The sequence below is a fragment of the Sphingobacterium sp. NPDC055431 genome (assembly GCF_053644255.1).
Genome location: NZ_JBSHLH010000027.1, coordinates 1 through 48,299, shown reverse-complemented (window position 1 = coordinate 48,299; position 48,299 = coordinate 1). Strand labels below are relative to the sequence as shown.

At 39.8% G+C, this 48,299-nt stretch carries 44 protein-coding genes; 20 read left to right on the top strand and 24 right to left on the bottom strand.

Features of this window, described 5'->3' with window-relative positions; translation table 11 throughout:
* Positions 1-106 precede the first annotated feature (106 nt).
* The 4 genes from ACWIB3_RS17515 (at position 107) to ACWIB3_RS17500 (ending at position 4,383) form a co-directional block, all read left to right on the top strand.
* Positions 107-1,342: an ROK family protein gene (locus tag ACWIB3_RS17515; protein WP_454292251.1), complete on the top strand. Its 1,236-nt coding sequence runs from the start codon at positions 107-109 to the stop codon at positions 1,340-1,342.
* A 105-nt stretch (positions 1,343-1,447) separates the two neighbouring features.
* The gene (locus tag ACWIB3_RS17510) at positions 1,448-2,212 is read left to right on the top strand and encodes a 5'-nucleotidase C-terminal domain-containing protein (protein WP_454292250.1); all 765 of its coding nucleotides are present in this window, start codon (positions 1,448-1,450) and stop codon (positions 2,210-2,212) included.
* Positions 2,187-3,152 carry a bifunctional metallophosphatase/5'-nucleotidase gene (locus tag ACWIB3_RS17505; protein ID WP_185213687.1) on the top strand — a complete coding sequence of 322 codons (966 nt, stop codon included), beginning with the start codon at positions 2,187-2,189 and terminating at the stop codon, positions 3,150-3,152. The genes ACWIB3_RS17510 and ACWIB3_RS17505 overlap by 26 nt, the downstream gene beginning before the upstream one ends.
* Positions 3,153-3,165: 13 nt before the next feature.
* Positions 3,166-4,383 carry an MDR family MFS transporter gene (locus ACWIB3_RS17500; RefSeq protein ID WP_185213686.1) on the top strand — a complete coding sequence of 406 codons (1,218 nt, stop codon included), beginning with the start codon at positions 3,166-3,168 and terminating at the stop codon, positions 4,381-4,383.
* On the opposite strand, the gene recR is transcribed toward ACWIB3_RS17500, so the two are convergent.
* The 3 genes from recR to ACWIB3_RS17485 all read right to left on the bottom strand — a co-directional run bounded on the left by recR (position 4,380) and on the right by ACWIB3_RS17485 (position 6,371).
* Complete coding sequence (recR, locus tag ACWIB3_RS17495; RefSeq protein ID WP_185218398.1) at positions 4,380-4,994, bottom strand: recombination mediator RecR; 615 nt, start codon at positions 4,992-4,994, stop codon at positions 4,380-4,382. The two genes, ACWIB3_RS17500 and recR, sit on opposite strands and share 4 nt — an antisense overlap.
* Before the next feature lie 98 nt (positions 4,995-5,092).
* Positions 5,093-5,767, bottom strand: coding sequence for a Gfo/Idh/MocA family oxidoreductase (locus ACWIB3_RS17490; protein ID WP_454292249.1), 675 nt, complete (start codon positions 5,765-5,767; stop codon positions 5,093-5,095).
* Positions 5,730-6,371: a Gfo/Idh/MocA family protein gene (locus ACWIB3_RS17485; RefSeq protein ID WP_454292248.1), complete on the bottom strand. Its 642-nt coding sequence runs from the start codon at positions 6,369-6,371 to the stop codon at positions 5,730-5,732. The genes ACWIB3_RS17490 and ACWIB3_RS17485 overlap by 38 nt, the downstream gene beginning before the upstream one ends.
* A 211-nt stretch (positions 6,372-6,582) precedes the next feature.
* On the opposite strand from ACWIB3_RS17485, the gene ACWIB3_RS17480 reads away from it, so the two are divergent.
* Positions 6,583-7,287 (top strand): LOG family protein, encoded by a 705-nt coding sequence (locus tag ACWIB3_RS17480; RefSeq protein WP_093097958.1) that lies wholly within the window; start codon positions 6,583-6,585, stop codon positions 7,285-7,287.
* 1,118 nt (positions 7,288-8,405) lie between these two features.
* Here the strand turns inward: ACWIB3_RS17480 and ACWIB3_RS17475 are convergent.
* The 3 genes from ACWIB3_RS17475 to ACWIB3_RS17465 form a co-directional block, all read right to left on the bottom strand.
* A complete protein-coding gene (locus ACWIB3_RS17475; protein WP_454292247.1) occupies positions 8,406-11,072 on the bottom strand; it encodes a TonB-dependent receptor domain-containing protein in 2,667 nt (888 codons plus the stop codon).
* Positions 11,073-11,532: 460 nt separating this feature from the next.
* The gene (locus tag ACWIB3_RS17470) at positions 11,533-13,911 is read right to left on the bottom strand and encodes an endonuclease MutS2 (protein WP_454292246.1); all 2,379 of its coding nucleotides are present in this window, start codon (positions 13,909-13,911) and stop codon (positions 11,533-11,535) included.
* Between the two features lie 3 nt (positions 13,912-13,914).
* Positions 13,915-14,640, bottom strand: a complete 726-nt coding sequence (locus ACWIB3_RS17465) for a DUF4296 domain-containing protein (protein ID WP_454292245.1) — start codon at positions 14,638-14,640, stop codon at positions 13,915-13,917.
* A 77-nt stretch (positions 14,641-14,717) separates the two neighbouring features.
* Between ACWIB3_RS17465 and ACWIB3_RS17460 the strand changes: the two genes are divergently transcribed.
* Genes ACWIB3_RS17460 through ACWIB3_RS17440 form a run of 5 tightly spaced genes read left to right on the top strand, consistent with a single transcriptional unit; the run spans position 14,718 to position 19,139 of the window.
* Positions 14,718-15,407 (top strand): YggS family pyridoxal phosphate-dependent enzyme, encoded by a 690-nt coding sequence (locus tag ACWIB3_RS17460; RefSeq protein WP_454292244.1) that lies wholly within the window; start codon positions 14,718-14,720, stop codon positions 15,405-15,407.
* A complete protein-coding gene (locus tag ACWIB3_RS17455; protein ID WP_185213679.1) occupies positions 15,407-15,856 on the top strand; it encodes a GNAT family N-acetyltransferase in 450 nt (149 codons plus the stop codon). Before ACWIB3_RS17460 ends, ACWIB3_RS17455 begins: the two co-directional genes overlap by 1 nt.
* A complete protein-coding gene (locus tag ACWIB3_RS17450; RefSeq protein ID WP_185213678.1) occupies positions 15,837-16,688 on the top strand; it encodes a DUF3298 and DUF4163 domain-containing protein in 852 nt (283 codons plus the stop codon). The genes ACWIB3_RS17455 and ACWIB3_RS17450 overlap by 20 nt, the downstream gene beginning before the upstream one ends.
* Positions 16,689-16,693: 5 nt before the next feature.
* Positions 16,694-17,962, top strand: coding sequence for an aspartate kinase (locus ACWIB3_RS17445; RefSeq protein WP_185213677.1), 1,269 nt, complete (start codon positions 16,694-16,696; stop codon positions 17,960-17,962).
* Positions 17,955-19,139, top strand: a complete 1,185-nt coding sequence (locus ACWIB3_RS17440) for a class I SAM-dependent methyltransferase (RefSeq protein ID WP_454292243.1) — start codon at positions 17,955-17,957, stop codon at positions 19,137-19,139. Before ACWIB3_RS17445 ends, ACWIB3_RS17440 begins: the two co-directional genes overlap by 8 nt.
* Before the next feature lie 13 nt (positions 19,140-19,152).
* Here the strand turns inward: ACWIB3_RS17440 and ACWIB3_RS17435 are convergent, their stop codons facing one another.
* Together ACWIB3_RS17435 and ACWIB3_RS17430 are read right to left on the bottom strand one after the other, a co-directional pair.
* A complete protein-coding gene (locus tag ACWIB3_RS17435) occupies positions 19,153-19,440 on the bottom strand; it encodes a hypothetical protein (RefSeq protein ID WP_454292242.1) in 288 nt (95 codons plus the stop codon).
* A gap of 24 nt (positions 19,441-19,464) precedes the next feature.
* A complete protein-coding gene (locus ACWIB3_RS17430) occupies positions 19,465-19,992 on the bottom strand; it encodes a DinB family protein (protein ID WP_454292241.1) in 528 nt (175 codons plus the stop codon).
* 235 nt (positions 19,993-20,227) lie between these two features.
* On the opposite strand from ACWIB3_RS17430, the gene ACWIB3_RS17425 reads away from it, so the two are divergent.
* The gene (locus tag ACWIB3_RS17425) at positions 20,228-21,307 is read left to right on the top strand and encodes a calcium:proton antiporter (protein ID WP_454292240.1); all 1,080 of its coding nucleotides are present in this window, start codon (positions 20,228-20,230) and stop codon (positions 21,305-21,307) included.
* Between the two features lie 176 nt (positions 21,308-21,483).
* Here the strand turns inward: ACWIB3_RS17425 and ACWIB3_RS17420 are convergent, their stop codons facing one another.
* Positions 21,484-21,750, bottom strand: a complete 267-nt coding sequence (locus ACWIB3_RS17420; protein WP_093097978.1) for a hypothetical protein — start codon at positions 21,748-21,750, stop codon at positions 21,484-21,486.
* 125 nt (positions 21,751-21,875) lie between these two features.
* Between ACWIB3_RS17420 and ACWIB3_RS17415 the strand changes: the two genes are divergently transcribed.
* Complete coding sequence (locus ACWIB3_RS17415) at positions 21,876-22,583, top strand: acyl-[acyl-carrier-protein] thioesterase (protein WP_313262138.1); 708 nt, start codon at positions 21,876-21,878, stop codon at positions 22,581-22,583.
* A 59-nt stretch (positions 22,584-22,642) separates the two neighbouring features.
* On the opposite strand, the gene ACWIB3_RS17410 is transcribed toward ACWIB3_RS17415, so the two are convergent.
* From ACWIB3_RS17410 to ACWIB3_RS17370, 9 genes are all read right to left on the bottom strand, one after another.
* Positions 22,643-23,212: a gluconate 2-dehydrogenase subunit 3 family protein gene (locus ACWIB3_RS17410; RefSeq protein WP_185213672.1), complete on the bottom strand. Its 570-nt coding sequence runs from the start codon at positions 23,210-23,212 to the stop codon at positions 22,643-22,645.
* Between the two features lie 10 nt (positions 23,213-23,222).
* Positions 23,223-24,647, bottom strand: coding sequence for a Gfo/Idh/MocA family protein (locus ACWIB3_RS17405; RefSeq protein ID WP_185213671.1), 1,425 nt, complete (start codon positions 24,645-24,647; stop codon positions 23,223-23,225).
* Between the two features lie 18 nt (positions 24,648-24,665).
* Positions 24,666-26,348: a GMC oxidoreductase gene (locus ACWIB3_RS17400; protein WP_185213865.1), complete on the bottom strand. Its 1,683-nt coding sequence runs from the start codon at positions 26,346-26,348 to the stop codon at positions 24,666-24,668.
* A 20-nt stretch (positions 26,349-26,368) separates the two neighbouring features.
* The gene (locus tag ACWIB3_RS17395) at positions 26,369-27,619 is read right to left on the bottom strand and encodes a nucleoside permease (RefSeq protein ID WP_454292239.1); all 1,251 of its coding nucleotides are present in this window, start codon (positions 27,617-27,619) and stop codon (positions 26,369-26,371) included.
* A 99-nt stretch (positions 27,620-27,718) separates the two neighbouring features.
* Positions 27,719-28,645, bottom strand: coding sequence for a hydroxypyruvate isomerase family protein (locus ACWIB3_RS17390; RefSeq protein WP_185213669.1), 927 nt, complete (start codon positions 28,643-28,645; stop codon positions 27,719-27,721).
* A 27-nt stretch (positions 28,646-28,672) separates the two neighbouring features.
* Positions 28,673-29,653: an FAD:protein FMN transferase gene (locus ACWIB3_RS17385; RefSeq protein ID WP_454292238.1), complete on the bottom strand. Its 981-nt coding sequence runs from the start codon at positions 29,651-29,653 to the stop codon at positions 28,673-28,675.
* Positions 29,654-29,682: 29 nt separating this feature from the next.
* A complete protein-coding gene (locus tag ACWIB3_RS17380; RefSeq protein WP_185213667.1) occupies positions 29,683-30,996 on the bottom strand; it encodes a Gfo/Idh/MocA family protein in 1,314 nt (437 codons plus the stop codon).
* A gap of 40 nt (positions 30,997-31,036) precedes the next feature.
* Complete coding sequence (locus tag ACWIB3_RS17375) at positions 31,037-32,002, bottom strand: formylglycine-generating enzyme family protein (protein ID WP_454292237.1); 966 nt, start codon at positions 32,000-32,002, stop codon at positions 31,037-31,039.
* Between the two features lie 100 nt (positions 32,003-32,102).
* Positions 32,103-33,017, bottom strand: a complete 915-nt coding sequence (locus tag ACWIB3_RS17370; RefSeq protein ID WP_454292236.1) for an AEC family transporter — start codon at positions 33,015-33,017, stop codon at positions 32,103-32,105.
* A gap of 117 nt (positions 33,018-33,134) precedes the next feature.
* Here ACWIB3_RS17370 and ACWIB3_RS17365 point away from each other — a divergent pair, with 117 nt between their 5' ends.
* The 5 genes from ACWIB3_RS17365 to ACWIB3_RS17345 all read left to right on the top strand — a co-directional run bounded on the left by ACWIB3_RS17365 (position 33,135) and on the right by ACWIB3_RS17345 (position 37,180).
* A complete protein-coding gene (locus ACWIB3_RS17365) occupies positions 33,135-34,274 on the top strand; it encodes an acyloxyacyl hydrolase (RefSeq protein WP_254527870.1) in 1,140 nt (379 codons plus the stop codon).
* A 55-nt stretch (positions 34,275-34,329) separates the two neighbouring features.
* Positions 34,330-35,028 (top strand): SMUG2 DNA glycosylase family protein, encoded by a 699-nt coding sequence (locus tag ACWIB3_RS17360; RefSeq protein ID WP_454292235.1) that lies wholly within the window; start codon positions 34,330-34,332, stop codon positions 35,026-35,028.
* A complete protein-coding gene (locus ACWIB3_RS17355) occupies positions 35,015-35,539 on the top strand; it encodes a DUF488 domain-containing protein (protein WP_454292234.1) in 525 nt (174 codons plus the stop codon). Before ACWIB3_RS17360 ends, ACWIB3_RS17355 begins: the two co-directional genes overlap by 14 nt.
* 16 nt (positions 35,540-35,555) lie before the next feature.
* A complete protein-coding gene (locus tag ACWIB3_RS17350; protein WP_313262131.1) occupies positions 35,556-35,768 on the top strand; it encodes a hypervirulence associated TUDOR domain-containing protein in 213 nt (70 codons plus the stop codon).
* 140 nt (positions 35,769-35,908) lie between these two features.
* Positions 35,909-37,180: a chloride channel protein gene (locus tag ACWIB3_RS17345; RefSeq protein ID WP_454292233.1), complete on the top strand. Its 1,272-nt coding sequence runs from the start codon at positions 35,909-35,911 to the stop codon at positions 37,178-37,180.
* Between the two features lie 787 nt (positions 37,181-37,967).
* Here ACWIB3_RS17345 and ACWIB3_RS17340 read toward each other — a convergent pair.
* From ACWIB3_RS17340 to ACWIB3_RS17320, 5 genes are all read right to left on the bottom strand, one after another.
* Positions 37,968-38,567, bottom strand: coding sequence for a hypothetical protein (locus tag ACWIB3_RS17340; RefSeq protein ID WP_254527878.1), 600 nt, complete (start codon positions 38,565-38,567; stop codon positions 37,968-37,970).
* A gap of 6 nt (positions 38,568-38,573) precedes the next feature.
* Positions 38,574-39,317 (bottom strand): hypothetical protein, encoded by a 744-nt coding sequence (locus ACWIB3_RS17335; RefSeq protein ID WP_454292232.1) that lies wholly within the window; start codon positions 39,315-39,317, stop codon positions 38,574-38,576.
* A 161-nt stretch (positions 39,318-39,478) separates the two neighbouring features.
* Positions 39,479-40,312, bottom strand: a complete 834-nt coding sequence (gene pyrF / locus ACWIB3_RS17330) for an orotidine-5'-phosphate decarboxylase (protein WP_313262128.1) — start codon at positions 40,310-40,312, stop codon at positions 39,479-39,481.
* Positions 40,313-40,318: 6 nt separating this feature from the next.
* The gene (locus tag ACWIB3_RS17325) at positions 40,319-40,915 is read right to left on the bottom strand and encodes a TlpA family protein disulfide reductase (RefSeq protein WP_185218415.1); all 597 of its coding nucleotides are present in this window, start codon (positions 40,913-40,915) and stop codon (positions 40,319-40,321) included.
* A 2-nt stretch (positions 40,916-40,917) separates the two neighbouring features.
* Positions 40,918-41,661: an RluA family pseudouridine synthase gene (locus ACWIB3_RS17320; protein ID WP_185213656.1), complete on the bottom strand. Its 744-nt coding sequence runs from the start codon at positions 41,659-41,661 to the stop codon at positions 40,918-40,920.
* Positions 41,662-41,781: 120 nt separating this feature from the next.
* Between ACWIB3_RS17320 and panB the strand changes: the two genes are divergently transcribed.
* Together panB and ACWIB3_RS17310 are read left to right on the top strand one after the other, a co-directional pair.
* A complete protein-coding gene (panB, locus tag ACWIB3_RS17315; RefSeq protein WP_313262124.1) occupies positions 41,782-42,597 on the top strand; it encodes a 3-methyl-2-oxobutanoate hydroxymethyltransferase in 816 nt (271 codons plus the stop codon).
* Between the two features lie 2 nt (positions 42,598-42,599).
* Positions 42,600-43,202, top strand: a complete 603-nt coding sequence (locus ACWIB3_RS17310; protein ID WP_454292231.1) for a hypothetical protein — start codon at positions 42,600-42,602, stop codon at positions 43,200-43,202.
* Here the strand turns inward: ACWIB3_RS17310 and ACWIB3_RS17305 are convergent.
* The gene (locus tag ACWIB3_RS17305) at positions 43,199-44,488 is read right to left on the bottom strand and encodes a Gfo/Idh/MocA family protein (protein ID WP_313262123.1); all 1,290 of its coding nucleotides are present in this window, start codon (positions 44,486-44,488) and stop codon (positions 43,199-43,201) included. The genes ACWIB3_RS17310 and ACWIB3_RS17305 overlap by 4 nt on opposite strands.
* A 136-nt stretch (positions 44,489-44,624) precedes the next feature.
* On the opposite strand from ACWIB3_RS17305, the gene ACWIB3_RS17300 reads away from it, so the two are divergent.
* Complete coding sequence (locus tag ACWIB3_RS17300; protein WP_454292230.1) at positions 44,625-47,513, top strand: heavy metal translocating P-type ATPase; 2,889 nt, start codon at positions 44,625-44,627, stop codon at positions 47,511-47,513.
* The last annotated feature ends 786 nt before the right edge of the window (positions 47,514-48,299 follow it).

Below are 48,299 nucleotides of genomic sequence, written 5' to 3'. Positions count from 1 at the left end.
TTTAAATATTTATTCATTAGTTTAATTTAATTGAGTTAATTCTTGTGATTGAACTTTGATTTAAGCCTCAAAAATTAACGATGAGATTTTATTAACTCAAACAAACATGAAATTTATTGAAAAGCTATTGGTGAGTCCATCGGGCTTATCTAAAAAAACTGCCAAATCAGCGAAGAAAAAACTTAAATTATTAAAAGCCGTTTATGAACTTGACAATGCTTCGGTAAATGATTTAATGAAGAGTTTGACCTTAAGTTTTCCGACCTTGAACACGTTGATGGTGGAGTTAGTGGAGAAGAAATATCTGAATCAGCATGAACGTGGTGAATCCTTAGGTGGAAGAAAACCTAATTTATACCAATTAAGCGACAGTCTGTTTCGAGTTCTGACCATAGAAATCAACCGCAGGTCTATTCGTATCGCCCTTGTAGACAACAATTGCAACATTCTCAATATACCGCAGCAATTTCATTTTGAAATCTCTACGGACCTAAAGGAACTGCCTGCCTTTTTGATCATTGTTAAAAAATACATCAAGGATCAAAAACTGGACATGGAGCAAGTATCTGGGATATCTATTTCTATGCCGGGGCTAATTGACCGTTACTCAGGTGAGAACTTCACTTATTTTTACGAAGCAGGATTCAACCTAGAGAACCATCTGGAACATGAGTTCAACAAGAGAACCAAGGTTATCAATGATGCCAAGGCTGCAACCTTGGCAGAGAAATTCTACGGAAAACTGAAGCGGAAAAGGGATGCTTTGGTAATCCGTTTAGATTGGGGAATTTCCTTGGGGATAGTCTCCAATGGAGAAATCTATTTGGGTAAAGATGGATTCTCGGGTGAAATGGGCCATATCAGTTTTGTCAACGATGGCGAGTTATGTTACTGCGGCAAGCGTGGCTGTCTGGAAACCTTGGTTTCCGGTACTGCGCTGGTAAACAAGGCTACCCGGGACATTGAAGCTGGCATCCCTACCCTAATCGTATCAAAATATGAAAATTTGCAGCTGACACCTGAACATATTATCCAGGCTGCCATGGATGGTGATCAATATGCCATTCAACTGATTTCTGAACTGGGCAGCAAACTAGGCAGGGCAATATCCCTTTTTATGCAAGTTTTCAACCCCGAAACTATTGTGCTTTCTGGGAGCTTTGCCAGAACCTCTATGCTCATGATTACTCCGATCCAACAACAGATCCAGACCTATTCCATGAGCAAGATCGCGACAGGATGCAGCCTACAGGTTTCTACCTTGGGCGACAATGGGTTATCCTTTGCCTTGGCAAGACATTTTGTGAACTGCTATTTTGAGGAACGCATCGGTAGGAATTAAGGAATGGTTAGCTGAATATTAATCTTTAACATTCAGCACTTCTTTTATATTCAAAATCTTTTGGATTCAGGGCAATCTTAATACCTTTGCGTATAATTTCAAAATATGAGTACACAGCTATCCAAGTACAGCGTCCTATTCTGGGCCACTGTGCTTATGGTCTTCAGCTCCTGTAAGACCACATTTTACCAAGCAGCTGTATCAAACAAACAAATGTTGGCAATCAACAATCAGATTGCGGAAGATACAGCGATTACAAATTACATTTTACCCTATAAGAACCAACTTGAGGATAAGATGAACGAGGTATTGGGATATGCACCAGAGGCACTGATAAAAAACCGCAATCTTCCTGAGTCAGAATTGAGCAACTTCTTTTCAGATGCGCTATTGGCCATCGGCAAAAAAGTCGACCCGGAGGTAGTATTTTCCATGGCTACCAAAGACGGTATCCGTTCTGGCATCAAACAGGGCAATGTGACCGTAGGTTCTATTTTTGAGGTCATGCCATTCGAGAATTACATTACCATATTGGAACTTAAGGGAACGGATGTTCAGGTATTGGCAGATTTTATTGCCGAAACCAATGGTCAGCCCTTAGGGAATGTTGAACAGGTCATAAAGGACAAGAAAATCCAAAGTTTCAAGATTGGCGGGAAAGATATCGATCCTAATAAAACCTATAAGTTGGTCACTTACGACTTCATTGCCAACGGAGGTGATCTCGTTAGAGGGCTCACCAGTCCCATCAGTAAGAATGTTACTGCAGAAAGAGTACGCGAAGCTTTGATCAGCTATGTACAGGAATTAACAAAAGAAGGTAAAAAAGTAGAAGCAAAATTAGATGGAAGAGTTAAGATCATTGAATAGAAGGAGCTTTTTAAAAAGCGTAATGGCTTTGGGAGCAACCGCATCCTTGAGTTCCATTCCATTTGTAGGCTATAGTAAATCTAAAGAAGTAAAGATTACCTTTCTACATACGAACGATGTACATAGCCGTATTGAACCTTATCCCATGGATGGGTCAAGGTTACAAGGTTTAGGCGGAGTGGCCCGAAGAAGCACCCTCATCCAGAAGATCCGTTCGGAAGAAAAGAACGTGCTATTATTTGATGCAGGAGATATGTTTCAGGGCACGCCCTATTTCAATGTTTTTGATGGCAAGGTAGAACTTGAACTCATGTCGAAATTAGGATATGATGCAGGAACATTCGGTAACCATGAGTTTGACAATGGATTACCGGGATTACTTAAGCATTTTGACAAGGCGAACTTCCCTTTTGTCACTTCCAACTATGATTTTACGGGAACCATTATGGAAGGAAAAACCAAGGATTATCTGGTGTTCGAGCGAGATTCTGTAAAAATCGGTGTTTTTGGAGTCGGTGTAGACTTAAAAGGTATGGTTGATCCGCGAAGTTATGCAGGTGTTAAGATTTCAGATCCGATCGAGGTCGCCGCTAAATATACACAGAAGTTAAAAAACGAGTTGAAGTGTGACCTGATTATCTGCCTTTCGCATATTGGCTACAACTACGATACGGAAAAAGTATCAGATTTGATGCTGGCAAAGAATTCAAGGCATATTGACCTGATCATAGGTGGGCATACCCATACTTTCTTGGACAAACCGACTGAGGTAAAGAATCTGGACAACCAGATAACTTTGGTAAACCAAACGGGCTTTTCTGGGGTTAACTTAGGCAGGATAGATTTTATTCTTGACAAAAAGAAAGGGACGAAGCGAAGTATAGCAACGACCTATAGCATAGACAAAAGATTAGACAACCTAGCAAGCAGGATTGCTTAGATAAAACACACTATTGAGAGCATTAGTACGACTTTATATCAACTCCTATAAAGGCTTATCGCCTGCTGCATGGCTATTGGCATTGGTTATGCTGATCAACCGTGCGGGATCCATGGTAATTCCATTTTTGGGGATTTACATGTCCTCGGAATTAGGATTCAGCAAAACGCAGATAGGTCTAGTATTGGGCTGTTTTGGTTTAGGTTCAGTCTGCGGTTCCTGGCTGGGAGGCTGGTTAACCGATAAATTCGGGAACTTCAAGGTACAGACCTGGAGCTTGATCTTGGTCATTCCGCTGTTCTTATTACTGCCTAACTTCAGGACCTTTGAGGGCTTGGCCATTATGATCTTCATCTTGACCTTGGTTGCGGACGTCTTCCGTCCAGCCAACTCCGTTTCTGTAGCAAGGTATGCCAAGCCTGAAAACATCACCCGTGCCTATTCCCTAAACCGGATGGCAGTGAACCTTGGTTTCTCCATAGGCCCGGCATTAGGAGGTTTTTTAGCTAAGTTTTCCTATAACTGGATATTTTACGGTAATGCCATCGCTGCAGCCTGTGCAGCTATTGTATTTATATATTTCTTTAGAAACAGAAAAGCAAGGACTGAAATAGGTCAGACGAAGGTTCAGGAAATTGAAGATGAAAAACCTGTCAGGAATGCCTATAAGGACGGACTCTTTATTGTATTCAATATTTTATGCTGTTTGTTCTCGATGGCATTCTTTCAATTATTGAGTACACTCCCGCTCTTCTATAAAGAGGCGCACAATCTCCACTCCGATGAAATCGGTTTATTGCTTGGATTTAGTGGTTTTGTGATCGTATTGTTTGAGATGGTACTGGTCCATGTAGTTGAACATCGATTTTCAGTCCGGCAGATTATGCTCTGGGGAACGGCGATTTCTGGAATGTCCTACTTGATGTTGACGGCAGACTTTGGGATTGCCTGGTTGTACCTAGCCATGTTTTTCCTGTCCACTGGAGAGATGTTAACATTACCATTTACAGCCACCGTAGCCATCAACAGAGCCAGTCGGAGCAATCAGGGCGCTTATATGGGCTTTAACTCTTTGGCTTTTGCTGCTGCCAATATATTTTCTCCCTTCTTAGGAACCTATACAGCTGAACACTTTGGCTATTCTACCTTGTGGACATCAGCAGGATTGATATTGATCTTCTGTGGGGTTGGATTTTATTGGATCATCAGCAAGATGAAAACAGAACATTAACCGACATTCCGTTCATATGGGACTCTTGTTGCAATAGATCTCCCCAAAGTGATTTCATCTACATATTCCAGTTCACCACCAAAGGCAATACCCCTGGCAATGGTACTGATCTGCACATTGAACTCTTTCAATTTGCGGTAGAGGTAAAATATCGTGGTGTCCCCTTCCATGGTTGCACTAAGTGCTAGAATTACTTCTTGGACTTGACCGGAACGTACACGGTCTATCAAACCCTCGATTTTCAGGTCTGCTGGCCCTATTCCTTCCATAGGTGATATCAAGCCGCCAAGCACATGGTAAACTCCACTATATTGGTTGGTATTTTCTATAGCCATTACATCACGGGTATCTTCGACAACACAGATCAAGGCTTTATCACGCTTCGGGGAAGCACAGATTTCACATTGCTCAGAATCAGAGATGTTAAAACAGGTACGGCAATATTTAATGTCTTGTTTCAATCGGTCCAAGGATTCAGTAAAACGGCTCACCTCGGCATCAGATTGCTTCAAGAGATGCAAGACCAAGCGTAAAGCTGTTTTTTTACCGACGCCGGGAAGTTTTCCAAATTCTTCCACAGCCTGTTCCAATAGTTTTGACGAAAAGTTCATTTTTCAAAATTACGAAAATAAAGAGCAAAAAAACACGCCAGAATTCTTTCGAATATCTGGCGCATCGGTTTATGAAACAAATCTATGTGTGCTCTAATTTAAAAATCCAAATAATCCCATTTCCCTCTGTATGCCCTACCCTTTAGATTATTGGCAAATGGGCTGTCGAACACTTCTTTGTTCGGATCCCATTTGATAGGTTTCTGTATTTGATAGGCGATGTTGACCGCATTACATACTGTAGCGGTTCTATGTCCAATTTCAACATCACAGATTGGTTTAGAACGTTTTTTGATGGCATCAACGAAATCCTGGTAATGGTTTTCCGAATAGTACACCTTCCGATCCTTCTCGGCAATCTGTAATTTTGGAAGGTCCGCTTTATCAGACCTCAGGAATTCCCTGGATACTTCAATCTTACCTTCTGTCCCTAAAAACTGGATAGCATTGAAGCTTCCCCAAGATTTATGATGGACTTTAATTCCATTTTTATAGGTGAAATATAGACCTTCCTTCGCCATAGGAATATCTGGCGGAGTAAAAGAAACAGGTCCTGATTGGTCCATTCCTAAGGCCCATTGAACGATATCAAACATATGGGCTCCCCAATCCGTTACATATCCACCGCCGAATCCATGATACAGTCGCCATAGGGACCATTCAGGGGCATCTAAAGCTGGGCTTAAGATTGGATTATAGCCACGGTAAAGCGATGGGCCGATCCACGAATCCCAATCAAGATGTGCAGGGGGTTGGCAAGGAAGGCAGATCACATTCCTTTACAGGCTCTCCTACCGATACATTGACCTCTTTGATATCACCGATATAACCATTGCGGATCAGGTCAGCTGCCTGCCTAAAATTATATTGGGAGCGCTGCATACTTCCTGTCTGCAAGACCCTTTTATATTTCCGGACTGCATTTACCATTGCACGACCTTCATCGATGGTCAAAGCCAGAGGTTTTTCGCAATAGATATCCTTCCCTGCTTTTGCGGCATCAACCACATGCATGGCATGCCAATGGTCCGGAGAAGCAATGATTACGGCATCTATATCTTTAATGGCCAGCAAATCCCTATACTGTCCAAAACCTTGGACCTGATGAGCAGCCTTAGCGGCATTCAGCTTATTAGCCTGGCCGATGAAATTATTCAGTTTGCTACTATCCACATCAGCAGCCGCAATGACCATGGCCTCCGGAATTTTCATGAACTGATTCAAAAGACCGTACATCTGCTTGCCTACACCGATAAATCCTAGGTTGAGACGATCGCTAGGTGCCAAGAAGCCATTACCACCCAAGACATGTCTAGGTATAATGGTAACTGCAGCTGCGCCTAAAGCGGTTTTACTAATAAAGTCCCGTCTATTCATTATAGGTTTAAGATTTTTTCAGTCGTGAATAGGTTTACGTTTGATAAATGTATTAAATCAGTTTAATAATTCAAAATTTAATTGAAATATTTATGTTTTTTTATGATAATAACAACAATCATCAAGCTTTCGAAAAATTTAATATAAAACCTTATATTACATCGAAAAGGGCGAAAAAAGCCCTTTCATGGACAAAAAACAAAAAGACCAAATGGTTAAAGACGATAAAATCAGAAATTCATTTGCCAATAAAACTTGGCAAGAAATTAAGGTAAAAGACTCTTGGCAAATCTTTAAGATCATGTCGGAGTTTGTAGATGGGTTTGAAAAATTGGCTAAGATTGGCCCCTGTGTTTCGATCTTTGGATCGGCAAGGACACCGGATGAGCATAAATATTATCAAATGACCGTAGAGATTGCGAGGCTATTGGCAGACCGCGGGTACGGTGTTATATCAGGTGGTGGACCAGGAATCATGGAAGCTGCCAATAAAGGAGCCTATACGGCCGGAGGTAAGTCGGTAGGACTGAACATTGAACTGCCACATGAGCAATTCCACAATAAATATATTGACCGCGATAAATTACTGGAGTTTAATTATTTCTTTGTCCGCAAGGTTATGTTCATGAAATATTCTCAAGGTTATATCGTATTGCCAGGAGGGTTCGGGACAATGGACGAACTGTTTGAAGCTGTTACATTGATACAAACTGGTAAGATTGCCCGCTTCCCTATCGTACTGGTTGGTACCGAATACTGGAACGGCCTTTTTGACTGGATCAAAAACACCATGCTTGGCAATAAATATATCAGCGAGGAAGATCTGAACCTATACAGAATGGTGGATACAGCGGAAGAAGCTACTGAACATATCTTTAGGTTCTATGATAAATATCTGTTGAAACCGAATTTTTAGGGTTGAACCAGGATGGAAGGGATGAGAGGATGGACCAAGATCAGGGATTGAACCAGGATGGAACGGATGAGAGGATGGGCCAAGATCGGGGATTGAACCAGGATGGAAAGGTAGCCGATTTTGTAGGGGCTTATTGCATAAGCCCGCCTCCTGCAATCCTAATATCAATATCTCCCTCTAGGTTGATTAACTCCTTTATCCTTTTAGGACAGATAATAAACCCACTGCGAGGGTGACATCTTTGTAGAAATTTGATGTCTGAAATGGCGAACCCACTGCGTGGGTAAAATCTTTTACAGCAAATCTCCTTTTATGGGCATAAAGTAAAAAAATAGTTCCCTCATCTTACGATTTCGGGATGACAAAAACCTCTAAATAAATAAAAAATAGATTCTTCGCTTCACTCTGAATCCCTCTTTAGCAAATTTTGATTCTGAACGATTAATAAGGAATCTGTACGGTTTTCCACAAAAGGACACTGTCCTCCTAAATCGAAGATTTAGGAACTGTTCGCCAATGCAATAATTCACAAAAATAGGTTTGCTATTTTCCGAGATCCTTCGGATGAACCTACCAATAACAAGTTTGATTGAACTGTGTTTCCAGCAATTCATGCCAATTTTTATTTATCAGAATATTATCTTTTTACGACATACTGCCCTGGAAGGGCAGAATTATTTTAGAAATGGCATTGACCTATATAGGGGTTGCGCAAAAATGTTGTTCGATTAATCGAACATCGTTTTTGCATTAATTCCAGGCTTACGTGCCATGCCAGCTAAAATAATGGAACCCCGATGGGGTTCTATATATAGAAATTAAGAAATCAATGTTTTTCAGGGCCAACATCCTGTCATCAACTTCTTATAAATTTAGTCCAAATTTTCACTTCTAATTATGACTAAAAGAATTAAATAAGGACATTGTCGTCTGGTACCCTATCGCCAAAATATTAAGGCAGTTTTTTCATTGCACTATAATGTCATTAGGTTTCGATAAGTGTTACTCAAATTGTCAAAACACAGGTAAACAGCCAGCTGGCATGAACAACATTATAAAAAGAAAGTCCCTCGGCACAACCGAAGGACTTTCAATATTTAGTGGAATTAAATTTTTGCTTAGAAGTTGTAAGTCAAACCTGTGTTCCAAGTAGTACCTAAACCGTAGAAATAACCGAAAGCATCTTTTCTAGAGAAGTAGTTCTCGTTGAAAAGGTTTTTCACATTACCTCTGAATTTAATGTTTTTACCGTTTTTCAAGTTGAAAGTATAGCTTAAACCAGCATCTACTACGTTATAAGCTTTTAATTCTTCAGGTTGGTAAACTTCATTGTTCAAGGATGATTTGATTACGTCATCTACATTCACATTACCGTATAATCTAGCATAGTGGTTGTAATCAGCATCGATTGAGAATTGAGGAAGGATAAAGTATTTAACACCAAGACCAAAAGTTGTCTGTGCAGCATTACCTACTTTTACACCAGTTAAATCTTGACCTGTTTTATCTTCGAAAACGATATCAAATGAGTTGTTATCTCTTACACGGTAAGGAGATGTACCATCATATTTCCAGTCACCGATTGATCCGTAACCTCTTAATTTAAGGTTAGAAAGAACGTTTACATCAAATTCTAATTCTAAACCTTTGTGAAGCTGACCAACACCAGTGAATAAGTAAGTTACATCAGGGTATGTTGTTCCACCTACAGTATAATCTCTTGCTGTGTAATCAGTGAATCTGTTATCCCATTTTGTGTAGTAAGCATTGAAGCTAACTGCAACGATTGGGTTAGAATATTTATAACCAGCCTCAACACCGAAGATTTTTTCATTATCCACTGAAGGATCTACAAAATCTACCGTATTAGAAACAAATACGTTATCTAAGAATGGTTGACGGGAGTATTGTCCAATATTAGCGAAGATTGTGTGTGCATCTTCGAAAGTATAGGAAGCACCTCCTTTAATGTTGTAACCGAATTTGTTATCGAATTTAGATTTCTTTTCGCCTTCAGCATAGTTCCAACGATCGATTTTTTGGTAAGATTGGTTAGAAAGGGAACCCTGAACGAATGCAGTGAATCCATCTAAACTATACTCTACTTGACCAAAAAGACCTTGGTAATTGATTTTCTCGGAGTTGTCATATCCTACTCTTTGATCTACATCAGCACTATTGAACAATGAAGACCAAGGATTAGTTGAGAAAGTTTCAGAAACTACATAACCTTTTTCACGAGTTTTATTATCGGCGATACGACCTTCAGAACCTAATAGGTTAATCAATTGTTGGAAGTGATCACCTTTGTAGAAACGTAAATCAGCACCTAAGTTGAAAGAGAAGTTTTCGTTTGCTTCGAAGTTGTAGTTAGAAACCAAACCGTACCAGAAGTGGTTGTTTACAGAAGCTCTTAATGCAGAACCATTGTTTCCGCTAGAGATTTTGTTAGGTTGAGCAGCATTAATAGCAGCTAGGGCATCCCAGTTTGTAGTACCATTTACTGCGTTAAAACCATTAACGGTATAACCTGGACCATTACCCAAGATACCAGTACCACCACCTTTACCCATTGAAGCGTAAAGTACGGTAGATAGAGATGATTTATCATCAATTTTCAAGTCCCAGTTTAAGTTCGTTACTGGCTTGTGGTAGAAGTTAGTTCTTTGAGAAAGACCTTCACCGTTGTACCAACCGTAGTTAGAGTTACCTCTTTCACCAGTGATATCATATCCTGGAGTAGCAATAACTTTAGTTTTATTTCCTGTAGGACCGATTTCTCTGTAGCTAGTCTCTAAAGGTTTAGAGAAGTTTTGGTCGTGCCACTGTGGAGCACCAAAGATCATGAAGTTGAAGGTGTTGTTATCATTTGGCTTGTAACCCACAGAAACAAAATAGTTTTGTCCAGCACCTGCAGTACCTAGAGCATATTTTTTATCAGCTCTCCATCCGTTCAACATAAATGATACCCCCCATTTTCCTTGCATACCAGTACTGTAAGAAATCATAGCTTTTGCTAATCCATCATTACCAGTTGACATACCTACGGAACCTCTTCTTACCATATCAGTAGCTTTAGTTACGATGTTCACTGTACCACCCACTGAAGAAATAGCTAATTTAGAAGAACCAAGACCTCTTTGAATCTGGATCAAGTTAGCAACATCAGACATAGCTGACCAGTTAGACCAGTACATGTTACCATCTTCCATACCATTGATAGGTTGACCATTTAATAAGAATGCCGTATTCGATTGGTCGAAACCACGAACGAACATTTTAGAATCACCAAAACCACTTGCTTGGTCGGCAACGTAGATTGATGGGGTGTTCTTCATTAATTCCGGGAATTCAACGTTAGCACCACTTTTTTCTTGAATTTCTAAAGGTGTAATGGTTGATACAGCGATAGGCGTTTTTCTATCGGCGATATCAATAATACCTTTACCAATTACCACTACTTCACCAATTGCTTCACCATCTTCTTGAGCTTGTAAAACAATTGTTCCTAAATCAGATTGTCCTTCTGCGAATTTGATTTCGCTAGTGTTGAATCCTAGAACGCGGAAAATTAAAACACCTGATGTTTTTGGAGAGTTCAGGGTAAAAGCTCCATTTGCATCAGTCGATGTACCTGCCGATGTGCCCTGTACTAATACAGATGCCCCCGCAACCGGATTGGTGCCATCAGTTACAACACCTCTTAGGACTGTCTGTGCCCAAGCGACGTTGCAAAGCAACAACATTGAGAATAATGTTACTAATTGAGTAGAGATTTTTTTCATACTTCTATTTTATTAAAATAAGTAGTGCAAAAGTATAAAGACATATTGATTTTCAATCTCGATTAACATAAACTTAATATACTCACTACCACGTTTTTGCATTTAATTGACTTATTCGAGTAAGCAAAAATTTAAAACTTAATTAGTTTTTTAAACAACTATTCATTTTGGTTGAAATTTTGGCAATGAAACCGATGGGAAATTGATATTTTAACAAATTTTAACATTCTTGAAATTGTTGAAAAGTTTTTTCCTATTTCTAACGATTTAGCAGTTATCGCAACAACTATTTTTATAAACGGACAAAAATCAGGCGATTAACATGATCGATAAGAAGGAAAATAAAGCAACGTTTTTCTTGAAATTCGATAATCCCAAATTTTGAAAAGGAGTAATGAATGTTTTGGAACAAAAAAAAGGGAACTAAAAACTTAGTCCCCTTTCAAATGCTATAATTTTCTTAGTCTAGGTAAGCGTAGGTAATCCCATCTCCGCCTCTGTCGGCATGTTCATCTTCAAAACGGCTAACCTGGTTATATTTCCTTAAATAATCGCGGATGAATTTGCGCAAAATCCCGTCTCCTTTACCGTGTACAATCTTTAATGATGGATATCCAATCATAACGGCACGATCTAAAACCTGCTCTATTTTACCTAAAGCATCTTCAGTTCGCATGCCACGTACATCAACCTCGGGACTAAAGTCAGCAACACTATCCGAAGCAACGGATCTAAATCGCTTAGCGGCCTTAGCTTTCTCCTTTCCTTTCAGTTTTTCTACTTTATTTTTTTTGACAACCGTCCGGAGATCACCGAGGGCCAAGATCAGGTTATTCTTCGCAATCTCAATCACTTGGGCTTCATTACCTGTATCAATAATTTTCACCCAGTCCCCTACCTCTACCGTTTCAGCAGTTTCGTTGACAACCTCAGGCTTTTTGATTTCCTTAACTGATTTTTCCTTCAGGTTATCGGAAGCATGTTGCAATCCAGCTCTCAGTTTTTTGGTCTCTTCCTTATCGGCCTGTTTGGTCTTGATTTCAGCAATGGTATTTTCAACCAGTTTATTGGCGCTCTTAATGATCTGCCTAGCTTCTTCCTTGGCATCTTTGAGCAATTGTCGCTTATTCTCTTCCAAATAGCTCTTTAATTCATTCAATTCAGCTTGCTGTCCTACGATTTCTTTTTCACGCAGATTGATGGCAACCTTCGTATCGTAGACCTCTTTCTTTTCGCGTTCCAGGTCGACCAATAGGGTATCTACTTTCTTTTGCTGAACACCGATTTTCTGTTTGGCTAGGTGAAGGACTTCTTTAGGCAAACCAATATTCTGTGCGATTTCAAAGGCATAGGAACTACCTGGTTTCCCTGTCTGAAGCACATATAAAGGCTTCATCGCTTCATTATCGAATAGCATGGATGCATTTTCGATACCTTCTGAATTGCTCGCAAAGACTTTCAGGTTTGAATAGTGGGTCGTGATCACTCCCCGAATTTGCTTTTTGTTCAGTACTTCCAAGACAGCTTCGGCAATAGGGCCACCGAACTGCGGATCTGTACCCGTTCCGAATTCATCGATCAGGACCATTGTCCTGGCATTTGAAAACTGGGTAAAGTGCTTCATCTTGGAAAGATGTGCCGAGTAAGTACTTAAATCGCTGTCGATGGATTGATCATCCCCGATATCCGCAAAGAATTGCTTGAAAACACCAAGCTTAGAATTGGTATCACAAGGAATCAACAGGCCCGATTGAAACATCAACTGTAAGAGGCCAACGGTTTTCATACATACGGATTTACCTCCTGCATTAGGTCCTGAAACCAACAAAACACGATCCGTTCCATCGATCCTGAGATTCAATGGAACGACCGAATGATGACCTTCTTGTTTTGATGCCAAATAAAGAAGTGGATGTTTGGCATTTACCAGGAACACTTCAGCTTCTTTGGAAAGTTCAGGCATTTGCGCATCTATATCCAATGCGAACAATGCCTTGGCCCTCACAAAATCCAATTTGGTCAACAGCCCATGGTATGCAAACAATAAGGGAACATGAGGCCTTAGTTCAGAAGTCAGGGTGGTCAAGATCCTGACGATCTCCCTCCTTCTTTCAAATTCCAGGTCCCTAACCTTATTATTAAGGTGGAACACTTCTTCAGGTTCAATATAAGCGGTTTGACCTGAAGCCGATTCATCATGGATCAGACCTTTCAGCTTACGCTTATTTTCGGCTAGAATGGGAATACATAACCTACCGTCGCGGATGGTCAAACTCCCATCAGCTGTCCAGCCATTCTGTTGCGCTTGCTTATAAACAGTATCAAGGCGTTTCCTTGCTTCCTGTTCTGCTTTGCTGATCTGCGAGGTTATTTCTAATAAGAGCTTAGATGCATTGTCCTTGATCTTTCCCCTATCGTCGATGATCTGTTCGATCTGACGCAGGATATTCTTTTCTATAGGAAGGTGCTCGAAAAGCAGTTCCAGGTTTGGGTATTGCTGAGCACGGTCATTGAAATAACGGATTACGGCATAAACCGTCCTTAGGGATAGCAAAACACGGTGAAATTCTTCTTCCAGTAGGAAGGAGCCTTCAACTTTTGCTTTTTCAATAATGGCTTTTATAGGGTAAAAATGGTCTACAGGAAGAGGAGCGTCATGGACAAGGAGTTCCTTGAACTCATTTGCCTGACGCAAGAAGCGATCGATTAAATCCAATTTCACTTGAGGTTGGATTTTATCTACCAATTCTTTCCCCGCCTCACTAAGGCATTTTGCCTTGATGAGCTCCTTAATTTCCGTAAATCCTAACTTTTCTACTGCGTTCTGTGGATATATCATTTGCTATTGTACAATAGGTCTTTCGCGTGGCCTAGTGACCGGCTTCAGTCTTTCGTTTCGATGTCTAAAAGGAATAGTATCTAAATTATCCTGCGGCTTCAACTCAGTTGGTTTTTGTACATCAGGTGAAGTTTCCGGAGTTGTATTTTCAGGGATTGGCAAAGTAGATATATCGGGTGTTTCAGTACCCATTGGTGCTTTCTTTTCCAAAATATTTTTTTCCCAAAAGCGCATCAATCCTACAGGTTCATAAAATCTTCTGGTCCTATCGGCAATGCTAAGTTCCGCAGAATCAGCTTCGGCATTTAGGATCATATTGTTCAAGGTCTGTAATTTAACTTGCATTCTGGTAACTCTGCTCATGCTATCCTGCAAAATGAGATTCTTCAAGGAATCCTGACTATAATAACTGCGTTCTCTTTTTTCCAGGGTTTTGACGACCTGGTCGTAAGTCTTTACGGTTAATGTGGGATTTCCGAAATAATAATTTACATTCTTGGTAAATTTTGCAGAATCTATTCCGAATTTATCAAAAAGCTGCTCATACAGCGGGTCAATGACCTTTTTGGCACTATCCACGGGTATATTAGAAATGTAACCGTCAAGGATATGCACTTCGGTCATGAGCTCAACCATGTCTTCTTGGGGCAAAATACCTTCAGGAACCTGCTTTTTGCAGGAGAAAACGATAAAAAACAAAGGAAGTAAACCCAGTATTAAGCGTTGCATTTTGTAAATTTGTACAAAAATACGGAAAAGCTTGCAATAAGCTTTCCAATTTTCATCAATGCGAACCCTTTTTCATCATGAGTATAGCAAAGAATATTACAGAATTACAAAAAGAATTGTCGCCTATCGGTGTTACATTAGTTGCGATTTCGAAAACAAAGCCTAATGAAGATATTATGGAGGCCTATGAGGCAGGTCAACGGATTTTTGGTGAAAACCAAGTTCAGGATCTCGTTGCCAAATATGAAAGCTTGCCCAAAGACATTGAATGGCATTTGGTTGGCCACCTTCAGACCAATAAGGTTAAATACATAGCCCCTTTTGTAAGTTTGATCCATTCTGTTGACTCCTTGAAGGTTTTGGCTGAAATCAATAAACATGCACTAAAGAACAGCCGCATCATCGACTGCCTATTGCAGGTGTATATTGCTGATGAGGATACAAAATTCGGTTTGGACCATGCTGAGGCGATTGAACTATTACGTTCTGAGGAGTTTGAAGGATTTAAAAACATCCGTATACGAGGATTGATGGGGATTGCCAGCAATACGGAAAACGAAAAGATCATTAAAGAAGAGTTCTATGAGTTAAAAATGCTTTTTGACGGAATAAAGACCACTTATTTCCGCAAAGAGGAAAGTTTTGATATCTTGTCCATGGGTATGAGCTCTGATTATAAGATTGCTATCGAGCAAGGCAGCAATATGGTAAGATTAGGAAGTACCATATTTGGTAAGAGAGTCATCAAACACTATAAAGCACAATAATGAGTTTAACCATTCGCAATGCAGTAAAGGCAGACTGCCCAAGGTTATTGGAATTGATCAAGGAATTGGCCCTGTTTGAAAAAGCACCTGAAGAAGTGACGGTCAGCATGGAGGAATTTGAAGATTCTGGATTTGGGGAAAATCCGGTTTGGTGGGCATTTGTTGGTGAATACGAAGGTGAAATTATTGGTATGTCCTTATATTATATAAGGTATTCGACCTGGAAAGGGAGAAGATTGTATTTAGAGGACATTATCATCACGGAAAGCATGCGTGGCAAAGGTTTCGGAAAAGATCTGCTGGATCATACCATTGCTTATGCCAAAGAGCAGGGATATTCTGGGATGATGTGGCAGGTACTAGATTGGAATACCCCAGCAATAGATTTTTATAAAAAGTATAACAGCAAATTCGATGAAGAGTGGATCAATGTCAATATCAATTTTTAGACCCAGCCTATACCCTATCTTAGCGTCTGTATTCCTTTTGGCCTCAGCCAGTTCTTGTCAGAGCAACAAAACAGATGGATCTAAATCGCACAAAGTGGTCGTTACTGGATCTAAAGACACCCTTGTTTACAACGACACCAGCATTAAAGAGATCAGTCCTTATTTTGCTGCAGATGGTGATCGGATTGACACGACCTATGTTGGATTGACGTATCCAATTTTTGAGGACAGTACGATGAACCGATACGTCAAAGAAAACATTCTTTTGGACAAGGAACAGACATTGGAACAATATGTCCATAATTTCTTGGAGGGATATGCCAATTTTGTTGAAGAAAATGAGGTAAAACATCCTCTTGCTTGGCAAAAGGAAACCTTTATCGGTGTGATGATGAATAACCCCTATCTCATCATGATGGACAATATCACCTATGAGTTTTCGGGAGGTGCCCATGGCAATAGTTATACCCTATGGAACGTTTATGATGTCCAAACAAAAGAAAAATTAAAGCTGAATACGTTTATTTCTGAGAATAAGATGAAAGAATTTACTAAAATTGCAGAAAGATTCTTTCGAAAAGAGGAAGGACTCTCGGATACCAGCAGCTATAAGGATGATTATTTCTTCGAAAATGACACATTTTCCTTGGCAGCTAATTATGGGGTTTCCAAAGAGGGTATCATATTTTTTTATAATCCCTACGAAATCAAACCCTATTCGGGAGGTACCACTTATCTCACCATTCCTTATGAAGAAATTCAGGATTGTATGACCCAGACCGGAAAGAATTACATAAAAAACATTACAGAGTATTACAATTCAATTCAGTAGCGTAAATGCAGGTATTTAAATTTGGCGGAGCCTCCGTTAAAAGTGCAGAAAATATAAAAAATGTAGTTTCCATTGTTGAACGATATAAGGATTCTTCCCTTCTGATCGTGGTTTCGGCAATCGGTAAAACGACAGATAAGTTGGTGAAAGTGACAGAGAGTTACATCAAACGTGATGGTGCATGTTTTGAACACCTTGAAAGTTTGAAGAAAGAACATTTTGATATCCTGCATGAATTGTTTCCTGACCATAACCATCCTGTTTATGATGATATCGCCAATACTTTTGTAGAAATTGAGTGGATCTTGGAAGAAGAACCGCAAGATGACTATGACTATCTCTATGACCAGATCGTTTCTGTAGGAGAATTGCTTTCTACCAAAATTGTTGCTGCATATTCTTCTTATCAAGGATTAGCAACCCAATGGGTGGATGCAAGGGATTTTATCATGACCGATAACACTTACCGTGAGGGCAAAGTGGATTGGGAAAAGACAGAAGAAAAGATCCGAAAGGATCTGCCAAGCATTTTAGATGAATATATCGTCGTTACACAAGGATTTATCGGTTCAACTTCTGAAAACTTTACGACTACCCTTGGCCGAGAAGGTTCAGATTATTCTGCGGCCATCTTTGCTGCAAGCCTAAATGCAGAAAACATCACGATATGGAAGGATGTACCGGGAGTCCTGAATGCAGATCCTAAGTGGTTTGACCAAACAGAACTTATTCCTGAACTATCCTATACCGATGCAATTGAATTAACATATTATGGAGCAACGGTGATTCATCCTAAAACCATCAAACCGCTTCAAAATAAGAAAATAACACTGAATGTCCGTTCATTTATTAACCCAGAAGAGCCTGGTACACAGATAAAAACAACGAACCAAACCCTTCCTGTGCCTTCTTTTATCTTTAAGGTCAATCAGGTCTTTATCAATATTCAACCGCGCGATTTCTCCTTTATCGTAGAGGATAACTTGAGCCATATCTTTGATGCCTTCCACCAGAATCGAATCAAGATCAATATGATGCACAACTCTGCTATCAGTTTCTCGGTAAGCGTGGATGATACCGGAGAGAATGTCCTGAACCTATTGGAACAGTTGAAAAAGAGATATAAGGTATCAGTGGCCACTGGATTAGAATTAATTACCATTCGATACTACAATCAACAAACTATAGATCGCGTTTTGGTAAATAAGGAAATTTTTCGCGAACTTAAGGATAGTTACACTTGCCAAATGCTGGTGAAAAACAAAGATGAATAAACACATATTAGAGGAGGATGTTCAACAATTCATTAAGGCTAACCGGGAGAAATCTCCCGCAGAGGTAGCCTTGAAGAAAAGTCCTTTTCCGAATGTGAGCTCAGCAGAATTGGCCTCCCAGATTGATGGATGGCAACGTAGCGTTAAGAAATTACCTACCTGGGCTTTCAGCGAAGGCATTTATTATCCTGATAAGATCAATCTCGAGCAGTGTTCCTCAGAACATACTGCACTCATCAAGCAAACTTTGATTGCGAAAGGAAGCCGTGTTATTGATCTGACAGGGGGCTTTTCTGTGGACAGCTGTTATTTAGCGCAAGAGGCTGAAGAGGTCATCCATTGTGAACTCAATGAAAAGCTTTCTGAAATTGTGGCCTATAATGCCAGCATACTCCGGGTCAATAATTTGGTTTGCAAAGCTACTGACGGCATCGAATTACTCAGACAGAGTGAAGACCATGCCTTTGATTATATCTATGTAGACCCCTCAAGAAGGGTGAACCAAGGAAAGGTATTTCTTTTGGAGGATTGTGAACCGAATATTGTTGCCAACCAGGACCTTTTCTTTAGCAAGAGCAAATACATCATCAGCAAAGTTTCTCCCCTTCTGGATATCAGTACTGCGTTGACAAGCCTTAATCATGTCAAATTTGTTTATGTCATCAGTCTGGATAATGATTGTAAGGAATTGTTGTTCATTCAGGAGCGCGGATTTGAAGGAGAGACCAAGATTAAGGCTATACGATTATTTGCCGATCAACTGCAAACATTTGAGTTTACTTATGACGCAGAAAGGGCAACGATGAACCGCTATGCTGAACCACAGCATTATCTCTATGATTCGGATGTCGCGCTTAGCAAAGCTGGTGCCTTTAAGAGCGTTGGGAAGTATTTTGGATTAGGAAAGCTCCATCAACACTCGCATCTATATACTTCTGAGGTTTTTCAACCTGAGTTTCCAGGCAGGGTGTTCGAAATAAAACAGGTTCTTCCCTATTCAAGTCTAAAAAAGAACAATCCGTTTGTCCAGGCCAATATTGCCACTCGAAATTTTCCGGAGAAAGTCGAGGTGATTCGTAAGAAACATAAGATCAAAGATGGCGGAAAAACCTACCTATTCTTTACTACGGACAGTAACAATCAGTTTATTGTCATCGAATGCATGAGGATTCGATAAAATAGTTATTGAACTAAAGTACACAGTCAAGCCAAGTAATTGAAGGTCCTTTTTTCAAGTTTTTGTCCCTTTCTTCCTGGAATTTTAAGAAAATCGGATTGGATAGCAACTCTGTATGGATCACTTCATCCTTATATTCGGAAAGATGGATGAATCGCTTGCTTTCTCGGTCCTGGAATACGGAATACCTGAACCTCGAATTATCTAATACCTCAAACGCCTTTAAGAAATCCTGGATCCTATCTTTATTCTCTCCTTCATATTCGGGAAAAACTTCATATTCTACTTTTACGGCAAACATAATTTTTAAATTAAATTGTTCAGTTTATATCCATTCACCAGGTTTGTTCTGATCTATCCACCATGGAAATCCAGTAATTCCCTTCGACTTTAAACGCTCAATAAGCTGGGCTGTATGATGCTGAATATGCCTGATGGTATTTAAATGCAATTCCAATCTGCTATATGGATACCACTCAAAACCGGAATCTGCTTCCAAGGGCAATAGCGTTAAGGAACTTTCCAAATTTTGTTCAACCTCGTGGATAAACTCCAATATCTCTTGCTTAGAATGAAGTCCTACCACTTCAACTTCTGAGTTTTCCCAGTCTTTATCTCCACCTAAACTTTCTGCGCCTTCAATTGCTCCAGCAAAAGGCACAAAGGTTTCATAACTTGCAGATAGGTACAGTTTGGCGCTCCATATCGTATGATAAATCAATTGCCAATTTGGATTGTTATACTCATGACTGTTCCATTCAGTATCGGGTACTTTTTCGGTGACATCACGAAACATGCCTAGGGCAGCTCGATACTGGGATAATAAAATTTTAATAACACTTGAATATTCCATGATATAAACATTGATTTCCTCAAAAGTATAACATTCAATGACAGTAGTTTGTCAACAGAAACTTAATACTTTTTTAACTTTTGTAAAAAATAATAGGATTAATATTGTGGAGATTTGCATGGACAAAAAAAATCAATTATTACAGAATTAAAAAGGAGATGAAAAAATGAACAATATTTTAACAAAAAACACAATTATCAGACTAATACTAATCTGGTTGATGGTTTTTATATTTATGTTTTTTGGAAAAAGTATTGAAGGCCTTTACGGAAACAACACATTGGCTATAGGTATTTTCGTACTTGTATTGGCAACTATCATCGGTGCTGCCTTTGGAGTAGTTAAAGAAGCTGATGAATTGGCCCATAAACTTGGTGAACCTTATGGAACGCTGATCCTAACCCTTTCCATTGTCTCCATCGAGGTCATCTTGATTGTTGCCATGATATTCGGCCCTGAGGACAACCCGACCATTGGAAAAGATTCCATTTTTTCTGTGATGATGATCATTATGAACTTGGTTTTAGGTCTATGTATTCTTCTTGGTGGTCTAAGACATGGAGAGCAGGAGTATAACGCCCAAGGAACAATTACCTATTTATCCATGATCATTATGCTTGGCGGGATCTCGATGATGATTCCCAATTTCATCGAAGGAAAAGGGAATGGGGAATTTACCACTGTACAGGCCGCCAGTATTTCAGGATTGGTCATTTTACTTTATGGGTTCTTTTTGGCCTATCAAATGAAGGGATATAGGCATCTCTATATTCAACCCAAACCCGGACAGATGGAAATCCTTTTCAGCCAACGGAATGAAAGCCAACAAACTGACGGACATGGAAATGAAAAAGTAAGTAAAAAAGAGGTGTTATTGCGGACTTTGGTGTTATTAGGAATGATATTGCCCATTGTTCTCTTATCCCATAACCTTGCTACTTTGGTTGATTATGGAATCAAGGAAATGAATCTTCCTCCATTGTTAGGTGGAGTATTGATTGCCATCATTGTGTTTACACCAGAATCGATGACAGCGGTTAAAGCAGCAATGAATAATGAGTTTCAACGTGCTATCAACCTATGTCATGGTGCTTTTGTATCTACGGTAGGTCTTACGGTACCTGCAGTATTGATTATTGGTCTTATAGCTAGCAAAACAGTCTTATTTGGTATGACCACAACAGAAACCATACTCTTTGTTATTACCTTGATCTTGAGCATGCTTTCCTTTTCTGGTAGAAGGACTGCTCCTATTGTAGGGATTATGCATTTAGTTCTGTTTGCGGTCTTTGTGATATTAATTTTCAATCCTTAAAGAGGATATTAAAGATAATTATTAAGTAACATCAAGAATTGAACGGAGAGCGTTGTTTTTTCCTAGCAACGCATCTCTTTCAATCTACATGCAAAAAGAGCTGTCCAAGGACAGCTCTTTTTTGTTGTTTCAACTCTAAATAATTAAATAACCTCGATTCTAAACCTGGTTATTTGCTAATATTCTATTTCAATCAATGCTTTCAATGGAATAAGAATTCCATGTTTAATCTGGATATACCTATCGGTTAAGGACCACACAGTTGTTTCTATACGTTTAGGACCGTCTTCAGTATTGAAAACGATAGTAGTCTTCGATTTGAATTCATTGCCCAAGCGCACAGCACCTTGTAGTTTGTTTGAAAATTGGGTTGTTTTATCAGTCTCGGCGGGGATAATTCTAAATTTATCTACGTCTTCTTTTTCAATTAATGTTCCAGTCATTCGTCAATCTAATTAAGAGGTTTAAAAGGTTAACGTTAATTTATAAATTAATATATATTTCAGCAAGATTTTAGGGCAGAATATTAAATTAGTTACATTTGCATTAGATTTCAGAACACATATAAATGGGCATATTTGAAAAGGAATGGACATTGAACTTCACCCAATGTTATCCTAACGGGCAGTTGAAATATAGTGAATTAAACAACATTTTACAGATTACGGCAAGTGAACATGCTGAGAACTTAGGGTTTGGCTATAAGGCTATGTTTGATGTAAGACAGTCTTGGGTGCTGAGCAGGATGCTGATTGAAATAGACAGTTTGCCAAAATATACCCAGACCGTGAAGATCCGGACCTGGATCCAGGATTTTACGGGAAGCCGTTCCATCCGTAATTTTGAATTATGGCTTGGTGATCAAATATTGATTAGTGCCAGCAGTCTATGGGTGGTATTTAACATCAGAACCCGAAGAGCAGATACCTTTGCCCTGAGCACAGACCACATGGAGTTTTTTAGGGATAAAATCCCTACCAAAAATGCTGTTGAGAAAATTGATGGCAACGTGGATTTTCAACTTTTGAGCGACTATAGGGTAAAATTGTCCGACCTAGACATTGTAAACCATGCCAATAACGTCAAATACATGGAGTGGTGCTTTGATGCCATGGACCCCAAAAGTATCTTAAAAGGCTCCTTTACTCGCTTAGAAATGAATTTCCTGAAAGAATTGAATTATGGAGACGGTATAGAAATCAAGGAATTTGAGGACAAAGTATTCAGCATCCAGAAAGATGGCAGGATACATTTCCTGATGCGATTGACCAAATAAATATCAAAAAAAAATCCCCCGATTTGGTTCGGGGGATTTTTTTTATGCTTTAGCTGTGACTATAAAGCCCAAGCTTTATCTCCTTTTTTGTATGGATAATTACCATCAAATTTTCCAGGAATCTTTACAAAGCGCAATGCTTGTTTCATTCCTACTTCTGAAGTAAAGTAACCGGTCAATGTCAATTGTTTCAACATGGTGAAGAAGTGATTTGCATCGCCTTCTTTTTTGTTGCTTTGATATTCATTGGCTTCTTTATCGTAATTATTTACAAATTGTAGTTTCTCTTCAGCTGAAAGCTCTGCGAATCCTTTTTTGAATTCTTTTTGAGCACGATCATCTACACCGTTCAGACCATCCATAAAGGCTTTCTGATCTTTCTCTTCGTAGCAATCGCGGATCATCACTGGGATAAACTGACCAACACCAGCCTCTTTTGCGCCTGGAGTGGAGGTTTTAGGAAGAATAGCTTCGGCTAATTCACCCAAAAAATCAGGTGTATCACCTTCGAATAAGGATGCAACTTCTTTCGAAGCAGGTCTAGTACAACCTTGTAAGAACAAGTTCGCACCGATTACAGAACCCCCAACGATGAATGCAACGTTTTTTAATGCCTCTCTTCTATTCATTGTTCTTTAATTAAATTGTGTATTTAACATCCCAACCTTGGCGATAGTTACGTTTTACAAACTGATTAACCACGTCAAAGTTAGTAACTTTCATATTTTCGTTATCCCATAATAGCTTCAGGCTACGTCCAGGATATCTTCCATCTACACGTAAATCAGCACCACGGATAGCTAAGTTAGCCATTAATAGCGCCTCAGTCAATGGACCTGAGATTTCGAAAGGAGCACTTACTTCTTTCTTGCCATATCCTGCGATACAAGCTTCCACCCATTGTGCATAGTGACCACCTGCAGCTCCTGGTACACGCTCATATTTCAATGCTACGTTTTCTTTTCTAGAGGTAGGAAGTAACCTTGCGTTCTCACCGTAAGTATCAGCTAAGATTTTTCCTTTATCACCGATCAATAAGATACCATTACCACCATCACCGAAAATTTCGTTAGGTCCTAATTCTTCAGGACGAGCTGGTTGAATACCACCGTCCATCCAGTGCAAGGTCACAGGTCCTGTAGTTCTAGCAGCTTTCGGGAAAGTCATTGTCGCGTGAGAAGATGGAGGACAGCTTTCTGGGAAGTATCCACGTTTGAACTCATCCACATAAACTGAACCTACAGATGCTTGAACATCTTGTACATAAGTAAGCCCTAGGACGCTAAATGGAACCTCTAATAGGTGACATCCCATATCTCCTAGTGCACCAGTACCGTAATCCCACCAACCTCTCCAGTTGAATGGAACCAATTTATCTACAAAATCCTTTTGAGGAGCAGTTCCTAACCAAAGATCCCAGTTCAGTTCAGAAGGTACATTAGCCTTTTGCGTAGGCCACGAAATACCTTGAGGCCATACCGGACGGTCAGTCCAACAGTAAACTGTATGAACATTACCGATCAGACCAGCTTCATACCACTCACGCGCCTGTCTAGGACCATCATTCGATGCTCCTTGGTTACCCATTTGTGTAACGACCTTGTATTTTTTGGCAGCATCCGTTAGAACCCTTGCTTCCCATACATCGTGTGCCAATGGCTTCTGAACATATACGTGCTTACCTAACTGCATCGCAGCTAAAGCTTGGATAGCGTGGTTATGATCGGGAGTTGAAACAGAAACAGCATCAATGTTCTTGTGCTCTTTGTCCAACATCTCGCGGTAATCTTTATAATATTTAGCTTTTGGAAAACGCTTTCTTGAATTGGCAGCTCTACGGTCATCCACATCACAAAGGAAAGCAATATCTGCTTTTCCTGAATCATGGAATGATTTGATATCACTCTCACCTTTACCACCTACACCGATACCCGCAACAACTAATTTATCACTAGGAGCAGTAAATCCAGTACCACCTAATACGTGTCTAGGCACGATGCTGATTCCAGCCGCTGCTATCGCAGAATTCTTAATAAAATCTCTTCTTGAATTATTCTTACTCATATTATTGGGTTTAGTTTGTTATAAATTACCTTTTTTCAGCTCACTTACAGCAAAATCTACAGCTCTTGCAGTCAAGGCCATATAAGTCAATGAAGGGTTCACACATCCTGCAGAAGTCATGGCAGCTCCGTCAGTAACAAATACGTTCAATGCATCCCATACTTGGTTGTTGCCATTCAATACCGAAGTCTTCGGATCTCTACCCATTCTTGCAGTTCCCATTTCGTGGATACCCATACCGAAATTATAACCGCCATCATAAGTATTTACATCCTTAACGCCGATTTTCTCCAACATTTCCTTCATCTCTTCGGTCATGTCCTTACGCATTTTTTGCTCATTGTCCTTGATTTCCATATCCATCGACAATACAGGTAAGCCCCATTTATCTTTGACAGTCTTATCCAATGAGATTTTATTTTCATGGTAGGGAAGGATTTCACCGAATGCTGTAAATCCAACGCTCCAGTTTCCAGGTTCGCATAATGCATCTTTCCATGCACCACCCACCTGCATTTCTGCAATCTCTCCAGACCAACGGCCACGGCTTCCTGAACCCTGATAACCAAATCCACGTACATAGTCACGTTTCTTGGTATCACTAGGGATATTTACAAATCGAGGTACATAAAGGCCAGTAGGACGTCTTCCGAAGAAATACTTATCATCATAACCTTCAACCCTACCACCAGCTCCCAATCGGAAGTGGTGATCCATTGCATTGTGTCCCAATTCACCACTGCTACTTCCCAATCCACCTTCCCAAACATCAGTAGCCGAGTTCATCAACACCCATGTTGAGTTAAATGCAGAAGCACATACAAAGATTACTTTTGCAAAGAACTCATAAGTTTTATTTGTTTCAGCATCAATGATCTCAACACCTTTTGCTTTTTTGGTGTCTTTATCATAGATGATCTTCGTTACGATAGAGAATGGTCTCAACGTCAGATTACCGGTCTTCATTGCTGGAGGCAATGTAGAAGACTGTGTACTGAAGTAACCTCCAAAGTTACATCCCAACCAACATTGATTTTGGTATTGACAGTTGATACGGCCAGTATGCGGTTGGGTAATATTGGCGGTACGTCCCATAATGAAGTGACGATTTCCACCATATTCTTTCTTCAAACGCTCAGCTAGATCTTTCTCAACGATGTTAAAATCCATCGCAGGCAAGAAATCGCCATCCGGAAGTACATCCAGACCATCACGGTTACCGGAAATACCCGCCCATTTCTCAGCATAGCTATACCAAGGAGCGATATCTTTATAACGGATAGGCCAATCTACTCCATGGCCATCTTTCAAGTTTGCTTCAAAATCCAGATCACCTAAACGGTAACTCTGGCGACCCCACATCAACGAACGACCTCCAACATGATATCCCCTAAACCAGTCAAAGCGTTTCACTTCCGTGTATGGACTTTCTTTTTCATTAACCCAGAAATCTAAGTTTTTCTCGTTCAATGGGTAATCACGTTTTAAAACAGGGTAATCCTTCTCCATCTGCACTGTCCTACCACCACGGTGTGGATATTCCCATGCGTCTTTGTTGGCATGATAATCTTTCACGTGCTCCACATTGCGGCCACGCTCTAGCATAATTGTTTTCAGACCTTTCTCAGTAAGTTCTTTGGCTGCCCAGCCACCACTGATTCCAGATCCGATAACAATAGCATCATATACATTATTTTCCACCATTATCTTTTAAATTTTAATTAGTTTTCTACTTGTGTCTGAATAGTTTCCTTTTTGAAGAATAGCATGAAGATGATCATCACCACAAATGCAATCCCCGCAGGAACTATCCATAATTTATTCCAGAACAAAGCCAAATCCGAAGCTTTGATGTTCACATACATGTCACTTACATAACCTGCCACCCAGAATCCGATCAATTGGCCTACTCCATATGTTGCCAACGTAATCAATCCCTGAGCCGCACTCTTATTATCTTTTCCAGCTTTAGAATCTGTATAGATCTGACCTGATACAAAGAAAAAGTCATAACAGATCCCGTGCAGTGCAATACCGATCAATAGCATAAAGGTCATCTCGCCTGCATTGCCATATGCGAATAATACATAACGAATTACCCAAGCCAACATTCCCAACAAAATGGTGTTCTTAAAACCAAATCTTGTAAAGAATACAGGCAATAACAATAAACAAAGTGCTTCTGAAATCTGACCGATCGTCATTTTACCTGTTGCATTCGCTAAACCGATCTCGGTTAAGAATGGATTCGCATATTGGTAATAAAACGCCAATGGAATACAGATCAGGATAGAACAGATAAAGAACACCAAGAAGTTACGATCTTTCAATAACTTGATGGCATCCAATCCTAAAATCTTAGAAATGCTTTCTTTCTCACCACTGTTTCCAGCTTTCACAGGTGGAGTTTTCGGTAGAGTAAATGAGAAGATTCCCAAAACCAAAGAAGCAATTGCTGACATCATAAAGGTGTTTTTCAACAGGCCTTCTTGTAAGCCTTCTGGGCTATCCCATTTAAATAGGTAACTGATAGACAATCCAGCGATAATCCATCCGATAGTACCCCAAATACGAATAAATGAGAATTCCTTTTCAGGATTCTTCATCTGTCTAAATGATACGGAATTCACTAATGAAAGTGTTGGCATATACAGGATCATATAGCCTAGAACATAAGGGAAGAAAGATCCGATGGAATCACTCTGATAAAGTTGGTACATTAGGAATGCCCCAACTAAGTGCAGAACACCAAGGATTCTTTCTGCATTGAAATATCGGTCTGCAATCATTCCGATGATAAATGGAGCTATAATAGCTCCCCATGACTGTGTAGAGAACACATTTGCGATCTCCAAGCCTGACGCTTTTAAATTGTTTCCTAAAAATGTTCCGAGCGTAACGAACCAAGCTCCCCAAATAAAAAATTCGAGGAACATCATGAAAGAGAGTTTAAATTTAATTGATGAAGACATTCTAAAAGGTTTACTAAAATCTTGAATTTAAAGATAGAGATAATATGCTAATAACAAAATATAATCACGAATTTGTTTCAATACTAAATCCCTTTAGCATTAGAAGGAATCAACCTCCCTATAGGCTTTAACCAAGGTTTCTTCACCTTCTTTGCCCGACTTGGACATACCGTGCTCCATTCCAACCACACCTTTATACCCCTTCTCGTACAACCATTTAAATAGGTTCTTATAATTGATTTCTCCAGTTGTCGGCTCCCTTCTTCCCGGGTTGTCACCAACTTGGATATAACCGATTTCACTCCAGCATAAATCCATCATCGGAATTAAATTCCCTTCATTTTTTTGTTGATGGTATACATCATATAGAATCTTACATGATGGGCTATTTACAGCCTTACAGATTTCATAGGTTTGATCGGTAAATCTTAAAAACAGGTCTGGCGTATCACTCAATGGTTCCAATACCATGGTAATACCGTGCGGTTCGAATATTTCCGCTCCTTTTCTCAACCCTTCTACAACATTCGCAGTCTGCACACCAATTGGAAGGTTTCTGACATAATCTCCCGGTACCACAGTTACATGCTTTGCATGACAACGTTTCGCGATCTCGACAGACTCCCTGCATCCCTTTAGAAACACATCTACAAACTCCTGTTTTCCAGCAGCTAATGAATTCGCACCATTACCACCTTTGGGCACCACAAATACACCCATGGTCATCCCTAACTTCGCTAGCAAATCACCGATTTTCTTTTGTTCATCCACCGAACGACCTGGCATGCCATTGTCTTCAATTCCTCTGAAGCCTAAGTCATACATATATTGAATTTCATCAAGGAAATTCTTTCCTGCCGTTGCACTGAACATCCCTTGGTGCGGCGCATAGTTTAATTTGAATGGTTGATTGGCTGATTTCGATTCCATAGGTTTTTGAGATTGATCATTGGCAGAAAGCCCATTAGAGAATAATGAAGCTCCAACCAAAAGGGAACTGTTTTTTAAAAAATCCGAACGTTTCATTTAGGTATAAGTTTAAATTTTAAGTATTTAATCGGTTAGCAAATACTTCTTGAATCCAGCAGATTGGGCTTCTTTCACTGTCCCTTCCTCCAAATACATTAAATAAATATCAATTATATTTTTGGAATTCGCAAATGAAATCGCGTCCTCTGGTTTCATCGCAATGAACACATTATCATAGGCATCCGCCTCCATTGCTGTATTGGCAACCACTGTTACTGATATAATCTGTGATTTAATCGGAAACCCTGTTTTGGGATCCATATGATGTGAAAACCTGTAATCTTTTACTTTACGAAACTTCTCGTAACTCCCTGATGTCGTGACCGCTTTGTTTCTTAATTCCAGAATATGATCTGAACCTCCGATAGCTTGCTCCGGCCTTTGCACCAACACCTTAAAAGTGCTTTGATCGGGTTTTGTACCATAAGCCCTAATCTCTCCCCCCACCTCTACAATAAAACTTGCTATTTTCTTTTTTAGGAGAAAGTCATGTAAAACATCAACAGTGTAGCCTTGGGCAATTCCATTCAGATCAACCTCCACCTTTGAGGCCTTCTTTTTCAAGGTTTTTCCCGATAAGCGAAGTTTATCCATCCCGACATGCTCCATCGTTTCCCTGATAGTCGCTGTATCTGGAATATCAACGACTTCCTTTGGACCAAATCCCCATAAGGAAACCAATGGCATCACCGTAACATCAAATAAACCTTTCGAGTCTTTATATACCCTGAAAGATTCCTTCATCACTTTTAACATATGAGGATCCAATTTCATTTTATCCGTATTGGGATCATTAAACCTTGAAATTTGGGAATCCTTTTTATAAAGGGACATGGATTGATCTATAACCGCAAATATACTGTCGATAGAAGATTGGGTAATTGAAGCTGTTGGAGCGTAATAGCTAATGGTATAGGTTGTACCCTGCGCCCGTCCGTAAAGTTCGTGTTTCTGTAAAGCAGAAATTGGTTGCTGCCCATAGGCACAGCAACCAATTAATATCATAATGATAAAATTACAGAGTTTTATCACTATTAAATGTATTTCTCTACATCATGTCCTGGAACTGCAACCGGATAGAATCCATCTGCATTCGGCAATACCTTTGGTTTTGCATCCCAAGTGAACTGATCAGGCATCAAGCTGATATTGGATTGAATAGCCTCATCCCACTTGATCACCTTTCCAGTATAACATGCGATCCTTCCGATAATACCGGTCAACGAGCTATACGCTCCGTATTCGGCATCTTCAAATTTATATTCACCTTTAGCAATAGCTTCAAACAATTCTTTGTGCTCTTGCTGGTAAGGATTAGGATTACCTTTTGGATCGTGACGATAGATTTCTTTACCGTCTGGACCATATAAAACCGCCTGGTTACCAGCCGATAAATATACTCTACCTTTAGTAGCCTGGAAGGTCTCATCTACTCTATTCGAGATCCCTTCAAAGTGACGACATTGGCTGTAAACCACCGATCCATCATCATAGGTCAACTCTATAGCGAAGTTGTCATAGATCTCCCCATACTCCTTTCCAGTTCTATGGGCTCTACTTCCGGTTCCTTGGATAGAAACAGGATATTTTTGTTTTACCCAGTTTGCAATGTCGATATTATGAACGTGTTGCTCAACAATATGGTCACCACATAACCAGTTAAAATAATACCAGTTACGCATTTGGTACTCCATCTCAGTTTGATTCGGTTTACGAGGTCTTACCCAAACACCACCGCTGTTCCAATATACCTGTCCTGAAACCACATCTCCGATAGCACCATCGTGAATACGCTTGATTGCTTCTCTATAGTTTGTTTGGTAGCGTCTTTGCAAACCTACCACAACGTTTAATTTCTTTTGTTTCGCAATTTTTGCTACTTCCAAGACCTTGCGAACTCCTGGAATATCAGCAGCCACAGCTTTTTCCATGAAAACGTGTTTGCCTTGTTTAACAGCCTCTTCAAAATGAATAGGTCTGAATCCAGGAGGAGTCGTTAATAAAACGACATCAGCATCTTTGATTGCAGCTTTATAGCCATCAAAACCCACATATTTACGGCTATCTGGCACATCTATCTTATCCCCAAACTTCTCCTTAAGTGTATCATAAGTAGAATCCAGGTTATCTTTAAATGCGTCGGCCATTGCCACTAATTTGATATTTTGACCTGAAGCAAAAGCATCAAATGTTGCTCCAGTTCCACGACCACCACATCCAATTAAAGCAATTTTTATAACGTCAGAACCTGCAGCGAATACACTGCTCACTGAACTACCCGTTAAGGCAGCAGCACCCACTAGGGCAGAAGAAGATTTTATGAAATCCCTACGTTTTAAACTTTCCATGAAATTAGATTTAAATTGAGTATTATACGGTTTAAGTTAATTAAAAATCCTTCAAAGGCGCTTTATCATAATACGCCATAATCTCCTCATGACTAGGTTGTTTAACCGGGCGTACTAAACGCATCCCTACGAAAGGAGCTTCCGGAAACCACCAGTTTGATTTTGGAATCTGTGGGTCCAATTGTTTCCAGATCGGGTCTGACGCCCCTCTTGCAGCTGAACGCATATCGGCAGCTCCACTTTCAAATGAACCGCCACGTACCGCATGAGGATATAATTTGGCCGGAACATTCACCGGGTTATCTGACACCTTACCTTCCAAAGTTTTATAAAAATCAGCATCATACTGATCATAGGTCCACTCCGAAACGTTTCCTAAAATATCATATAAACCCCAAGGGTTCGCTTTTTTTGTTCCAACCTTCGCTGTTTTACCAGATGAATTATCCTTGAAAACTGCATAGTCAGCTAGCTGCGCTGCATCATCTGCAAAGAAGTATTCGGTTTCAGAACCTGCTCTTGCAGCATATTCCCATTCCGCTTCAGTTGGTAACCTATAAAAAACACCCGTTCTTACATATAACCATTTACAGAACTGTATAGCATTGTAATGGGTCATTGCCAAGGCCGGTTGACCATCCTTGCCAAAACCAAAGGTCATATCCAGATATGGCTTTGTAGGCCTAGTCACCGCATCAACTGCTGTTGGTACTTTTCCATCCGTAGACTTGGTGATCTCGTAATCCTTGTATAAAAATGGCTCGAAAATATTCCAAGTTACTTCATAGGTACCCATCCAAAATGGATCTAACTTCACTTTATGAACGGGTTTCTCATCCGCATTAGACGACTTCGCACTTCCCATGTTAAATTCTCCTCCAGGAATGGCTTCCATCGTGAATTCTAAACTTGTCCCTTCTATCTTTTGTGTGTAACGCTCGTGTTTTTCTTGCGCATTAGACATTTGTATCCCTGCCAACAAGGCAAAGAATAAAACTCTCCTCATAAATAGTTATAGTATGTAAAAACTTAAAATCAATTCGATTTTCAATGAAATTATTTCAATAAAGATAAGCAATTCTAGAAATATTTCAATAACATTTAGGTTACATTAGGAATGTAATAAGGACTTGATACCAGAAGTAAGTGCTCAAAAGACCCAAGGGAATACTCATCCCAATGACACTGTTTCCCACCTTCGAATTCAACTTAAACTGACTTAATATAATACTGGTAGCCACCAAACTAGGCATCGCCATCTCAAATATAGAAACCTGAACAATCTCCCCTTTTAGCCCCATCATGAAGGCTACAAGGATTACGATTGCAGGTGCAAAAATCAGTTTATAAACCAAAGCATAGGTAATATTGGGAATTTCACTCTTTACAATCCCAAAGTTAAGTTGAAGGCCTATTGAAAATAAGGCGATGGGAGAAACAGTAGAACCTAAAATCCTAAAGAAATCATCTAAACTGCTCAAGTCTACTAATCCTCCCAAGGTTAAAGCCAATAAACATCCTATCAATGGAGGGAATGTAAATACCCTTTTCAAAATATACCTGAAATCAACATTATTCTTCTTCTTTAAACTCCCTTTCATAGCGACTACCACCCCTACGGTAGACAGCAAGAAAAAGGTCATCTGATCACTAACGATTCCTATTGGCAGGGCATCCGTGCCGAAATAAGCTGTAATCAGAGGAAAGCCAACAAAAGAAGTATTGCTCAATCCAGCGATCAACATCAAGGTATGGGAAGTTCTTTTGGATATACGGGTCACTTTTTCCAGGATATAAAAGAAAATCAAGGATCCCGTCAACACCAAAACTGGTCCCAACATCGTGAACAATAAATTATTGTCCCAGCTCAACTTTGGTAGATAATTAAAGGAAATGGCAGGCAATCCGAAATACAAAACCCATGCATTCAAGGCTTTATATCCATCTTTGGCAACCCAATTAAATCTTCTACTTATTATCCCAGCGGCTAGGCAAAAAATAATGAGGATAAAGTTTGACACGTTAGCTAATTTTTTTTCCGCACGATCATTTGAAACAAAAATGACACTGAACTCGTTTTAAGGCACAAAGTTATTACTATTTTTGTCGACTTATGTATAATCCATAATTATTATTCTGTGATTAAGCACACTATACTTATCTTATTTACGCTTCTACCCTTTTTGGCCAACAGCCAAATAACGCAAATCAAAGAGGAAATCAAAAAGAGTCCGTTGATCCTGGAACTAGAAACCGAAAACGGCGGCATTCTCGCTCAAAAAGGTCTTAAATCTTCAACCTATGAAGGTGCATATTATAATGGATTAAACTTTAAGATCGGTTGGAAACAGCGCGCTAAAAAAGATCAGTATTATCAAATATACAACTACCCTATTTATGGTATCGGACTATATTCTAGCACCTTCAATACCGACATCTTAGGTAGCCCTTTCGCAATTTATGGCTTTGTCCAAACTCCAATCGCTCCAAAAGAGGACAGCCGCTGGAGCTATGATTACCGCATTGGCCTTGGTCTATCCGGAAACTTCAAGCCTTACAACGAAAATGAAAACCCATTGAATCTAGTCATAGGATCAAAAAACAACGTGTTTATTGACTTAGGGATCAGAACCCAATATAAAATCAATCCACATTGGAAAGCTGGAGTTGGATTGGCATTCCATCATTTCTCTAATGGAGCACTCCGATTGCCTAACAAAGGTGTAAACTTGGTGCCTTTGACTGTTTCGGTAAACTATCAATTTAATCCTGACATCAAGATCAATCGAGATTCTGTACTTAAGCCCTATTCCAAAAAGATCCTTTACCATGTTAATTACGGTGTAGGATTTAAACAATTAAAGAATGAATCTGATGAACGGTTCTTTAAATCTACTTTGAGCCTTTATGCCAGTAGACATGTTTCTTATAAATGGAGGCTGGGTGGAGGATTTGACCTCTTCTATTCCTCATCAGGAAATGACGCCGAAATAGCGGGGGACAAATCTGGAAAGTTAAGTTCTAAATTATCAGGAGGCCCTTCCTTCTATGTGGCCCATATCCTCAATGAAAAACTGGTCCTGAACGGTAATGTGGGCTATTACTTGCACAACCAACGCTTCAACGGCGAAATCAGGCGTGTGTTCTTAAGAGCAGGTGCCCGCTATTACGTCTATAAGAACATCAATGCAGGGGTTTCCATTAAAGCTCATATGGGCAAGGCCGATTTCATCGAATGGACTGTCGGTTACACTTTCAATAGAGATAAAGGAAATTAAACCTAGCTTTTTCGTACCTTTAATGAAGCAATAGGAAACCAAATCCATTTGTCAAATGAATTTTGCAGATAAAGTAATTGACTTCAACCAAAGGCTTCAATATACAGGCAAATTACCCGAGGGATTTTTTGTGATGAACCCTTTTATGGATAATCCTGAGACCCTGGAAGTCATGCGGAAATTCTACAATCAATATTATGCCGACAACAATCCCCGAAAATTCCTGATCGGAATCAATCCCAGTAGACATGGTGCCGGCGTTACAGGTGTCCCCTTTACAGACACAAAAAGACTGGAATCGGCATGCGGTATAAAAATGACTTCTGCACGTACTCATGAAATATCTTCCGTCTTTATGTATGATATGATTAAAGAATTTGGCGGAGCAGCCGAGTTTTACAGAGAATTCTATATTAACTCCCCTTTCCCATTGGCCATAATCCGTGAAGTTAAACCCGGCCAATTCCTCAATGCCAATTACTACGATGACCCCAAACTCTTCCTTGCGGTTAAAGATTTCATGATCGAATCCCTAAAAAGCCATATCGAATTAGGTCTTTACCAAGATGAGGTCTTTATTTTAGGAAAAAAGAATGCCCAATTCATCCATAAACTCAATCAGGAAGCCAATCTATTCGATAAACTGACAGTCCTTGAACACCCTCGCTTTATTCAGCAATATAAATCAAAAGAAAAACCACTCTATATAGATAAATACTTAGTCGCATTCAATCAAAACAATGGAACGGTCTAAGATCATATACAGCATTGGGCATTCGACCCATCCCATCCAAGAGTTTTTGGATATGCTGGACTCCTTTGACATTGAACTCCTGGTCGATATAAGAAAGTTACCTGGTTCTCGTAAATTCCCGCAATTCAATCAGGATACACTCAAGATCTCCTTAGAAAACCATGGAATCAAATACATCCATCTGAGCTCCTTGACCGGTCGTAGACCTGCTCACAAGGACAGTCATAATAACGCATGGAGAAACCCTTCCTTTCGGGGTTATGCCGATTATATGGAAACAGATGAATTTAAACAGGGAATCATTGAATTAGAAGCTATGGCAACTGAACAAAAAACGGTCTATATGTGCTCAGAGGCTGTTTGGTGGAGATGCCATCGATCTTTAGTTTCCGATTATCTGAAGATACGAGGATGGCAAGTCTTTCATATTATGGCTATTGGCAAAGCTCAGGAACATCCATATACCTCAGCAGCCAGCATTGTAGACGGTAAATTAAATTATTCATCATAAACAAAAACCTATTATCATGGACACAAATTTCAAAATTGGTGACCTGGTCAGCTGGAATTCTGAAGCAGGTCGGGTTTCTGGAACCATCATCAAAATCCATACTAGCGATTTCGATTATAAAGGCTACACCCATCGAGCCAGCCCGCAAGATCCGCAATATGAAATCAAGAGCAGTAAGACCGACCACATCGCTGCCCATAAAGGAAAAGCATTAACACTCGAAAAATAATTTAATTAATGTAACAATACATGTTACATAAACTCATTTTTTCTACAAATAACTTAAATTTGTCGCATTCTCCCACTTGACTCTTGATTTAGGTTCAATTACGCATATTCCCGGCGTCAAGTTTAAATTCACTTTCTAAAATGAATAGAAAAAAAGTCATTCATCAAAATTATTTCAAGCTCTTTGCCATTTCTTTAATAGTAGGTTTACTGAGTTCTATTCTTGCTGTTTCCCTGCGCTATATTACAGAAAAGACCGAACATCATATGTTCAATTTTGTCTCTGAAACCAACCCTTACATATTCATCATCCTTCCTTCAATTGGTATCACCATCATCTACTTCCTCAGAAAATATGCCTTTCAGGGAAGGAAAAACAAGGGAATGACTGAAATCTATAAAACTTTGGACCTTAGGAAAGACCACTTACCCCTATTTAAGATTCCATCCCACTTCATCAATGGATTCTTGACCGTAATCTTTGGAGGCTCTACGGGAATTGAAGTTTCTACAGTGGTTTCTACGGCAACCATTGGAAATGAAGTGTACAAGAAAAACTTTTCGGCCAAACTCTATAAAAGGGAACTTATCTGTGCAGCTTCGGCAGCAGGGGTTGCCATATTGTTCTCCAGCCCTTTAGCTGGATTGCTCTTCGGTATTGAAGCCATCAGCAGAAAATTCAAACCGACCATTTTGATCAGCTGCCTGGCCTCCACCTTAGTTGCAGCATTATTTATATATGGTTTAGGAAATGAACGGATCATCCCTACGCAGATCGTGGAATGGAAATGGCAAGCTACGCCATTCTTTTTACTCTTAAGCCTTTTAGGCGCCTTGTTCGCTGTAGGATTCACCTTATTGATGATCAGGATCAAGACTTTCTTCGGAAATATCAATAACAACTTTATACGGGTCAACTTAGGCGCTATTACGGTCGGAATTCTAATTTTCTTCTTTCCAGTTCTATTCGGAGATAGCTACCACGGTTTAAATGAAGTCCTTCATGCAGAAACAAATTCCATGGGTTATTTGTTCCTACTTGTATTATTGAAACCATTGGCATCCTCCCTTACCTTAGGTGCTGGAGGCGACGGAGGGGTATTCGCACCAAGCATTATTGTTGGAGCTTTCTTAGGCCTGCTAGTAGCAATTTTCTGCCAAACTTTCCTTCACATGGAGGTAAGTCCAATCAATTTCGCACTTATAGGTGCCGGATCAGCTCTTTCAGCAGCTATTTATGCGCCCTTTACATCCATTTTCTTGATTTGCAATATCGTGCCTAATGGATACAGCTTAATCATTCCATTGATCGTTTGTTGCTTGGTATCAAAATATTTGGCTTACAAACTCCTACCATACAATGTATACACCTACGACATGTACAAAGAAAATTTAAAGAATTCCTTGGTGTAGTTTAGCTATCCATACATTTGAAAGTTAAGTGTTACTGTTATGTTGAGAAGTAAAAATTTGAGGTAAATTTATTGGAAGGTAATGACAGCAAGTTGTCAATGAAAATTAATTAGCTCTTTTATTTTTTAAATATAGAACCCCTTTCGGGGTTCCATTATTTTAGCTGGCATGGCACGTTAGCCTGGAAGTTGCGCAAAAACGTTGTTCGATTAATCGAACAACGTTTTTGCATTAGCCCAATATTGTTTACCATCCATGCTAAAATAATTCATCCCCTCTAGGGAGGTATGGCGGATAAAAAAATTCTTCTGGATAATAATTATAGGTATAAATACCTAGAAACACAGTTCTATCAAATTTGTAATTGGCAGGCACGAAACATCTCGGAACATTAGAATCATTATGCTGTTGGCGAACAGGTCATCCATCTTCGATGGATGATGACAAGCACGTTGTGCGACATTTACGGACTGATTCTTCACTCCCCGTTCAGAATTGGATATTCCTGAGAGGGATTCAGAGTGAAACGAAGAATCTATTTTTTATTTTATTTAGAGTTGTTTGTCATTCCGCTATCGTAAGATGAGGAAACTATTTTTTATTGCTTTATTCCCATAAAGGGGAAATACTGAAAAATATTTCACCCCCGCTAAGGGTTATCCCTTAATTCTATGCCCTTCTACAAAGATCCCACCCCTGCTGGCGAATTTATACATCTCAATACTCATATCTCAAATCTCAAATCCAAATAACAGAAAAGGGGCAAATTTCATTTGCCCCTTTTCTGTTATTTAAACAGCTTAAATATCTTACTGCCAAAATTCTTATCGACGGTGATATAGGATGGATAATAAATATTCTGCCCTGCGATACGGATAGAAGGTTTGATCTTAAGGACCATAAAGCCTTCAGATTTCTTGTTCAGGAGTTCATCGAAAAACTTCTCAAAGCCATTTTCTTTGGCTTTATTAAAGATATTGGCTTTGAATGTCATCGGAACAATGGTGCTTTGCCCTTGGGTCAAACTTACATTCTGATCTACCGTACCCTCAAACAGAGGAGAATTCTGGATCTCAATGACATATTTGAAAGAGTTAAAAGCAGCTTTTTGAGCTTCCGGATTGGTAACTTTCAGATTCACCTTACCTTCTAAAGGAAGTTCCTTGCTGAACAGAGCTACCGCCAATCCTGCAATCGAGGACATATTATAGTTCCCATCCGCTCCCTTGAAAGATTCCAAATTCTTGCCATTGAACTTCACCTGATCAACCGACTCGACATCATATTCGCAGTCTGCCAAAGCCTTAATCTGGGCTTTTTTGTTTACTTGGCAACCAGATAACATCAGGATTGCCAGAACGGATACTATTCCTATTAATTTTCTCATATTCTATTACTTTCTTCCAAAATTATAAATCAAACCAAGTGTAAAAACAGCATTTCCAGGTTTTAAATACTGATTGTCCATCAGACCAATATTCCAACCATTGGTATATTGGATTTGAAACCCTTTATTCAATTCCAACCTCGTAAAGAAAACAGGCTCTATATACACATTCTCTTCCAGCTGTGAGGCAACCTCATTGAGCTCAAATCGATCCATCTTGACACGGCTCAAGCGAATAGCTGTTCCATAGTTTAGAGTCCTCTTCTTGCCAAAAAGATTAATCTTGTTTTTTCTTGTTGACGAAAAATTTGCCTGAACGAAGATTTTGTTGAAGTCAAGGTCTCTTGTTTCCACTGGATCGGCCCCTGTGGTGCTCGCCCTCTTATCAACATCGGTTGTCGCTCCTACGCCATAACCGCCATAGAATTCCAGTACACTTCGCTTAGCTTTTCCAACTACCGTATAATAGCCTAATCCACCTTCATACAGATATTGTTTGAAATCATTATTGTCTGAATGGTAATTGATATAGGAGCCATTTCCGATAATGGCAAGGTGGTCGGTAAATGCAACACCTAGGTTGCCGCTTAGGTTCCCCTTAGGGTTAACATGTGCCGCAATATACCCTTCTCCTTTGTTATTAAACATCGGTGTTGCTGGAACATTGGGCAAATAAACTGAACTACAACTGCTCAAACAGGCGACCCCTGCAAGCAAACCCCACAAATGGGATGACTTTACTTTATTCATAAAACTCATTATCCCTGCATCTCCACAAATTATTATGCCAAAGATTCAGAATTTAAAAAAACTTTCATGTTTTCGCCGAAATTCAAACGATCATGAAAGTTTTTATAGCCTTTTGAGAAAAGACTGCACTATATTGATTTTATTTTTTAATTCAGATAAACCTAGATAACTCCATGGATTTCAAGTTGCTCTTGCATTTCTTTCTGCAATAGCACAGCCTCCTCACGAGCTTTCTCAGCAAAGTCTCTACCTTTCGAAGCGTAGATAATTCCACGGGTACTATTGACCAAAAGTCCACAGTCTTTATTCATTCCATACTGGCACACATCAGCTAAAGATCCACCTTGCGCTCCAACACCTGGAACCAACAGGAAATGATCGGGAGCATGCTCTCTAATTTTAGTGAATGCTTCCCCACGTGTAGCTCCAACAACATACATCAGATTCTCCGAACTCCCCCAAGTATTTACCTTGTCGATGACTTCTTCAAACAATTGCTTTCCCTCTACATTCTGGAAATTCTGAAAGTCCAAACTACCTTGATTGGAGGTCAATGCCAGTACAATTGCCCACTTACCCTCAAAATCAAGAAATGGAGTAACCGAATCCTCTCCCATATAAGGAGCAATGGTAATGGAATCAAAATTCAACCCCGAAGATTCCGGATTGAAAAAAGCCTGCGCATACATCTTGGAGGTATTGCCAATATCGCCCCTCTTGGCATCTGCAATACTGAAACAATCCTTTGGCAAGATCTCACAGGTCTTACGCAGGGATTCCCAACCTCTTACGCCATAACTCTCATAAAAAGCAATATTCGGTTTATAAGCTACACAAAGATCTGCAGTGGCTTCAACGATAGCTTTATTGAATGAAAAAATTGGATCTTCCTCATCTAAGAGATGTTCTGGAATTTTCGTGATATCGGTATCCAATCCTACACATAAAAAGCTTTTCTTTCTTTTAATATTGTCTATTAGCTCTTTCTTGGTCATTATATATTACTGATTTATTAATGAGATCATGAAATCCTCAAACTCCTTGGTTGAATAGTCTGCCATGCCCTTATGGTCAAAAGCAAGAGCTCCCTGTTTATTCAGCACAACCGTGGAAGGAATTGATCCACTTAACCAAGTTGTTGGTATCTCACTTTCAGGATAATATATGGGCATATTCAACTTCTCCTTTTCCATAAACGCCTTCGCACCATCTGCATTATGCTCAATCTCTACTAGCATAAACACAACCTTATCATTATCCTTATACTTATCATATAGTTTTTGGATAGATGGCATTTCGGCACGGCAAGGACCACACCAAGTTGCCCAGAAATTGATAAAGACAACTTTCCCCTGGAGTTCATGGGTTTGGATCCTTTTTCCGGTATCATCGGATAGGGTTACTGTTTCCGTCATCACCATAGGGGTTGCGGAAGGCTCTGCAGCCGTTTGTTTTGGGATTGAGGGATTAAAAAGACCTATTTTCATTAATCCTCTTTGAATTGCTGTTCTGGTCGTTGGTGTCAATACCAATATTGCCAAAACAATAATAAGGACCCAGGATAAAATATTTTTTGTGTTGTTTTTCTTTTCGGCCATGATTATGAATCAAATTTCTCCAACTGTTTCAACAAAGTAGCAAAATCTTTCGGATATTCTGCCTCAAATGCATACTCTTTACCATTCAAAGTAAACTTAACCGCCTTGGAATGCAGAGCAAAGCGCTTCATGATCGGCAATTCTTCTTGATCCTTAGAAAGTGTAAATCCTCTTTTCTTGATTTGGGAAAGATATACAGGTTTCCCACGGTACATTGCATCGCCTACGATGGCAGCATGCTGGGTAGCAAGATGGATACGGATTTGGTGCATCCTACCAGTAATCGGCTTACACTCCACTAAAGTAAAATGTTTGAAATATTGGATACTGTTGAAAATTGTCTCTGCAGGTTTCCCATTATAGCGATCAATGGTCACATTCTTATTTCCTTGGTTCAGGATCGGTAAGTCCACCAGAAGATCTTCAAAAACATGGGTCCCTCCAATAATGGCATGATAGGTTTTATCGACCCTACGTTTTTCGAATTCTATTGACATGAGCCTATAGGTTTCTGGATTTTTCGCAATCAGGAGAACACCGGAAGTATCCTTGTCCAGTCGGTGACAGACCTGTGCGTCTGGAAAATAGTTTTTCGCCAAGCGAAGGATATTCACCTCATCACCTCCCCTTGCATCCAATGAGGCCACAAAGGGTGGTTTATTGATAACAATGAGGTTGTCATCCTCGTGTATGATCAGTTCGTTGAATTTCGGGTATTTAAATAGATTTTTCTCTTGTTGAGCCATAACCGCAAAAATAAGAATTATTGCTAATTTTCTATAATTCAGCGTAGTTTAAGCAATAGGTTAACATTCAGGTTGATACTCCTACAAAAATGCCTACTTTTGCAATAAAAGCAATCTAACATGTCAGTAAATAAAGTAATCAAGCGAATTACAACATCTATTATTCGCGATATGAAAAACAGAGGGGAGAAAATCAGTATGCTTACTTCTTATGATTATTCAACCGCAAGAATCTTAGATGATGCCGGTGTTGATATTCTGTTGGTAGGCGATTCTGCTGCCAATGTTTTCGCAGGTTTTGAAACCACACTGCCTATTACGCTTGACAATATGATCTATCATGCTTCAGCGGTAGCTAGAGCAGCTAAACGCTCCATGGTCATCGCCGATCTTCCTTTCGGTGAATATCAAGGTGCTACTGAAGATGCTTACAAAGCAGCGGTCAGGATGATGAAAGAATCCGGCGTACATGCCATCAAATTAGAAGGTGGAACTGAAATCATTGACAACATCAAGAAAATCGTACAATCTGGAATTCCGGTTTGTGGACACTTAGGCTTGACCCCTCAATCCATCTATAAATTTGGTGATTTTGGTGTCCGTGCTAAAGAAGATGCTGAAGCCGCAAAATTAAAGGAAGATGCCATAGCCCTTCAAGAAGCAGGATGTTTTGCCGTTGTCCTGGAAAAGATTCCTGCAGCTTTAGCAGGCGAAGTTTCCAAGATGTTGGACATCCCGACCATAGGAATTGGAGCAGGTAATCTCTGCGATGGCCAAGTCTTGGTCGTTAATGATATGCTGGGTATTACACAAGAGTTTAAACCTAAATTCTTGAGACAATACCTAAACTTAAATGAAGAGATCAACAAAGCCGTGAAGCAATACGTGGCCGACGTGAAAGCACAAGAATACCCTAACGAATCTGAACAATATTAATCATGAACAAAATCCTTCTTATTGTAATCCTTGTCGGTATATTGATTTACTTTCTGTCGCGAAGAGTGATGATGAAGGGCAAATCTACTGCTGTTCAAAAAAGCAATAAGCAGGGCTTTTTTCTTGTGGAGAGTGGTGCACCCATTATCCAAAGGACCATCAAGAACACCCTGTTCAGTGTAGGTATTGGGGTTGTACTCTTTGTTATCACGATCGTATTGGCCATGAAGATCAAGATTATCCTTTTCATGCTTCCGATCAGTCTCTATCTCATGAGCCAACTATTTCTCTTGAACAATCAATTGAAATATGCCAAGGATCAAAGGATATGGTTCAATCCAAATACCAATGATGTGCTGATTGAATGGCTAAGTGGAAATAGAGTTTCTTTTAATTTGCTGAAGGATGTTCAGCAAGTTCGTGCGGTTAAATCTGTTCAGAAGAACAATCAGATATTATTTGGTTATTATGAACTCTGCGTTCATAATAACCAAGTTTTTGTGCCCTTTATTTTGGAAGATAATCAGATGAATACACGTTTCTTCAAAACCATGAAAGAAAATTATTCCATCAATCCTAAATCTTCCTTATACCCCATCATTTAAACCTGGGGTAACTTATAGCCGTTATGGTAGCCCGCTGCCAATAATTTATTGGCTTCAGCTTCTTTAAATCGTTGTTTATCTTTTTCCCAATAGATCTTTTTCCCTGTTCTATAGGCAATGTTTCCCATTTGGGAGAATTTAGCAATATGACTTCCTACCTCTAGGGGAGCATTTAAAATATTTCCATTTTTGGTCCGGATGGCTTCCACAAAATTCTGCATGTGCAGATCCAGTCCATTGTCTACTTTCTTCTGATAGGGAACAGCCTCCATCCTATCCATCTCTGGAATCACTTCCCAGCCATTTCTATCCAATACCAAAGTGCCATTGTTACCTATAAAGGCAATACCGTGTTCACGACTATATGGACCTCCTGAAATACTGGTTGCATGTTCCCATTGGATATTGAATCCATCAAATTCATAGACAGTAGTCAAGGTGTCAGGGGTATCACCTGCATCATCAGGATAAGCAAATTTACCTCCTGCTGCCATGATGGAATTCGGATCTGAAACCTTCATCCCCAATAGCGCATAATCCAATAGATGGACTCCCCAGTCGGTCATCAGACCACCTGCATAATCCCAGTACCACCTAAAATTATAGTGGAAACGATTCGGATTGAATGGTCTTGTCTTAGCGGGACCTAACCAAGATTTATAATCAACACCTGCTGGAACTGGTCCATCAGGCTCAACTGGAACACGCTTTTTCCAACCTAAGTAAGCCCAAGCTTTTACTAAGCGAACCTTCCCTAATTTCCCTGAATGCACAAATTCAATGGCATCCTTAAAGTGCTTCTGCGATCGTTGCCACTGTCCTACCTGCACAATGCTGTTATACTTTTCTTTCGCTGCTAGCATGGCATTACACTCCACAATGGAATTCCCAATGGGTTTCTCCACATAAACTGCCTTACCAGCTTTACAGGCATCCACCAACATCAAGCAATGCCAATGGTCAGGCGTACCGATTATGACAGCATCGACCTCAGGATCTTTCAATAAGGCTTTATAATCTTTATATACCTTAGGTTTTTGACCTAAAGCTTCTAATTGTTTCTGCCTTTCCTGAATCACAGCATCATCCACATCACAGATAGCGGTGCAACTTACATTGGATACTTTTAGGATGGAACTTAAATCGGACCAACCCATCCCCTTGATACCAATAGCGCCAACACGCAGGGTAGATTGTTTATTCGTCCTACCATATAATGATGTTAAGTGCAAAGCAGGAAATAGCAAAGCTGACTTATAAATAAATTCTCTTCTTGAAATGCTCATTCGTTTTAGGTTTCTATGAATTTACGGATCTTCCTGCAAATTCTACATAATTTTATAACTATTAATGGAAATTATGTAACAATTCTAAACCCAATTCTCCTGAAATTTGTATTCATTAATAACGATCAATAGCATAATGAAGAATCACACATATAAAGTAACGGGTATGACCTGCAATGGCTGTAGGACCAACGTCGAGAAAAAGCTGAATGAGATTCCTGGGATCAAAGCTCAAGTAAGTCTTGAAAAAGCAGAGGCACAATTGCAGACAGATGAACCTATTCAAATTTCTGATCTTCAAGATAAACTCAATGAATTGGGCGGTCATTATCAGATCCATCAAGAGGATAATATGGATAGTCATGCCCCAACCGAAAAGACATTCTCAGTGACTGGAATGACCTGCAATGGCTGCAGGACTAATGTGGAGAAAAAACTGAATGAAATTCCGGAACTTCAAGCTACCGTAAATCTTGAAAAGGGAGAAGCCCAGATCAAAGCAAAATCTCCCATTTCCAACGAAGAACTACAAAATAAATTGGATGAATTAGGTGGACATTACCATATCCAGGAGAAAGGAAGTGCCCCGCACATGCATCATCAACATTCGCATGAGCCTGAGCTATCTGAAAGTGGAGAATATATCTGCCCAATGTTTTGCGAGGGTAAGGACAAGATTTACCATGAACCTGGCAGATGTCCGGTTTGTAATATGCATTTACGCCCTGTAGAAAAAGTGGACTTCAATGCTCCCTCCCATCAACATCAGGCACAACCGACGGTCAATGCCAGTAATGCAGGGAAATACTATTGCCCTATGATGTGCGAAGGAGACAAAGTCTATGATAAATTTGGTTCTTGTCCAGTTTGTGGAATGAATTTGGAAAAAATTCCTGATACCACCCTTAAAGTGGAATACACCTGCCCCATGCACCCAGAAATCGTTCAGGATCACCCTGGAGATTGCCCAATCTGCGGAATGGAGCTTGTCCCTAATCAGGTTACTGAAGAAGACGACCAACATTATCGGGATCTCTTAAAGAAATTCTGGATTTCTGTCGCATGTACTGTACCCGTTTTTATCCTTTCCATGGGCGATATGTTGCCAGGTCAACCGATCAGTCAGCTTATCCCGTATAAAGTCAATGCCTGGATACAGCTAATCCTAACTTTACCAGTGGTTTTCTATACCTGTTGGATGTTTTTCCAACGTGCATGGACCTCTTTCAAGACCTGGAATTTAAATATGTTCAGCCTGATTGGCCTTGGTGCTGCAGCAGCCTTTATTTTTAGTTTATTGGCCTTTTTCTTCCCGCAGATCTTTCCTGAAGAACTAAAGGGACATCATGGAGAAGTCCACCTGTATTTCGAATCCGTTGTGGTCATCCTTACCTTGGTGTTATTAGGTCAGGTAATGGAAGCCAAAGCCCATTCTAAAACTAACTCTGCCATTAAGGAATTGATCAAATTAAGTCCTGCTGAAGCTATCCTGGTTGAAAATGGAAAAGAAAGGAAAATATCGATCCACGATGTTAAAGTAGGGAATATCTTAAGGGTAAGAGCGGGAGATAAAGTCCCAGTAGACGGAATTGTGACTGAAGGTAATACTTCCATCGACGAAGCCATGATTACCGGAGAGCCTATTCCCGTTGAAAAATCAAAAGACGATCAGGTAATCGGTGGAACCATCAACGGAAACCATGAGATTTTGATCAAAGCGGAAAAGGTGGGTTCTGAAACCCTCCTTTCCCAAATCATTCAGCTGGTAAATAATGCCAGTCGAAGTCAACCCCCTATTCAAAAACTGACCGATAAGGTTTCCAAAATATTTGTCCCTGCCGTTATTGCCATTGCAATCTTGACCTTTATCCTTTGGAACATATCATCCGTCCCCAATAGTACGGCCATGGCTTTTTCAAATATGTTGGCTGTATTGATTGTTGCCTGTCCTTGTGCATTAGGTCTTGCAACGCCTATGTCTGTTATGGTGGGAATTGGAAAAGGAGCGAAAAATGGCATCCTGATCAAGAATTCGGAAGCACTGGAAAAACTTGAAAAAGCCAATGTGCTGGTTGTGGACAAAACAGGTACTATTACAGAAGGAAAACCTTCCGTATCTGAAGTTACTTCTGAAAACGACAAATTCTCAGAAAATGACATCCTTCAGATCGCAGCATCTGTGAATAAGAACAGTACCCATCCGCTGGCACAGGCCATGACGGATAAGGCCAAAGAAAATGGCTTACAGCTATTAGATGTTGCTCAATTTGAAAACATTTCAGGCAAGGGTGTCAAAGGCCATATATTCCATATGACCGCCTTACTTGGAACACCAAGATTAATGGAAGAACAGCATATCGAGGTCAGCAATGAACAACTCCAAAAGATTGAGGAATTACAGAAAAAGGGAAATTCTGTATCCGTACTTGCCATCGATGGAAAAGTTGCTGGCTTGGTTGCCGCATTTGATGCCTTGAAAAAAAGCAGCATAGAGGTAATCAAGAGATTTATGGAAGAGGGTGTTGAAGTCTATATGTTTACTGGGGACAACCAAAATACTGCAGATATCGTTGCGAAAGAGGCAGGTATCGAACATGCGAAAGGCAGTTTATTGCCTGAAGACAAACTAAATGGTATCAAAGAACTGCAAAAGGCTGGTAAAAAGGTGATCATGGTTGGTGATGGAATCAACGATGCTCCAGCTTTAACCCAAGCAGATGTGGGTATTGCCATGGGCACCGGAACAGATGTTGCCATCCAAAGTGCAGAAATCACCTTGATTAAAGGAGATCTTATCGGCGTGCACAAAGCCTTCAAGCTAAGTAAATCCATGCTGAGGAACATCAAGCAAAACCTATTGTTCGCATTTTTATACAATGTCATCGGTATTCCCATTGCAGCCGGTATATTATATCCATCTTTTGGGATTCTGATGTCCCCAATGATCGCAGCTGCAGCCATGAGCTTGAGTTCTGTATCTGTAATTGTCAATTCATTGAGGTTAAATGCAGTGAAATTGGATTAAGAGGAAAGGATTTAGGATCTATGAAAATAAATTCCAGAGGACATTGACATTTCATTTTTTTTCATGCTGAGACACGAAACAATTTGGAATAATACAGACCAAATCGACAAACTAGTTGAGGATTACATTGGCGTATTTTCATGAACCTTCTTTCCCCTTTTTTTGTCATGTTGAGGCACGTAACATCTCGGAATAAAACAGACCAAATCGATAAGCTGGTTGAGGATTACATTGCTGTACTGTCCAGCACCTTCTTTCCTCTTTTTTGTCATGTTGAGGCACGAAACATCTCGGAATAATAAGGGTTGCACTGGCGTACAGTTCCTGCACCTTCGGTGCAGGATGACACACATTAGTAGTAGAGAACCGTACAGATTCCTCACTAATCGTTCAGAATCAAAATGCGCTAAATAGGGATTCAGAGTGAAACGAAGAATCTATTTTTTATTTTATTTTTTGAGGTGGTTGTCATCGTAAGTTTGAGAAACCTATTTCAAGTTAAGTATGGATAGTTCCGAGACCCTTCGGCAAGCCCTCAGGGTGACACAGAAAGGTATAGAAAAACATTTCACCCACGCTGTGGGTTCGCCATTACAAACATCTAATTTCTACAAACATTTCACCCCCGTTGGAGGTTTCTCAATACAAAAAACATACTTCCGGAGGAAGCCCTTTCGCCTCCGGCTCATTTCCAATGGCGGAAAAATGGAAAGAATGCCGTTGCCCTGTGCGATGGGATTGCTAAAATAATTGAACCCTTCTAGGGTTCTCTTTATTGCAAGAATT

Coding starts and splice junctions, on each gene's coding strand:
- ACWIB3_RS17515 (WP_454292251.1), top strand. CDS start 107: ATGAAATTTATTGAAAAGCTATTGGTGAGTCCATCGGGCTTATCTAAA.
- ACWIB3_RS17510 (WP_454292250.1), top strand. CDS start 1,448: ATGAGTACACAGCTATCCAAGTACAGCGTCCTATTCTGGGCCACTGTG.
- ACWIB3_RS17505 (WP_185213687.1), top strand. CDS start 2,187: ATGGAAGAGTTAAGATCATTGAATAGAAGGAGCTTTTTAAAAAGCGTA.
- recR (WP_185218398.1), bottom strand. CDS start 4,994: ATGAACTTTTCGTCAAAACTATTGGAACAGGCTGTGGAAGAATTTGGA.
- ACWIB3_RS17485 (WP_454292248.1), bottom strand. CDS start 6,371: ATGAATAGACGGGACTTTATTAGTAAAACCGCTTTAGGCGCAGCTGCA.
- ACWIB3_RS17480 (WP_093097958.1), top strand. CDS start 6,583: ATGGTTAAAGACGATAAAATCAGAAATTCATTTGCCAATAAAACTTGG.
- ACWIB3_RS17475 (WP_454292247.1), bottom strand. CDS start 11,072: ATGAAAAAAATCTCTACTCAATTAGTAACATTATTCTCAATGTTGTTG.
- ACWIB3_RS17470 (WP_454292246.1), bottom strand. CDS start 13,911: ATGATATATCCACAGAACGCAGTAGAAAAGTTAGGATTTACGGAAATT.
- ACWIB3_RS17465 (WP_454292245.1), bottom strand. CDS start 14,640: ATGCAACGCTTAATACTGGGTTTACTTCCTTTGTTTTTTATCGTTTTC.
- ACWIB3_RS17460 (WP_454292244.1), top strand. CDS start 14,718: ATGAGTATAGCAAAGAATATTACAGAATTACAAAAAGAATTGTCGCCT.
- ACWIB3_RS17455 (WP_185213679.1), top strand. CDS start 15,407: ATGAGTTTAACCATTCGCAATGCAGTAAAGGCAGACTGCCCAAGGTTA.
- ACWIB3_RS17450 (WP_185213678.1), top strand. CDS start 15,837: ATGTCAATATCAATTTTTAGACCCAGCCTATACCCTATCTTAGCGTCT.
- ACWIB3_RS17445 (WP_185213677.1), top strand. CDS start 16,694: ATGCAGGTATTTAAATTTGGCGGAGCCTCCGTTAAAAGTGCAGAAAAT.
- ACWIB3_RS17440 (WP_454292243.1), top strand. CDS start 17,955: ATGAATAAACACATATTAGAGGAGGATGTTCAACAATTCATTAAGGCT.
- ACWIB3_RS17435 (WP_454292242.1), bottom strand. CDS start 19,440: ATGTTTGCCGTAAAAGTAGAATATGAAGTTTTTCCCGAATATGAAGGA.
- ACWIB3_RS17430 (WP_454292241.1), bottom strand. CDS start 19,992: ATGGAATATTCAAGTGTTATTAAAATTTTATTATCCCAGTATCGAGCT.
- ACWIB3_RS17425 (WP_454292240.1), top strand. CDS start 20,228: ATGTTTTTTGGAAAAAGTATTGAAGGCCTTTACGGAAACAACACATTG.
- ACWIB3_RS17420 (WP_093097978.1), bottom strand. CDS start 21,750: ATGACTGGAACATTAATTGAAAAAGAAGACGTAGATAAATTTAGAATT.
- ACWIB3_RS17415 (WP_313262138.1), top strand. CDS start 21,876: ATGGGCATATTTGAAAAGGAATGGACATTGAACTTCACCCAATGTTAT.
- ACWIB3_RS17410 (WP_185213672.1), bottom strand. CDS start 23,212: ATGAATAGAAGAGAGGCATTAAAAAACGTTGCATTCATCGTTGGGGGT.
- ACWIB3_RS17405 (WP_185213671.1), bottom strand. CDS start 24,647: ATGAGTAAGAATAATTCAAGAAGAGATTTTATTAAGAATTCTGCGATA.
- ACWIB3_RS17395 (WP_454292239.1), bottom strand. CDS start 27,619: ATGTCTTCATCAATTAAATTTAAACTCTCTTTCATGATGTTCCTCGAA.
- ACWIB3_RS17390 (WP_185213669.1), bottom strand. CDS start 28,645: ATGAAACGTTCGGATTTTTTAAAAAACAGTTCCCTTTTGGTTGGAGCT.
- ACWIB3_RS17385 (WP_454292238.1), bottom strand. CDS start 29,653: ATGATATTAATTGGTTGCTGTGCCTATGGGCAGCAACCAATTTCTGCT.
- ACWIB3_RS17380 (WP_185213667.1), bottom strand. CDS start 30,996: ATGGAAAGTTTAAAACGTAGGGATTTCATAAAATCTTCTTCTGCCCTA.
- ACWIB3_RS17375 (WP_454292237.1), bottom strand. CDS start 32,002: ATGAGGAGAGTTTTATTCTTTGCCTTGTTGGCAGGGATACAAATGTCT.
- ACWIB3_RS17360 (WP_454292235.1), top strand. CDS start 34,330: ATGAATTTTGCAGATAAAGTAATTGACTTCAACCAAAGGCTTCAATAT.
- ACWIB3_RS17355 (WP_454292234.1), top strand. CDS start 35,015: ATGGAACGGTCTAAGATCATATACAGCATTGGGCATTCGACCCATCCC.
- ACWIB3_RS17350 (WP_313262131.1), top strand. CDS start 35,556: ATGGACACAAATTTCAAAATTGGTGACCTGGTCAGCTGGAATTCTGAA.
- ACWIB3_RS17345 (WP_454292233.1), top strand. CDS start 35,909: ATGAATAGAAAAAAAGTCATTCATCAAAATTATTTCAAGCTCTTTGCC.
- ACWIB3_RS17340 (WP_254527878.1), bottom strand. CDS start 38,567: ATGAGAAAATTAATAGGAATAGTATCCGTTCTGGCAATCCTGATGTTA.
- ACWIB3_RS17335 (WP_454292232.1), bottom strand. CDS start 39,317: ATGAATAAAGTAAAGTCATCCCATTTGTGGGGTTTGCTTGCAGGGGTC.
- pyrF (WP_313262128.1), bottom strand. CDS start 40,312: ATGACCAAGAAAGAGCTAATAGACAATATTAAAAGAAAGAAAAGCTTT.
- ACWIB3_RS17325 (WP_185218415.1), bottom strand. CDS start 40,915: ATGGCCGAAAAGAAAAACAACACAAAAAATATTTTATCCTGGGTCCTT.
- ACWIB3_RS17320 (WP_185213656.1), bottom strand. CDS start 41,661: ATGGCTCAACAAGAGAAAAATCTATTTAAATACCCGAAATTCAACGAA.
- panB (WP_313262124.1), top strand. CDS start 41,782: ATGTCAGTAAATAAAGTAATCAAGCGAATTACAACATCTATTATTCGC.
- ACWIB3_RS17310 (WP_454292231.1), top strand. CDS start 42,600: ATGAACAAAATCCTTCTTATTGTAATCCTTGTCGGTATATTGATTTAC.
- ACWIB3_RS17305 (WP_313262123.1), bottom strand. CDS start 44,488: ATGAGCATTTCAAGAAGAGAATTTATTTATAAGTCAGCTTTGCTATTT.
- ACWIB3_RS17300 (WP_454292230.1), top strand. CDS start 44,625: ATGAAGAATCACACATATAAAGTAACGGGTATGACCTGCAATGGCTGT.